Below are 52,852 nucleotides of genomic sequence, written 5' to 3' on the forward strand. Positions count from 1 at the left end.
GCCCTCCAAGACTCGTTACGAGCGAATGGCTAGTTCTTACTCGACGGGAATCCCACCCGTTATATGATACGACCTAGGCTCGGCCGCACATGCATGCGTTAGTTGCATTAGTTAGTGATTAAGTCACCGCCAACGCTAAACTGATGTTTGCTATCTACGTTTTCTAAAAAACCTTTTAATTGATAACTAGGATTGTCTAATGCAAACAAATTTTTATCGCCCAATCCTTCAAATGGCATAAATACAATTAATGTAATTTTTTCTCCAGGTTGAATATCCAATTTGTTTCCCTTTGCCTCAACTTTATATCCGTTACCTTTATACGCATTTTCGTTAATTTTTAGTGGATAGGTAACAAATACATTATTTTGTTTAATAACAAAATAACTACTATTAATTAATTTTAAAGTATATAAATTCCCTTCTTTTATTGCTTCTTTTTTAACAAGTTCTACCCTTATTTTCTCAAAATCATTTGTAGAAACTGTTACTTCTTTTTCATTTACACACCCTGTTAAAAGTACAAATGTTAACAATAAAATAAACAAATGTTTAATTTTCAAAATCCCCACCTTCTTTATTGTTATATATTTCCATTTTATCATTTATTTTTATTTTTCGGGGTTTTATTTCGAAGTTCCATAAGCAACTAACCTGCCATTTACTTCAATAAAAAAACTGCAATTAAGCAGCTTGTGATCTTCAACTATCGCATACGTTAATTGAATAATTGGTCATAAAAGTACCATAATAAAAAAACTGTTACGCCAAATAAAAATACTCCAAATAATAAAGAGATTATTTTAAAAATAACTATACGATATCTTTTCGGAAAAAACTTTTCTGAAATGAATAATATTACAACAATTAATAAATCATATAATGATGTACCTGAAATCCATTCAGGTAACTCGCCATCTTCCTCATATTTCTTTACTGCAATATACAAGGTTTTTCCAACAGAAAATAATAAACCTAATGAAAACAGTAAAACCAATGAAAATGGAAAAACATAAATGTTCATAAAGAATGTCTCCTAAAAAAAATCTAATTTCAATATTTTTTACAACACTGGTTGTTGATTACAATTCTACTCGAATTATCAGTTGTTCTACTTCCTGCTCGTTAATTTTAAAAAAGAATAGTAAGAAACTGAAACTGCTCATGCTCTTAAACTATCGCATGCGCTTAGTTGAATAAAGAATCACTTTTCTGTGTAGTTTCCTCCTAGAAAAACTATACCTAATGAAAGTCCTAATGCCACTGAAAAGGCTGTTAGGGTGTGTAAATTATGTTTAAAAATATTATTAAATATTAGACCTAGTATGAACAATACAAAAAAATACAGCAAAAACCTCTTTAAACGCTTCATTATTTATCCCTCCTAACAATAACCTCTCTCATTTATATCAATTACATCCTTTTATTATAGTTGTAGAATTTATGTGCTTCATCAAGTAATATTAGCCTGAATCTCTCTTTAACAATCTTGCCATTTAGCTCAATAAAAAAAATCGACTATTTAGCCGATCATGTTATTCAACGAATGTATTCGTTAGTTCTATTTGAATCCAATGATTGAAACAACAAACAGAATTGAAGCTACAATAATATTTGGATTTTTAAAAGAAAATTTCTTTTGTTTTACCTTTAATTCAATGATGCCATTAATCATTAACGTTGCACTTAAGAATAAAAGCGCAAACGGCGATCTTGTTGTTCAACTTAAGCATGCGTTAGTTTAAGACCACAAATAATAATCTAATAGAAAATCACCCGATATTGCCAAAATTAATATTATAGTTGCCCTTAATAAATATTTTTTCTTACCTATTTTAATTATTTCTTTAGCTCTCCTACTTATAATTGCTCCGTATGAAGAAATCATAAATCCATATATATTAAGATTTTTCTTAAAGTAGTAAGAAATACTAAATGAAAGAAGTACTCCTCCAAACAAAAAGGTTAACCCTAAAATTTGCAAACTCTTGATGCTACTTTCTTGTTCATTTGTCATTTTATAACCATCATTTTTTTAGAACGTCCCTCTCATATATCTATTTCTGTTATTTATACCAATGCAGTAAGTCTTTGTAATTTTGGGAAATTTGATGATTTCCAATAAAACTTCAATTTATTTTTATCGAACTAAATTGCCAGAGACTGAAATAGAGGATAATCGATTAATGATCACCTTTATTTGTTGTTCAACTAGAGCATGCGTTAGTTACATAAGGCCAATTATATTTAGAATTTTCGTACCCAATTACTGAACCGAAAATTACATACTTCTCCATTTAAACCATAACGTCCTACTTCCTACAAAAGTCCAAACACCAAAAACGATTGCCAACAAAATGGTCACGACCATCGCTAGAATGTCGGAACGTTGGATACAACTAATTGTCAGCAAAATAAACATTCCTACAAAAAAAATAAAAAATATGCACATTAATATAAATCGAAAAAACATGAACAATTTACTCTTTCCCGACAGTGAAACCAGTCCTAAACATATTAATCCAACAATAGTGTTTTCAATAATGTTTGCAATTAAGTTTGAAAGGTTCATCATTACATTCCTTTACAATATTTACTCGTGTCAAGCCAAAAAAAGGCGATGACTTGTTAAAGCAATTGAACTCGTTAATGAAATTATTTAGTAAAAAAATGACCAATGATTGCTAATATCACTACAAGTAATAAAGCAAGTGCGTCAATACAAATTGATATAATGCTAATAATCTTGGCTGAAAGAGCTAACCCTCTTCCTTTTTGATTGATTCTTTTGATCTCAATCAGACTTTCTTTTGACATATATAAACCAATAACAGCAAGGATTAAACCTATTGCTGGTATTATTAATGACAATATTGCCAATGTTAATGCAAATTTAGCCTTAGGGTTTGTTATTTCCATTAACTATAATCCTTTTCTATATTAATTTATTCATATCTTATTACAGACACTTGAAAGAGATTTTAGCACGAAATCAAACCTTATTCTACAAGTAAAATCCCCCAAAACTTATTCAACTAAACTGCCATTTTGTTGAATAAAAAAATCGACTAAACAGTCGATCAGGTTATACAACTAATGCTTGAGTTAGTTCATTAAGTTCACTAATAGTAAATTAAGAAGTTGTATTTTTTTCTCATCTAATTTATCAGATATACTCTTTAGAATTAAATTTTTTCCCTTCTGTATTTTAAGAATTTTTAATAAAAACCAAACTATAAATATGATTGGAACTAAGTAAAACAAAAGTGATAAAATCGGTAACATTGTGACCCATAAACTAGTACTCATTTCCCCCCCCTTGGAGAAATATATTTTTATAATGTTTTTGCGTTTACACCTCTTTAAAAAGAGTTCTACAATAAATATTCTCATACCTTTGTTTTAAAGTCGGGTTATTTATTCTTGATTTAATTACGTTTATACGATTTCTTATTCAACTAAACTGCCATTTTGTGGAATAAAAAAAGCCGCATTTGCGACTCGTGATCTTGTTAAATTAAAGTATGCGTAAGTTCATTAAGTAAAATTAATTCCATCGAAGATTTCTAATTAGAATATTTATTCATAATTAGCTTCAGCACATTCCCAAATCGATTTACCCTGAAGTGTAAAAACTCCACTTTCTTTAGTTTTAGCAGAATTTATCATGGCTTGAGCCAATTTATCTGTAGCCAGAGGTTTTTGAGAACGAAAAATTCCTATTTTATTTACAAACTGTATGACTTTAAAACTTATAGCTTCCATTGTTCGATCAGTATTTTTTCGTATTAATAAAGGTGGATTAAAGATTGTCAACTTTGGGAACTGTAATGCTTTTATATCTTCTTCTAACTGACCCTTCATCCTTGTATAAAAGAAGAGAGAATTTGGCGAAGAATAACCTGAAGATACTAATACATAGTTATTCACATTGTTTTCTCTGGCGTATTTCGCAAACTGGTATTGATATTCGTAATCAACTTTCCATTGAGCTTCTTTACTCCCAGCCACTTTAAGTGTTGTACCTAAACATGAAAACAAAACATCTCCCTTAACTAAATGTTTCCATTGTTCTGGTTTATCAAAGTCAATTACATGGACCTTTAATTTACTATCCTTGATAACCAGATTACGCCTAACAAAAATGTCTACCTGATGAAAAGAATCGTCTTTTAATAATAATTCCAGTAAGTCTTTACCTGTGGCGCCTGTTGCTCCAATAACTAATGCGTGCATTTTCTTCCCCTCACTATTCATTATAGTCTCTCTTAAATCTTATTTAACTCTTTAAATGTGGTTTGTTTAAAGAAATATCGGCATAAATTCTAGCTAATTGTTCAGGGGTTTCTTTTGTACCACTATCAATCCACTTTTCAAGCATGTGCCATATTCCAGCAGAATGAAATTCAGTATAATACTTTAAAAAGGTTTCATCGAAATTTTTCATTATATCTGCTTTGAATTTTACAAAAATGGTAGGTGCGTATTCTTGCAGATGTTTGAGCAAGATTATAAAAAGATCATTTTTATGAACCAGATTCAAAAATGGAACATGTTCTTTCCAAAATTCAAAATATATTAATGTCATTGAATAAGGTGATAGCGATTCTAAAGCTTCAAATTTTTTTTCAGCCTCCTGCATTAATTCACTAATATATTCATACAGAACTTCTTCTTTAGTTTGGAAGTTACGATAAAATGTTTTTCGTACCAATCCTGCATCGTCAGTAATTTCCTTAATTGCTATCTTTTGAAATGGCTTTTCCTCCATTAGTTTCAACAGTGATTGAATAATCCATTGTCTTGATCGAACGGAGATCGGATTATTGCTTTTTTCATTCTTCATAGCGAGTAACTCCTTTATGAACAAATGTCCCTTTTTCTCAAATCTGTATCACTTACGCTCAACATATTGACTTCAGTTTCTATTTATCATTATAATTCAAGTGAACAAGTGACACAAGTGTGTATCTAGACACAGATGGTACTTTTTATATAAAGATTATTACTAAGGAGTGAAGTATGTGAGTGAGTTAAAAAAAGGCGTCGTTCTAATAACTGGAGCTTCTGCGGGGATGGGGAAAGCCACAGCAGAACTTCTACTAGAAAAAGGTTATGTGGTTTATGGAGCTGCAAGGCGCATAGAGAAGATGAAAGATCTGGAATTAAAGGGAGCAAAAATTTTAGCCATGGACGTAACAGATGAACAATCCCTGGTTAATGGTGTAAACCGTATTATTCAAGAACAAGGGAAAATTGATGTATTATTTAATAATGCAGGATATGGCTCTTATGGTTCAGTAGAAGATGTTCCTTTAGCAGAAGCAAGAAGACAGTTTGAAGTGAATCTTTTTGGTCTAAGTCGTTTAACTCAATTAGTCATACCACATATGAGAAAGCAAAAATCAGGAAAAATTATTAATAATTCTTCGATGGGTGGAAAAGTGTATACACCATTAGGTGCATGGTATCATGCTACAAAACATGCACTTGAAGGATATTCTGATTGTCTCCGATTTGAAGTTGCTCAATTTAATATAGATGTAGTCGTAATTGAGCCAGGATCAATTGAGAGTGAATGGAACGATATTACTTTAAATAACCTTCAAAAAACATCTGCACATACAGCTTATGCTGATATGACAAAAGCTTTTGTAGAGATGTCAAAAAACGCACCAAAACCGACTTCTCCTAAAGTCATAGCAGAAATCGTTTTAAAAGCGATTGAATCTAAGAAACCAAAAACTCGATATGTAGCTGGACAATTTGCAAAACCTTTGTTGATATTAAGAAAGTTAGTATCTGATCGAATGTTCGATCGAATTCTCTATAGCATGTTTAAAATGAAATAAAGTTAAATATCTATAAAAAACACGTGATCTTTTGAAAAGGAAAACGTGTTTTTTATTACTTTGTGAAGAAGTACACTTAAACTAAACTGCCATTTACTTGTAGAGTAGAGAACTGATTTCAAAGGGATAGCTTACGCTATCTCTTTTTTTAATTTCAGTTCCCCCTCATCAAACCGTACATGAAGTTTTCCCTCATACGGCTTTCCGATGTTCTTCTTTCTCATGCTTTACGGTTAATTCCTTGCTAATTTCACAATTAAATGTTCAATCTCTCCTCGAATTCTCTTAAAGTTACCATGGTTATTTGTGTTATTCTTCTTCTTGTTATAGAAAAGTGTGAGCCTTTCGAGCACATACCAGTCGATACTATTTAGCCACTTAGTTGCTTTCGAGGATATTTTATAATAATTCTTAAAACCTTGAAGTCTCCTATTTAATCCTTTTATTAGTTCTTTTATGTCTAAATACAATTTGTTTCGCGGTTCTGTATATGCTTTAATCTTTGCTCTCATCTTTTTCATGGCATTTTTCTTCGGAACGTGTGACATTGCGTAGTAGCTTTTTCCACCTTTTAGTAGAATCTTAAACTTTCGGTTGTAGAAGCCTAAGAAATCAAAACCCTCTTTGTTATCAAACAGATTTATTAATTTCGATTTGTCACGATTGATTGTTAAGTCCAGTTTGTTCATGATTGCCTGTAATATTTGTATACTTTCTAAAGCTTGTTGTTTAGTTTTAGTTAAAATTACCAGGTCATCTGCGTAACGAACCAACTCCCCTAGATGATAGAATTTCTTCACCCAGAGTTTATCCAATGTGTTCAAATATATATTTGCGAGTAATGGAGAGATTACCCCACCTTGCGGTGTCCCAGTTATGGGATGTCTTAAAGTTCCCTCTTCCATTATTCCTGCTTGTAACCATTTTCGGATTAACTTTAAAACTCGGCGGTCATTAATTTTCTGCTCAACTAACTTCATCAATTTGTCTTGATTAATGTTATCGAAATAGCCTTGGATATCGACGTCGACTACCCAAGAACTATTTCTGCTTACTTTCCGTATTTTCGCCATCGCTTGATGGGCGTTTCTCTTAGGACGGAATCCAAATGAACAATCTTGAAAATCAGCTTCAAAAATAGGTTCAATGACCATCTTTGTTGCCATTTGTACCACTCTGTCTTTTATGGTAGGAATCCCTAGAGGTCTTTTCTTTCCATCGTCTTTAGGAATATACGTCCTCAAAACTGGATTAGGATTGTAATTATTCTCTTTAAGCTGTGCATACAGTTCATTTAAGAATTTACTTTCTCCATATTTTGTAACGATCTCATCAATCGTTTGTCCGTCTATTCCTCCACTTCCTTTCTTTCTTTTTACACGTTTCCAAGCTTCCATTAGAATGTCAGGGCGATAGATTTTATCGTATAATGCATGAAATTTACGATTAGGTTTCTCCTTGGCACATAGATATAGTGTTTTCAAAAGTTCTTGAGCTTTTTCATCGGTGTAGTTAGCTAGTTTTCTAGCATTCACTCACTCTTACCTCCTTCTAAACACATGAACAAAGTAGAGGTCCTTTCCTATACCATGTTGTGTTGTCATGATAATAATTGGTACTATGCCCTCCTCCGACTCCCTCTTTACAGTCCACCATTTCGCGTTCACTTATAGGCTTTCTAGCTCCTTTAAATTTAAGGGTAAAGTAGGGTCTCCCCAGTTCCGTTAATTACTTTCTTTACATGTCATTCCCCATACCCCGAGAGATTCTTGAGTGCTGTTCCAAGTTCAATACACCTTCCATGGTCTTCGCCTCTTATTCCCAGGCTCGACTTCTCTTTGTCCTCTTTTGAGGTTCCTTTTGACGAGGCGGCAGGATTCACTTTATGTTACAACCTGTAAAGTTGCTCGTAATTCCGTAAGGAAGTTACTTTATCGCAGGGCTTCAACCTTAGGATTTCTCCACCAGTTGCCTGTTAGCTACTAGGCGACTTGGTTCTTACCTAGACTGGACTTTCACCAGTTAGCAATTAACGGCTTGCTGGGCACGCGAATAAAAAAATGAACTTTTGGTAATTAATTATCAATCTTAGTTAAACAAATAGATTAATTATGCCCCATATCCCATTGACCATTTCTACGTTTAGATTTATTTAGTGATAAAAAATGCACCTTAATTGTTAAACGGTGTCTAAAAATTAAGGTGCACTTCAAAAACCCAGGGATTTTCTTTTAGAAGGCTGGGTATTTAAGTTTCCTTTTTAGTAGCACTATTAGTATTAAACAAACTGGGATAATAATTTGAAGAGGTATTTGTAGTAAAAAGGGGACAACATCACTTGCTTGATTACGTAATGCAACATAATTCGATGTCATCCAAATTGAACAAACTAACATTATAACGGAAGTAGGATAAACTAATTGCTTACTTTCCTTAATGCCAAATAAATCTGCTGCTCCTGACACCGCACAATAGAAATAGATAGTAATCTTCACGAAAAAATTACATACCGAAATCACTATTATAAAGGTATCCATTCTTTGTACAAAATCAGCAATACTAATATAACTAACAGCTGTAAGAAGTGGATATATGGTTCTTACTATTTCAGAAACACCCATTATGGAAGCATTTAACATTGAAAATAAAGTCAATATAAGCCCAGAAAATAGATATGCTGTTATTCCTACTTTTACTACATTCTTTTGTTTATTTAAATATGGCAAAATCATCGTAAATGTAAATATCTCACCAAAAGGATTTGCAATTAATATAGGTGTTGCCTTTAACACTGGTTTCCATCCACTTTCTAATACAGGTCTTAAATTATTAATTTTGATTAAGCCAGAAATAATTTCTAATCCAATAATTATAAATATAAGCAACATTATAAATAAAAAAATAAATTCAGTTCCACGTGCAAATACTTCAATTCCTTTATGACTTGCATATATGACTACAATCATCATTAATATTCCAATTGAAATATGTGATGAAGCATTATAAAGAGTAATAATCATTAATTCCTCAAAATTACGCAAAACTCGTGCACCTATATAAATAAAATATAGTATATAGATTAGTGCTAACATTTTCCCAACATATTTACCTAAAATATATTGTATATATTTTGTAAATGGTACATCAGGAAAAAATGTATATAACTTTATATATACAAGAAATAATAGACACCCCATAATAAGTCCTAATAATAAACTCATCCATGCATCTTGCTTGGCTAATGCATAGATTTCAATTGGTGGCGATGTACCATTAATAAACAAAAAAATCATACATAATAATTGGAAACCACTTACTTTTAATTTACGATTCATTATAGTACCTTCATTTAATTTACTTCCTCTATTCTCTTTTTTAAAACATGTTTATTTTTACCATTTAGAATCTAAATTATGATTTATTACAAAAATAACCTGTATCGATAATGGATACAGGGACATTAATGTACAAAGAAAAATAACGCTTTGTAACTATATGAAGATACGAAGCGTTATTATCTATAATTTAAAATGATCTATTTGCGATTCTTACACTATTCTCAATAACGTCTCCATGAACTTCAAGAACCTCAAATTTTCATAGTTCACCAGAAATAAATCCTCTACTCAGTATGCTGTATGCCACGTGTATAATCCCAAGTTCTCCTACATTTAGTAGTATCTCCTGTTCAATATCGCGGCTCCATAGTGAGTATTCTGTTTGTAGTGTAATAATTGGATGAACCGAATTTTATAATTTACCGTTATTGAACTAAAGCATGCGTTAGTTGCATAAGGATTTTTTATGAGATTTTACTCTTAATATCTTCTATAAGAGAAGACTTCAAACCAGAAATTTTTTCAACCACTTCAATAGAAACCCCTTCCTTTAAAGCCTTTTCAGCTATTTCTATTGAGTTGTTTGTTGTTTCAACAAGAATTTTTATAAACCTATTATCATCGAAATTAAGAATATCATCTTCATCTTCTCCATCCAATGTATAAACAGACTTATATGTACCAATATTTTCCTCATTATAATGAATCCAAAGAAGGACATAAATAAAATCATTATAATTAAATATGTGAGTAAACTGGATTTTTTTAACCTCTAATTTAATCAATCTTTTATCCATATCTCCAAATTTAAATTCAAAATCGGAATCCTCGTTCCTCCAGTTATCAAGATATGTCCAAAATCCATTAATCGTTCTGTGTTCTATATTGTGCTTTTTATACCAGTGTATTAACATCTCTGAATTCATACTTACTCCCTAATGTTTTATTGAACTAGTCGGTTTAGATAATATTTTATCCCTAATGAAATTATCCTGCTATTTTGAATCGCCTATACAGTCGATCATGTTGTTCAATTAAAGCATGCGTTAGTTATATAAGTAAGTATATACTCTGACTAATAGCTGTCCCAACCTTTTTCAATTTTGAATATAACATAATTTTTAGTCCACATTCGGGTAATAACACCTAATTTTTTATTTTCCTTCTCAAACAAAAATACTGAACCTTCTTGGGTTTTATATGTCCACCCTTTTTCTACAAGCATATTTTTTAGATATTTATAGCCTTTACCTTGATTCATTTCAGTAATATACCACTGATAATCATCTTCTTCTGTTATTTTTACAACATTTTCATTTGACTCTTTTAATTTCGAAATAACCTTGGCTTTACTTATAGAGGAAATAGGAAGTGGTGGATAATACATTTTACTTGATATGAAAAATACTATTATTACAGCAACTATTCCAATTAATATCCATTTTTTCAATATGTACTCACCCCAATATAACTTTTCTATTTATTTGCAATTTTACGTAACAAATAAAGTGCATAAACTATTGCTGGTATAGCCCCTATCATCATTATTATTTTTATTACACCAAAAATTAAATACCAAGGTGATACAGATACACTCATTTTATCCCCCCTTTGGAGAAATATTTTTGTAAGGATTTTGCGTTTACACCTCTTTAAAAAGATTTCTACAATATGTATTCTCATACCTTTAATATAAAGTCGGGTTATTTTTTGTTAAAATTATCACATTTTTTTCTAAATAATCGACTTTATTTTAAGATTATTTATTCAACTATACTGCCATTTAGTGCAATAAAAACGACCGCCGAAGCAGTCGTCTTGTTAAACATAAGCATGCGTTAGTTGCATAAGACTGAGCATTTTTGTGGCTTATAAATTTCCAATCACAAACACTTTACGAAGTATCCTTTACCTTTTTATTATTTAACAACTCGTTCTATTCTAATTTTTCTTACAATAATTTCCATTTTGGTTTAAAATTATGTTAATTAGATTTTAAACTTGAAGGGATGATGAACTTGAAAAAGCTTTTTTTTGCAATCATTACACTAGGATTTCTGTTTGGACTTACATGGATTGTTTCAGATTTTATGCATGGTAAAATGATCGACTATGCGTTTTTTGTAGGATTGGTAGTAACGATTATCATCCGTTTCTTCACAAGTAGTGGCGGATATGCAACCAACAGCATTAATTTAAGTACTCAAACACAGACGGGTATGAAAGTAACTGGTGAGAATGCTAGTCCTTTTACAGTGACTCAAAAATCATTTTCATTACTGGTATCTTTTACTTTTACAATCGTTTCTTTACTCGTTACACTAGCTTATTATTGGAAAGAATTTTGAAGTAAGGAATGAGGTTAAGATCAAATGAGCATACGCTTTTATCTATGGAAAAAATTCTACCAATTACTCTTTACAATCATTTTGATTGGAATTATTGTAGCATTCTCAACTAGTTTACATACGTCAAAACATGAACTATTTCATTCCGTTTTAGAACAACTTAAAATGTTTGGTCACAACTTTCTTCATTTAAACAAAATGACAATTCAAGTGGGTATCTTTTCAAAACAGACGCCATTATGGGGGTATCTAAAAGAACCTTTTGTCTATTCATTTATCATTCTATCAGCTTCTTTTATCTGCACTTTCACACTAGGTATCTTGTGTTCATATGTAACCTATCTTTTATCACTTAAGATGCAAAAAATCGTGAAAGAATGCTTATTTCTCTTACAAAGCATTCCTGATGTGATGTTCATTTTCGCAGTTCAATTATTCATCATTTGGTTGTATAAAAAAACGAATATTCTCATTGTTGATCCTGTCGCTGGGATGAAGAAAGTTTATGTCTTGCCCATAATTTTGGTGTCTATTCTTCCTGGAATCATGTTATTTCAAATGACATTTTTAGCGATTGAGGAAGAGCGTAAAAAAACATATGTCGAATTTGCAAAATCAAAAGGATTGTCAAGTGGGTGGATACTCTTCAAACATATCTTACGAAATGTAGTTGTAACGCTGTTTTCTCATTCGCACTATTTGTTTTGGCTGCTTGTATCGAATTTATTAGTCGTGGAATATTTATTTAACATGCATGGATTTTTTCATTTACTATACACCGTAATAAAAACACCTGATGTATTTTATATTTGCTTGGTTACTTTATTTCTACCATTCTTCTTGATTGAAATGATTTTTAATATGGTTGCAATCAAGCTGACAGGAAAGGAGCAATCTCAATGAAAAAAGGTTGGAAGCGATTACCTTTCCTTGTATCCTTATTTTTTCTACTTGGTTTAGTAGCTTTTAGTTTTATTTCCGCGTATGTTTTAAAAGATCACATTCATGTTTCAACAACATTTTTGCGTGATGAAAACGGGAAAATAATAAAGACTCTACCGTTTCCGCCAAGTTGGGAGTACCCATTTGGTGTTGGACGAGATGGTCATAACATCCTTTGGTCAGTCATTGACGGTGCAAGGTACACGATCCTGATTGGTTTGTTCGTTAGCATCTTGCGGGTTGGATTAGGTGTTTTTTTCGGGATACTTTACGGTATTTATTTGAAAAAAATGAGATCTTTTTTTACAACTTTTGAACGAGCATTCCGTTTTATCCCAGCAATACTACTCGTCATGCTGTTCTTTGATGTGAATCTATTTAGCAATACTACGAAAGGTTTTTCCTATCTAGTTTCAATCATTTTTTGGTTAACAATTGTTGCTTTACCATCTCTCATTCATGTGATTGGCAATGAAGTGAGTCATTTTAACAAAGAAGATTTTACTACCGCATCAAGAGCGATGGGTGCAACGAAATTTCGGATTATTCGAAAACACGTAGTACCATTTCTACGTTCTAGAATCTTACTCATGATTGTACAACAAATGATTAGTACCTTACTGTTACTTGTTCACTTAGGTGTACTTCGAGTGTTTGTCGGCGGCAGTAAAACGATTCATCTCGATTCTTTCAACAGCGTCACAATGCCTAAATCGAACGAATGGTCTGCATTAATCGGTGTTTCATACCAAGAATTAATGCTCAATCAATGGATTGTTTTTGGACCGAGTATCGCATTTATCCTTACATTATTATCTTGTAATGTAATGAAAAGGATGCTAGTAGGTGCTGAAGAAAGAATTGTAATTCCAAAAACTGAGCAAGCAACATTAAAAGAAATTAAACAGATAAAGAAATCGGACTTTACGTTTGCCGAAGCCGTGGTAAATAATAAGGACATTAAAGAGTTTAGTAAAGTATAAAAGGAACTTCGCTCGAAGTTCCTTTTTCAATTTGTGAATTATTATCCCTTTATGCTGAAATTAGTAATTGTTCTCTAAGAAGGAATAAAAAAAGCCGCATATAAGCAGCTTGTGTTGTTCAACTATTGCATCAGTTAGTTGTATAACGATTAACTATAAAGCATGTAAATCTTCAATATAAAACGATAAAATATTATCTGATTTGTCAATTGTTGCTTCACAAGACAATGTTAAGTCACTTTCTTCATTATCTATCCAAAGTTCAAATTCCATCGTATAACCTGACCTATTATAGTACTCAAGATAATTAATATTCTCATATGCAACATCAGGTGGTATTGTTAGTGAACCCCAGTGATTTAGTTCCCTTTTAATGTCCTCGATTGTAAGTTCTTTTGATAGCTTGAATTTAATTTTAATAAAATCTTTTTTTACTAAATCACAAACGGTTTCTTTGAGTAAAAACTTTAATTTTTCTTTTATATCCATAATTTCCACCGCCTCTTATGAATTCAATAATACAGTATCTTATTGAACTAATCTGCCATTTAGTTAAACAAGCACCACTTCAACAACCAAATTAATCAAAACCCATATTCTACTTTTTCAATTTTATTTCGATATTACATAGTCTTTTTTTACTATTGATGAGATAATAGATTTTGTCGAATAATATTAAGGGTAAATGAGGAGAAATTTTTATGTGGAAAAACCGAAACGTTTGGATCGTGTTGTTCGGTGAGTTTGGAGCTGGTATAGGTCTTTGGTTCGGAATTATCGGAAATTTGGAATTTATGCAAAAACATGTACCTTCTGATTTCTTTAAATCGTTAATTCTTTTTTTCGGTTTATTAGCAGGAGTTTTTGTTGGTCCGTTGGCTGGAAGGTTAATTGATCAATATTCAAAGAAAAGGATTTTATTAATTAGTGGTTTAGGTCGGACTTTAAGTGTTATTCTTATGTTTTTTGCTATACAATACGAAAGTATTATTTTCATGGTCTTATTTTTAATTATGCTGCAAATTTCTGCTGCATTTTACTTTCCAGCGCTTCAAGCTGTTATACCAATGATTGTGAAAAACGAACAGTTATTAACTTTAAATGGCATTCATATGAATTTTTCTACAATATCAAGAATTGCCGGAACTTCAATTGGTGGTATTTTAGTTGTATCAACTAGTCTCACAAATGTATATGGAATGAGTATGCTGGCATATGCATTTTTGTTTTTAATGACGTTCTTTTTACGAATTGAAGAACCTATGATCAAACCAATTAATATAGAAAAAACAAATAAATCTAAATCTGATAAAGGATTCGGTGAAATATTTGCACTCATAAGAAAAAGTCCAACAATCTTAAATTTATTTATCTTAAACCTGATTCCGGTACTTTTTCTTGGCGGATTTAATTTAATGGTAATCGAAATAAGTGATCTTCAACATGATCCTTCAGTTAAAGGCCTCATTTACACAAGTGAAGGTATCTCATTCATGATTGGAGCATTTGTTATTAAACGATTAACAAAAAGGTATACGAATAAGCAATTATTATACTTTTCAACTTTTTTAGTAGCTTTTGCTCAGCTATCACTTTTCTTTGCAGATCACCATTGGTTGACACTTATCTCATTTGCCATTTTCGGATTTTCAGTTGGTTGCTTCTTTCCTGTTTGTTCAACTGTTTTCCAAACTTCAATTGATAAATCATATCATGGTCGACTTTTCTCATTTAGAAGTATGTATGACCGAGTAACATTCCAGATTGTCCTTTTAAGTACAGGACTATTTTTAGATACTATTGGTTTACAATATATGGTTTTAATTTTTGGAACGGTTTCTCTCTTAATTCTTGCTAGATTATTATATAAGGACAAAAAATCTAAAACAGATTTAGTGAATGAGTCCCAAAACTTATCAATGTAATTAAAAGAGGCTGTCTCAAAAGTCAGGTTAACTGACACAGAGACGCCTCTTTTTCATTATTTTAATTGGAGTAATCGGAGGTATTACAAAGCGCTCTTCATTTGTAGCGATCTAATCGGTCTCGTTTTTAAATAATGGTTAGATTTTTAATGAATTTACTATTAATTAGAACATATTTACTAGTAAATAATATAAAAGTATCAACAAATCTTACAATTTTAAAGTTATAATACCCTAACCCGTACAGGTAATTATAAATTTTATTTTCGATTATCATAGATTTAATTGCAGTTTTATTATTTTATCTGCGGTTCTCGATGTTTAATTGCAGTTTTTTATTTACGATTTTCAGATTTTATTTGCAGTCCACTGTTTTTTGTAGTTTTTCATCATTTATTTGCAGACCACGCATAATTCCCCATAAAAACAAGTGTCCCATTTCACTTTTGGAACACCCTAATTTTATTAAAATTCAATATCCATAGGCAGCTAAAAATTCATTCAAACTTGAATACAGAGTAACGACTTCCCATTTTCGTTCAAATTCATAGGCAGTACATACTTCCCCTGATTCCTCGTTGATGAAAATAACATCATCCGTTTCGTCATCGAAGCCAATTATTAAGTAATTTTCTGGCCATTGGATTTTTTTACTTAAGTCCTTTTTAGCCTCATTTAATTCTTCTTCTTTTATAAAATAGATCGTCATATTTTCATTTGATACTTCATCTATATCTATTCCTTTAATTCTTGAAAACCATTCGTTTTTCATTTTATTCCCCACTTCCAATAAGAAAGCCTGTATCAACCAAGTGATCACAGGCTAACTTTTTTACTTTTGTGCTTTTTTTGATTCAGATAAATTTGATTTATCTTCGTAGTTTGGTTGTTTTTGACCGGCGTTATTTTTTCTTCCACCATTTCCACGTCCCATTTCTTTCGCCTCCTTAAATTGTCATAAAAATATTTTATACAATTAAGGTAAGACTATCCCATTAAATTACAGGAAGAAAAAATAGATAACAAATTGGATAAAAAGGATGATCCAATAACCAAAAACAAATTTTGGATGCTTTGTTTTATGTTTAAAATAATACATTCCTAAAATTGAACCAATCGAACCTCCGATAATTGCAAATAAAAATAAGATGCGTTCTGGAATTCTCCATGCTTTTCTTTTTGCCCGAGACTTATCAATTCCCATAATTGCAAATGAAACAATGTTTACGATTACTAAATAAAACATAAAATACCCTACCATTTTGATCCCTCATAAGACTCGTTTATTTTGAAATTTTTGCTATTTTGCTACGAGTTGTTTGTATTAAATCTTTTGCATTCAACTGAAGTTGTATACCTATTTTTCCACCGCTAACAATAATCTCTTCTATATTATTAACAGATTCTTCAATAAAAGTAGGGTATTGCTTTTTCATACCAATTGGTGAACAGCCACCTCGAACATATCCTGTGCTTGTTAAAAGGTCTTTCACTGGTAATAATTCTACTTTCTTTTCGCCAGCAGCCTTTGCTGCTAATTTTAAGTCTAATTCTTTTTCGACTGGTATGACAAATACATAAATCGCCTTGGATTGACTGATTGATACAAGTGTTTTATAAACTAATTCAGGATCTTTATTTATTTTATTTGCTACAGAAACCCCATCAATCTTTCCATCATTCGAGTCATAATTTAAGATTGTATAGTTAACTTTTTTTGAATCTAACATTCTCATTGCATTCGTTTTACTTACAGCCATTTTTACTCCTTTCAATGCTACAAACATAATGTATTTTTAGGCAGAAATTGATTGTTTTTTATTTCGATTTTTAAGTTTTTGTTCAATGGATTTCATAAACGGTGTAGCTGAAACCGCAAATACGATACATGCTAACCAAATAAATGAAAATGAGATGAAGTCTTTCTTTGAGAAACTTTCATCGTATAATAAAATCCCTATTAATAAACTAATTGTTGGTGATATAAATTGCAAAAATCCAACATAAGTATACGGAATTAATTGTGCTGCTTTACCGAAAAACAATAAAGGAATAATTGTTACTAAACCAGCACCTACTATTAATAATTGCTCAATTGGTGCACTTTGTACAAGTCCTGCTTGGCCTTTAAAAGCTAGGAAACCAAAGTATAGTAAGGCCACTGGAAAAATTAATAAAGTCTCTATTGTAAGGCTTAAAAAAGAGTCGATATTTAAAATCTTTTTCAATAATCCATAAAAGGCAAATGTTAATGATAAAAGGATTGCGACGATCGGTAACGTACCTGACATGATTGTTAAATATCCTACCCCTATTGTTGCTAAACAAACTGAAACGATTTGCCAAATTGACAGTGACTCTTTCAATACGATTACACCAAGTATAATACTAACTAATGGGTTAATATAATAGCCTAAGCTTGCATCAAGAATATGATTTGAATTGACCGCCCAAATATAGATTAGCCAATTGGTACTAATTAATAGTGAAATAGCAATCATTGAAACTAATACTTTTTTATTACTTACAATTTGCTTCCAAGTAATTTTGAATTGCTTTAATTTTTTTGTAAGAAGAATGAAAAGTATTAACGTTACAAAAGACCATATAATACGATGTGTTAATATTTCAAAAGGTGAAATATCTTGAATTAGTTTCCAATAAATTGGTAAGACACCCCAAACCACATATGCAAGTACACCGTACAAAATCCCTTTAAGTGTGTTGTTCATTCTCTCCCAGCTTTCTTTTTCTATATTAGTGTGCTATTTCAACCTTTTTTTCTTCAGATTGTTCAGACGGTAAAAATAAGACGAAAATAAACGTAATAATACTAAATATCGCCATAAATAAAGTAATGATTTCAAAACCAGCAGTTACAGCTTTTACTGTCGATAGATGATTGATTTGATTATGAGCATTAAGTACCAATTTTTGACCATTCAATACTTCAGATGCCTTAATCGTAAAAATGGTTCCTAACACAGCAACCGTAATTGTTTGAGAAAAAGTATTTAAAAAGGAATTTGCGGCAATTGCAATACCCCTTTGGTTCATACCTACAGCTGATGAAATTAGGATCATATAAATTGGAAAAGATAATCCAAAGCCAAGTCCTAAAAATGCATTAAATGGATAAATTAATATTTTTGAATCATGGAAAAAGTTCATCCCTAAGGCACCAATAATACATAAGAAAGCACCTAATAGAATAATATTTCTTGCCTTCATTTTCTTAATGAAACGACCAGATAAAAATGAACCTAATGTCCAAGCAAATGAAAGTGGAATTAACATTAAACCTGACTGTGTCGCACTTAATCCAAACACACTTTGATTATAAACTGGTAAATACACCTCGATCGAGATTAGAAGTGCATGTGCAATAAACATTGCTGCATATGTTACAACTAAATGACGGATTTTGAATAAAGAAAGTGGTAATAATGGTTCCTTTGCTCTTGTTTCAACAAAAAGAAATAACCCAAATAAAATAATTGCAAATGCAAAAAGGAATAGTAAATTCGGAGAAGTCCAGTTATGTTGCTCTCCCCCTACAACTAAAGCATATAAAGCTGATAAAGTACTTAAAATAAAAAGAATGGACCCTAAATAATCAATTGAAATATTATTTTTGCGGTCAATTTTTTGGTGATAATATTTCCAAAATAGAATAATAGAAATGATTCCGAATGGAAAATTAATAAAAAAGATATAACGCCAAGAAATGAAGTCCACAAAAAATCCTCCAACTAATGGACCGATTACACTTGAAACTGCCCATACTGCACTAATATATCCTTGCACCTTAGCCCTTTCTTGGAATGGATACAAATCACTTATTACTGTCATCGTTAAAGGTAATGCAGCTCCAGCACCTAGTCCTTGAATTGTACGAAATAATATTAATTGACCCATATTTTGTGAAAAACCACATAAAACTGAACCTAAAATAAATAAAATGATGCCAAACATTAATAAGTTTTTGCGACCATATAAATCCGATAGTTTCCCATAAATCGGTGTTGTTACAGTCATTGCTAACATATAAGCTGCAAAAATCCAACTCATCAACTTAACACCAGATAATTCTGTAGTGATGGTAGGTGTGGCAGTTGTAATAATCGTCCCTTCAATCGCAGACAATGTAACAGCTACCAACAACCCGATCGTCACTAGCCTTCGATTTGTTTCCATAGTATACCTCCATCCAAGAGCAGATAAAAGGATTGAATTTTTTTAGAATAGATAAATATTCCTATGCTTCCTTAAAAATAATAGAAGCTCTAATGGAGCTTCTATTGATACATTGCCTACTTTTTCCAATTTGATTCAATAAATTCGTCTCTTCCAGACATCGCTCTATCTTCTTTATAGTGTTTTGGATTTTTTTTATGATAGTCTTGGTGATACTCTTCAGCCTCATAAAAAGTAGTTGCCTGTATTATTTCAGTTACGATCGGTTTCTTAAAAATATTACTTTCAATTAATTTTTCTTTTGATTCCATTGCTTCCTTAAGCTGTGAATCATTATGAACAAAGATTGCAGCTCTGTATTGTGAACCTCTATCTTGGAATTGACCTTCTGAATCTGTTGGATCAATTTGTGGCCAAAATAATTCTAATAGTTTATTGTATGAGAATAATTCATCGTCAAATGTAATTTGAACTACTTCATAATGACCAGTAGTCCCCTTTTTAACCTCTTCATACGAAGGGTTTTCTAATTCTCCACCCATATAACCTGAAACAATACCATGTATTCCAGGTAAATCCTCAAACGGTGTTACCATACACCAAAAACAACCACCTGCAAATGTAGCTTTTTGAATCATTTTAAATCCTCCCTACACTACCTAGTTTACATAACATTATTATGACAAACCTGTATATTTCTTTAATCTTATCTTATCTCTTTTAAAAGAATTTTTAAATATTTTAGCTCATAATTTTCCAATTTTTTATAAAATGAATTCCGCTAGCCTGATTGGACCTATAAAAACTGAAAAGACGATAAAAAACAGACATCAATTGTCTATTTGAATGACAATTATGTCTGTTTTCTTATACTGTTTTAAGCAGCAATTGACTTATTATTGTTTTTGATTCTTGTTCCAACGAACAACCAAATCACAAATAGTAATAAAATTAGTTGTGGAATGATACTTTCAAGGGATGGATAAATCCCTAATTTAGGTATTGTTGGAAAAATAGTACTCATATGGGCCGGCATATAGCCAATTCCTTGTAATGCATGAATACTTTGACCAATGAATTTAAACGTCAAGTAATAAATACATAAACTTGCGATTGTAAAAAACGGCTTTAAAGGAATAAATTTGCTTCCTTTTAAGATGAAAATTCCAATTACAACAAGTAATATAATTCCACCTGCAAAACCAGTAATCAATTCTTTCGCTGTAATTGAAGAACTCATACCGATATAGAATACGACAGTTTCGGCACCTTCTCTAAATACTGCGAAAAATGAAAGTAAACTTAATGAAAGAATTCCTCCGCCTGCGATAGCTGCTATTGCTTTTTCTTTCATCTTACTACCATATTCTTGTTGACGAGATTGTTTATGCAACCATAACCCAACTGTTAACATGAAAACAACTGCAATTAGACCAGAGATCCCTTCAATTAATTGATTACTAATTCCGGCTGAGATTTTTGATAATAAAAACTGGAATAATAAACCGGCTACTAAACTAGCTAGAATACCAAAAGCACCACCAACGAAGATCCACTTACGTGCTGATTCTTGTTTTCCTTTTGACACTAATGCTAGTAAAGCAGAAATAATAATTAAAGCCTCTAAACCTTCACGAAATACAATAGTTCCTGCATCAAACATCGTATAAGATGTTTTCTTCGTAGCTAAGTTTAAATTGTTTTGAATTTGTTTTAATGTTTTCATCGTTGTTGCAGATTTTGGCTTTTCAGTTAACTGAGTTAATGCAATGGATGTATCATTTTCAATCTTCTTATATAATTCCATTGAATTTGCTTGAACCATTACCTCAACATATGGCCAATCTTGTATAAATTCATTAAATGTTGATTGTGCTTTCTCTCTATCATTTAATTCTACATAATTGATTGTTTGATCGAGTAGTTTAATTGCTTTCTCAATACTTACTTCTTTTGTTGAGTCACTACTTGGATTATTCAATACATCAATTAATTTAGTAAAAGAATCATTTATTTTAATAATTGACGGATTTTCAGTAAACAATGTTGACCTTGAAGTAATCATATTTGCTTCGATTGAACCATAAAAACCACTGTTTGCTTTTCTTATATCATTTTCTACCTTCGACCATTCAATTTCAAAAAGCTTATACTCTGATTGTGCTTTTTCCCAATTCGATTCATTTGATAAAGTTTTAACATTATTTAAATGAGATACTAGTTTAGTAAGATTAATTTGAGAAAGATCTTTTTTATCATTCGTATTTTCAATCCACTTTTCTGTTTCAAAAGCTACCCCGCGAATATCATCTTTAACTGTTGCAAGTTCATTTTGATCAATATCTTTAATCGCTTGGTCAACAAGTTTATTTAATTTTGAAGTTTTCTTCTCATTTTTAATTAAATCTTTAATCGCTAATAAATCTGTTTTTACTTTATCTTTTTCACCATTTTTAACTTCTGTTAAAGAGTTACCAATATGTGAAAGAACTTGTTCTTGAAGATCAGTTTCGGCAAATGTTTTATGAAACGGACTAAATATTAAACTAAAAAATAGTAAACCAGCTATTAAAAGTATATTTTTTTTCATGCAATTCACCTACTAAAGTAATCCTTCACCAATATAGCTTCCGTTCTTAACCCCTGGGAAGCATGCAAATACAGCACTACCATTATGCTCAATGTATTCATTCAATAAATCCATTTTCGCTAATTTATCTTGTAAAGGAATAAATTGTTTTTCCAAGTCTCTTTGGAAACTAACAAATAGTAAGCCTGCATCTAATTTTCCTGTTTGGATATCAAGTCCGTCAGTATATGAATAAGATCTTCTTAAAATTTTAATTTTTCCGTTTCCTTTTGCTAAGGCAACATGTGAATTTGCAGGAATCAGTAATTTCCCATTATCATCTGTTTTCTTTAAATCGATTTTAGCAAATTCACTATTTTCACCAATTGGTGCACCAGATGCTCTGTGACGGCCAAATGTTTGTTCTTGATCATGTAATGAACTACGATCCCATTCCTCAACACGGATACGAATACGTCTTGCAACTAGATAAGAACCACCTTTTAGCCAAGCTGGACCATCACCATTTTGTACCCAAATATGTGTGTTCATTTCTTTTTCATCTTTAGTATCTGGATTTCCAGTACCGTCTTTAAAACCCATTAGGTTCCTAGGTGTACTACCAGATGGATCCGCTCCAGATGAACGTTGGAAGCCGTGCTGCATCCATTTTAAACTAATCGTTCCGCGTCCAATTCGAATCAAGTTTCTTACACCATGAAAAGCAACTTGTTGATCGTTTGCACAAACTTGAACTACGATGTCTCCACCATTCCATTCTTCTCTTAAATCATCACCAGGGAAATGAGGTAAATCTTTTAACCCCGATGGTTTACTTGATTGAATTGATAATCGATCAAAAAATGTAGGGCCAACTCCAAATGTAAACGTAAGCTTCATTGGTTGTAAACCTGTTGCTTCACCCGTATCAATTGGTGGTGATGAAGGAAATTCAGAATCACCTAGTTCCTTTCCTTCACTCATTAAAGCTGCTGCTTCAGTCCATTTTTTAAACATTGTTTTGACATCTGCTTTTGAAGTAGTTTCTAGTTTAAATGACGCCAAATAAATAAAATCTTGAGCAGGAGTTGTAATACCTTGTTGTTGCTTACCATAAAACGGAAAAATCTCTCTTGCATCCGCTTTAGCTGGTGAAAAGAAATTAGTTACCTTTTCAGTAGCTGCTTCAATTCCAGTTGCACCAATAAGTATACCAGCTCCACCAACTCCCATAAGTTTTAATGCATCTCTTCTAGAAACTTTATTCGTTTCTAATTTTTTCATATTATTTAACCCCTAATGTTGAACCAACTTGAGAAATCGGTTCTGCTAATGCATCTACTTGTTGAGCCAATTTTTTTACTTCATCTTCTTTTAACTGTTTGTAATCAACGTATTGATCACCTTTTTTGTAAGTATTTAATGTTGTCATTAAATCTTTGAATCTAGTTTCAATTGTTGAAGCTAGATCAGCATCTTTTGCTTTTAGTTTTTCAGATAATAATTGAACGATTTTATCTGAACCTTCCACGTTCGCTGCAAAATCAGCTAAATCAGTATGTGAATATCGCTCTTCTTCACCAGTAACTTTTGAAGATGATACTTCATTTAATAATTCTACAGGACCAGTTACAAATAATACGGGATCAATTTCAGCTGTTTCTACTTTTGCTCTTAAGTAGTTAGTATCCTTCATAAGTTGATCTGTATATTTTTCAAGACCTTTTGTTGTATTTTGAACCCAAAGAACTTGCTCAATTTTATGGAAACCAGTCCATTCATTAGCAGGTACATCACCTTCACGTGCATCAATTTTTGGATCTAAATCGCCAAATGATTCTGCTACTGGTTCTATTCTTTCGTAATATGAACGGCTAATTGGATATAAACGTTTTGCTTCTGCCATGTTTCCTGCACTAATTGCATCAACGAACTTCTGTGTATTTGATACGAACTCTTCCGTTTGAGATACAACGAAATCTCTATAATTATTAATCTCTGAATCTAAATTTATTTTTGCTTCTACTTTTGATTCTTTTTTTACGTTACTAGCTTCTTCACTTTTTTGTGCACAACCTGCCATCATTAAACTTGTAGCAAGAGAAATTGCGATCATAGTAGTTTGCTTCTTCATGAAAATACCCCCGAAAAATCTAAATTAAATATATGTAATTGATATTGATAACTCTTCTCATTACTTATCATAATACAACTGATAAATATTTTCAATTAGATTTTCATAAAAAAATGACTGAAGCTTGTTCAGTCATTTTAAGCTATATAGAAATTCACCTATTATTCAGGCCAAGTTTTCTAATTAATTTCACTTAATGTTCGTACTTTTAAATATTACCTCAGATATAATTAAGGTACTACAGCTGAAACTATTAAATCATTTAACTGCAAGACTTATAACCAACAACTATTATTCAATCTTAAATAATTTCGCTAAATAGGCATTCACAAAAATATTATTCTTATCTAATTGACTTCGAATAGTAAGAAAGTTAGATAATGATGGATACGAGTGATTTAGTTTTTCTATATTCATTGAATGCATTTTTCCCCAATGCGGTCTGCCATTATAGCTTTGAAGAATTTCTTCTATGCTATTAAAATAGTCTTGATGATCCATTCCTTTATACATATGGATTGCAATATACGCTGAATCACGCATCGAAGCAGGACTTATTAAAAAATTATCTCTTTTTACGAATCGACATTCGATTGGGAAATGGACGTTAAATCGTTTATTTTTTATCTCTTCTTGAATTTCTAACGTCGCATCATTCATATATTCCGCTGGTATACTGTATTCCATTTCGTTAAATTTTACATTTCGAGTTGTTGCAAATAATTCATGGCTCGGTCCAACCATCCTTGTATTTGGAACACTGCTACCACTTATTTTACTAATTTGAGAACTACTTTTTGGAAAGTTTCTACTAAATTCACTTAATAACCAAAAGGCTTTATTTTCAATGGTTGCTACCTTCCATTTCTCAAATTTAAATGAATGTTTCTTCGTTCTAGTTTCATTCATTATCTTTACTTGAACTTGATCAGAATAAGGGAATAAGTAAAACTCAAAATGTTCATTTTCTTTTTTCAAATTTAGTAGATTACTATAAACTTCTTCAATCATTATTTTTTTACTCTCATAACGATACGTTTTAGCACGATTTATTCTAATTTTAAATTTAACTACTATGCCAAGTAGACCTAACGATACGCCAATTGCCCTATAAATATCTGTATTTTTTGTCTTTGAACAATCTAATAGATCACCTGATGGTAATACTACTGTCATCTCTTCTATTTGTGTAGATAAAATTCCGTGGTTAATTCCTGTGCCGTGTGTACCCGTTAAAAATGCTCCTGCAATCGATTGAACATTAATATCACCTAAGTTTTCTTGTGAATAACCTGATTCGTATAATTCATTCCCTAATTGCTCAAGCTTAGTTCCAGCCCAGACTTCGGCAATTTGTTCCTCTTTGTTGATTGAAATAACGCCATTTAAATTATCTAGTGACATTAAATAGTCATTTGTTGAAATTAGTGGAGTAAATGAGTGACTTGAACCTACTACTCTTATTTTCTTATTTCCCGAGTTAGCTTTTTTAACGAGGTTTACAACTTCTTCAATCGATGAAGGATACAGTACTTGAATTGGTTTAAACTTTACACTTCCAGACCAGTTTTTCCATAGCATACTTTTCATAGGAAGCACCCCCTATCTCCTCTGTATGTTGTGAACCGGTCGATGATCTTATTTTTACTTACTACATATAAATGAGAAAAACGCTCAGCAATTTCACCAGACTTACTTGGTCTAAATAAAATTGCTTCTCCTATTTTTAAATCTTCATGTCCTGAATAAAAAACTGGGGTTTGAACTTCACCAGCACCTTCTAGTGGCAATAAAGTACAATGATCTGGGGAATATGGAGTTGGTAATTTTTCTTTTCCTACTGCACCTGATGCGGTAAATCCTCCACTTGTGCATGTAAAAATCTTATCCGCTGGTTTTCGAATGATTGGTAAAGCAAAGCCAATTGCTGGCTGATATTGAAAGCTTCTGTATTCATCAAATAATGTTGGAGCGTAAAATCCTGAGCCTACTGTTACTTCAGTAACCACTTTTTCCTTTGCCGTCGAGTGAAGACTTCCAGTACCTCCACCATTTACAAATTCAAGATGGTAGCCATCTTTTTCAATGTATTTAACAATTTCTCTTCTTTTTTTCGCTATTTCACCTAATGATTTCTTCTTTAAAAACTGGATTATTTTATTTTTCAATACCCTATTTTTTGCATCATCTCCAACCCCTGCAATTTGTGCCTCATATCCCATAATTCCTTCCAAACGCACATTCAAGGATTGCAATATATGTGTTAGTAGTGGTACTAAATCTCTAGGTTCTTTTATTGGTGACCTTCTAACTCCAAAATGAAAACCGAAATATGATGTACTCATGTCAATGTCGATGCAAAGTGGAATAACAATCTCATTTTTTGCTGCAATCTTTTCAATCATAGTAATTTGTTCAGTCTGATCCACCATACAAATGATTTTTTTACCCTTTTTTATTTGACATGCAATTTTATTTAATCCTATTACATCAACTGTTGGATAGCCGATTAATAAATTATCAAATCCATTTTCAGCAAGAAAATCTGCTTCATGGGGGTTATAGCACATTAGCCCCTCATAACAATCATTGCTCTCTAAAATATATTTTAAAACTTGTACACTACGAATTGATTTTGTAGCAATTCGTATTTTCTTACCGTTTGATTTAGCTGCAATATCATCCACATTTTGAACAAAAGCATCCCAATCTAAAAAAGCACAAGGCATAGACAATTTAGAAAATACCGATCGATCGACCATTTATTCACCTATCCCGTAGCATTTTATTTTTAATTTATGCTCAAAATTAATTAATAAGAATAAAAAAAATTACATAGAATACTTTCTATGTAACTTTTAATAGTCTATAAATCCTTTTAATACTTGACACGTTAAAGGACAATTCAATCTCGCTGAGTAATTTGATTGGTTTAAACTAACTTGTGACAAAGGAATTCCATACCATAAAAGTTCATTATCAATCATAATGAATGGTTGAACTTGATCTTTTTTAATAAAGCTTCTATTTTTTTGATTATCAAAATGAGATTCACTTATAAATAGAATTGGTATCTCAACTTCATTGATCAGTTTTCGAATTTCCAAAGACATTTCAGATAAATTAGGCATGGAGACAATTATTTTTTTCTTTGCATTTTTTAGATCATTTACTAATTCATTTTTCATGTCCATAGAATGACCCGAAAACAGTCTTAACCTCTTTGATATACTCTTTGAAAAAACCTTTTCAAACTCTTCTTTACTCACCTTGTATTCATTTTCCAATTGGAAATGAATTAACTTATTAATCGTCTTTTTTGAATTTGTTTTACTTTTTATAAATGGAATATCTGCAATATGAATAAATTTGCCACGAGCTCTAGTCAAAGCAACATTAATTAATCTTTCACTGTTTTGATCTGTAAGCAGTAATCCAGGAGAATATTGTGGTTTCGTATCAACTGAATCAAAAATGATTACGTCACACTCCGCTCCTTGAAATCGGTGAACTGTTGCGATTTGTATTGGTAATTCTCGATATTTTGTTTTCCCGATAATCTCTTTATGGAGTGCGGTAAGTAACTTTGCCTGTGCTCTATATGGCGTAACAATTCCAATTGACTTGACCCCATCTACTATACTTGAAAGAATACATTGAATTGCAATAATCGCAGATCCTAAATTATATCTAGAATTCGTATTTGAATCTTTTAAAGCATAGGTTTTAAGAAATTGAGAATTTATTAAACTATTTGCTTGCATTGGAAATGGTTTATGTTTTGCGATTTCCTGTCTTTTTTTAACAGATGGATGATCAAACACCAATGAATGATAGATTTCATTATTTGTAAACCCAGATATGGCCGGATGCATTCTCCTTTGTTGATTCAATAAAACTAAATTAATTAATGGTTCACCATTCTCTATCTTTTGGACAATACCAGTATGATGAAATAAATCTTCCTGTAACCACTTTTTCACATTTTCATTATGAAAGCATGATGCAATTGGCGGTAATTGTTTAAAATCTCCACAAACAACAATTCGTTTCCCTAATGTTGAAGCAAAGGCGATTTGTGGTGTATACGCCATACTAATTTCATCAACAATAACTAAATCGAACTGGCGTAAATAGATTAAAGGATCAATTGAACATTTGGATAGTGTAGTGCCAATCACTTTTGCTTGATCAATCAATTCTTTTTCCTTTTCACGAATTTCCCCTCGAATTTTATTTAACTTATTTTGAATTTTACTTAAATCATCTAATTCTTTTTTTGAGGCTGCCCCTCTTCTAGCTTTCCTTAGCATCGAGTGCTTTCGTTCATCTAAATTTTCCAACTCATATTGATTTATACTTCCATTTACTTCAACAAGCTTTGATGAAAGGACATCTTCGTGTTGTAATAACACTTCATCTTTTGTATAGCCATAGCGTACAATCTCGCCACTTTTCCATTTATCTTTCATTTCTAATTCATGAATGACATTTTTCATTAACACATCTACTGCAGCATTAGAATGAGCTATTACTAGAACTGACTTATTTTTTTCGTAATGTTTTAAAATAATATTAGTTAAATTATAAGATTTCCCTGTACCCGGTGGACCCCATAAATATGTTGTTGCATTATAGAACGAACGATAAATTAGCTCCTGCTTTGTTGAACTTTCTTTCTTCATTTTACTTAAATGTTTAGCAGTAGAATCAGCATTCATTAGCTTCATAATTCTTTTTTGTTTACTCCGATAATCTTTTAATTCCTCAAGTCTTTCAATTAATTGATCTAGTAACTCCCATGGTTCATTAAAAAGTTCTGCATATGGAATCGTCGAAGTAATTCTTTCATTTATTTTTATTTCAACTTGAGAACCTTTAAATGACAACAATTCACCTTGATATTCTTGATTTTCTATTTTTATTCGAACCGGCGTTCCTTCTGGGACAAAAATTTCTGCATAAATCGTAAACAAGATAACCGTACTTTGTCCAATTTGGTATAGTGGTGTCCCCTTAGAAAGGGTATAACTTCTCCCACCATGAAATTTCAAATAATTTCGTTCCGCTTCAATTGCAGTTTGCCATTCTGTGATTAACTTATTTACATCATTTAGTGTATTTACAATCATTTATTTCACCTTATTAATTTTGAAATTGATATTTATAGATTTTTCTTTAGTTACCTATTCTGCTTTAATGAGTTCCAATATCTATATAACAAACAAACGCTCCTTAACTATAACGATATAAAGTTTAAACATTTATAGTAATTTACTTATCATACACTAGTTCATACAGTTTATTAAATTATTACAACTTATCTAATTTGTTATAATATTGTTGATTTTCACATTTAATTTAAGTGTACTTATTCATAATCTTAACCTATTAAATGTTCTTTTCCTCCAAAAAAAAGACTCCTATCAGATGAAAAAGGAGAATGATTTCATTATGAAATCATTCCCCTCGAAAATTCATATAGTTATATTACTCCTCAATGACTAGCTAAACGTTTTTCAAAATCCGCCTTAAACATCAGAATAGCATCGATATTTAATGCAAAATCGTGGTCACTGATATTAAAATTAGTGATAAATTCGTCAGACCTCTCACGAACCATAATTGTCGGACGAATATTGTCTCCAATTGCGTCTTGAGTTACACCACTTCCATAAAAATACCAATTAGTTTCAGTTGCCTTATTTGCTGCATTTTTAGATAAGTCTTTTTTTATTATGTCGCATAAATGATCCATAAACTCTTCATTAAGATTAAAGATTTTTCCATATTCACCTTCAACAGTTAGATCCGCATCCCCATACCAAATATTCCTACTTGTTCTCTTTCCCTCATTTGAAGTGTAGGTTTCATCGAACAAAATTTTCATTTTCATAACCACCCCTTTAAAATACAATTTCTTCACACTATTATACACCAATTAGAAATTGTAAAATAGCTTGCTGTAAGTCTCACTAAACTTATATGAGTTTGTCAAGTTAATTTCATAGTTGGTTCCACTCATCGTTGTGAGTTAGAGTGGTGTCTATACCCATAACTATAAGAAGAGCCCTATTTGCTTTTCTAATTCTACTAGTGACAGTTTAGTTGAATTAGAATTGTAGTTTTCATGAGTCTTTTGATTGATTACCAAATTTTTACTTCATGATATTTATTAAATTGAAATTACATATAGAAAAAGGAGAAAAAAATGAAAAATCCAGTCAGTGCAATGTACATTATATTTGGTCTATTAATTGTTACTCTAACTTATTTTAATAATTTTGTTGGACCTGTTATTTTAAGAGGCTTTGGTTGGGTACTATTAGTTGTAGGGACTCTTAATATGTTTTCAACGTATTTCAGTTCAATTCAAAATCCTTTAACAGATTTATTTAATACAGAAGAAGAAAAAAATGAATGAAATTAATATTAAGCTTTATTAAAATCTAATTTTTCTATTTCAACACATCTGTTAGTGGACGAAAGACTGTTTCAGCAGTCTTTTTTTTGTGCATAAAATTAAAATATTTTAATAATCTTACCAAATATTACCATTAAAAATGTATAATGAAGTTAGGAGGTGATCGTTCTGAAGTTTAGCAGAATTTTCTTTTGCCTAATTACGATTATTTTGTTCACCGTAATAGGATGCTCGAAAGAAGTAGAAACTGAAAAACAAAAGATATTGATTCAAAAACATATTAATCATAAATACGAGAATTATAGTGAAGTTACAAAAGATAAAGACGTATTAAAAGCACAAGAAATTTTTAGAAATTCTGATTGGAAAGTTATAGACGTGAAGATGTCCCGCCAACATGAATATAAATTGGTTTTCCAGTTTAAAAATCCTGATATTCAAGTAAAACAAATACTTTACAGAGTATGGGTTAATTCTAGTGACAACAAGTTGGAAATAACTAAAAGTGGCAGATATGTACAATTATCAAAAGAAGATTCAGCGACTTTATATGTAATTATTACTGGAGAAAAATTAGCAAATAATTAAATGACTCTAGTAGTCTTAGTAATTTTTAATGTTTAAGGGGTAATAGGATGATTATTCATGTTCAAAGTTCTATAATATTGCTTTTTTTGTTCTTCTTGCCTTATTTTGTTCTTATACTTTACATAATTGAAAATGAAATAGAGAAAAAATCAAAAGTACCCAAATTAATTATTGATGTTACGAAAGTAAGAACTAACAATGAATTGCATACGCTATTGAAAGAAAAACTGAAATTTCCATCTTATTATAGTGAAAATTGGGACGCTTTTTGGGAGACTATTACTGGAACAGTAGAGTTACCCAATAAAATAGAGTTTATTGGGTGGTCAGAAATGGCGAGAAGATTACCTGAAGATTCGGAAATAATGAAAGAGTGTCTTCTAGACCATAATGAGGAATTCCCCGATTGGAAATGTGAGTTCTTATTCAACTAACACCTGGTTAGTTGAATAAGTATATCTCGTAAATTATTAATCTAACTAAAAGTCTTAATAGGGATCGTTTTTGTACAAAAGTAGTGTATGTACTTCTTAGTCTTCCGAATCAACCTCATATGGATTTGCATATAAGTCTATTTCTATTGATGCACCAGTCTTTGAACAAAAATTAATGACTTCTTGATCATACCCCAATGCTGGGCAACATCCATTTTCTATAATTGGAACTTGCATAAGAATAAACTGACAATCAAATTTCTTTTTAATCGTAATTAATTCATTAATTTTGTTTAATAGAGGTGCAATTATTTCCTTAACCTGTTTACTAGCATATAGTGTCTCAACATAATTTGTCCTCAATTGCCAACTTGTATATGTTCTAACCCTCCTGTTTGTTGAGATTATTTTAGGATTTTTGGTATTTTAATCTCTGCACCTTTTAAAAAAGAATTAGTTGGATTAATCCCTAATAATTTAGTGACATATTCTATCTGAAAGTCATCGCCTCTTATCTCAAAATACGTCATTACATTTGTTTGATCCTTATTTCCCTCCTCAATGAAATTCAACTCTACCATGCTTAAGTGTAAGTACTTTACTTAACAACCTTACTATTAAAATAAAAAAGAGCTACCTAAATAGAGTAGCCCTAAAAAACAGTACTGATGTTTTTATTATTTTTTATTTAAATAATTCCCCCAAATAATAAGGCATTTGTTTTCGCCACCAAACCCAGTCATGCGAAACATCTTCTCCCCACTCATCAAACCATGCTTTAATTTGTTTTTCTTCAAATGCTTCTTTTAATGTAAAGTATGAAGGCAGTCCGTCTTGTTCCCAATCACCTAGCCCGGTACAAATTATGATATCTGCTGAACGGTATCGATCTATAAACCAGCCGTCATTTTGATTCCATATGAAATCGCTTGGTGAATTTTCGTATACAAGTGGATCATTTCCGTAGTCTCCAAAAAAGAAACGGACATCGTAAACACCGCTAAGAGCAACGGTTGTTTGGAAGACATCCGGATGTCTTAGGAAAAAGTTCAATGCATGATACGCACCCATACTACAACCTGTTGTCATCATTGGATCAAACCAATCTGTTTTATGTTTAATAAATGGAATAGCTTCTGAAATTACATAACGATCATATGCTTCATGAGCTAATGCACGGTCATGTACCGATTTTGAGTCGTGTAGCCAACTTTCGCTATCTATGGTAGACAGTGTAAAAAACTGAACTTTTCCAGATTCTATAAAGTCATGACACACATCAATCATTCCAAAATTATTGTATTCAAAATGCGTCCCCCCAGATGAAGGAAAAACTAGGATTGGCATGCCACTGTGTCCATATCTGTTCAACTGCATTTCGCGTCCTAATTCCCCGCTCCAATGACTTAAATGTTCTATATTCATAGAAAAATCTCCTATCCCTATACGTTTACAACGCTGCAATTTTTTCGTTCATGTACAAAACGAACGATATCTTCGACTTCTTCCTGTGAATCGGCATTAATCGCATAAAATTGATTCCCTTGTAGTTCCGCAAACGCTTCTGGAATACGCTTATCAAACTTCACACGGTCGCCAAATCGTTCATAAATAGCATTCGTATCGTGGTTATACTCATACGCATCACGCTGTGTTATACCGACACAATACTGGTTTTTTGCATCGGGTTCCTTAATTTCTCCACCTGTTACAATAGAAGTATACTGATCAAATAAATCAATGGAGTATGCGAAATTGTACATATCGATCGTGTAGCCGCCAGCTAAGCGGTTATTATATTCAAGTGCAACATAATCCCCATCTTCTAATTTAAAAAACTCAATATGGAAAAAGCGTTCCTTCATCCCAAAAGCTTTTACAATTGATTTTCCATAGTATTCAAGCTTTGGATCAATTTCTTTTTGAATAATATAAGCTAAATCCAACTGACCTTTAACTAGTTCCAGAGTTGGCACATTATATGTAAAGCTTGTTTGGAAAACAATATTCCCTTTTTGATCAACTAAACCATCAAATGTACAAAGCACGCCTCCTTCGACATATGGTTCAATGAAGTACACTTGTGCTTCATCCCACTCTTCTTCAAAATGGCGTACAGCCTCTTCTGAACATAATTTAAAGGTTGCAGCTGAACCAACACCATTATCTGGTTTAGCAATAACTGGCAGTCCTAATTCATCAATGGCTTTAGTTAAATCTTTTTTAGTTTTAACGACTTTTCCATCTACAACAGGCACACCTGCTTTTTTAAACAGCTTTTTCATTTCTGATTTATATTTAACTTTTTTCAAGTCACTCGGTTTATTTCCATATACATTAAATTGTTCACGCAACTGCGCATCAAGTTCTAACCAGTGCTCGTTATTAGATTCGATACGCTCAATCGGACCATGTTTATAAAATAAAAATGCGACAGCACGTTTTACTTCATCCTGATCTTCTAAATTATTCACACGATAATATTCTGTTAAAGAGTTTTGTAATTTTGAACCTAATTGGTCATATGGCTCTTCGCCAATACCTAATACATTAACACCTGCAGCTTTCAAACGATGAGCAAATGCCTGAAAATTCTCTGGATAATATGGAGAGATCAAAATATAATTCATAAAATTGCTCCTTTATAAAAAGTAATAGTTATCTAATCTAAGTCAAATATCATTATTCAGTTCATTTAAGACCATTTCTCACTTAAGAAACGTAAACATTCTGGTAAGTGTTTTGCCCAAGCCTTTTCATCATGTACCTCATCTGCATAAATATTTAAACTAATGCTTTCAATTGAAACAGAGCCTTTTATCAGTTGTTTATAATACTTAAGCGAGCAATCGATATATGCCTGCTTCATATTTCCATACATGAATTGACGATCGGTATCATCGCCTTCCTGAGTACCAACTTGAATATACACTCGTTGTTCAGGATCCAACTCTTGACTAGCAATATACTGATCAAATGCTTTACTTGTAATCCAATTGGCTAAAGAAAAAATACCTAATCCACCTATTTGATCTTTATATTCAACACCCATAAATGCCGAAATATTCCCTCCAAGTGAACTACCAATCACCGCTGTATGATATTTATCTGATTTAGTTCGATATTGATTATCGATAAAAGGCTTTACGACTGTCATGACAAAATTAGCAAACTCCACGCCTTTCCCGCCTAGCTCAAAATCTTCAGGAAGTGGGCTTTCAGTAATTTTCCAAGGCGTATATTCATTAATTCGATCTTGTCCACCGTTATCGATTCCAACAACAATCATCCTCGGTAAATCTTGGTTTTGTTTAATTGCCGGAATCACTTTCCATGAATACCCGCTATAAGATTCACTACTATAGAAAATATTTTGACCATCATGCATATAGACAACTGGATAATTTTTATCCTGGTCTTCTTCATAATTTTTCGGCAATAAAACACGCACTCGACGTTTTTCATTTTTATAAGACATATGTAATTGATGTGTTTCTAATTTTAAATAAAAATAGGATTGATTCATTTTAACTTCCTCGCTCCTTTAAACTTACCTTTAGAAAAATTCAACTGTTTAAGTTCTTCTAATGAATAAGTGTTTGATAAATAATAATCACACTAGGAAGAGAACTCTTCAATAACATTAAATACTACCTGTTCTAATTTCTTTATTAACTCTTAATCAATTAAACTTTCATTGTATCCAGTTGCCTAAATAAATTTTCCAACTTTACCACATCGGTCCGAAAAATCATTTGTAACTAATTCAACGAAAATAGATTAGATTCCTTCTTGAACAATCATGTTAAATAATGAATTTCCTCTATTTCACACTATGGAAAGATAGGTTATTAAGGAAACGAGAGTTATATTTCAAGCTATGAACAAGTATAGATTGGTATATTAAAATATGAAAAAACAATCTAAGCAAACAAATATAAATTTCAATTTTACGATTTGTATAAAAAGTTCTAAAATAAGAAGAGATAACAAATTAAATTTGGGGGAAAGAAAAAATGATTAGGGAAGCTACTCAAAAGGATTTAATGGACATTTTAGAGATTTATAACGATGCCATTCTTAATACAACTGCAGTTTACACATATAAACCACAAACGCTTGAAAGCAGACAAATTTGGTTTGAACAAAAGATGAATGAAGGGTTTCCAATACTAGTCTTCGAACTTGATCAAAAAGTCGTTGGATTTGCTACATTCGGTCCTTTTAGAGCTTGGCCGGCCTATAAATATTCGATTGAGCATTCAGTTTATGTAAATAGTGAATACAGGAAAAAGGGTATTGCCACTTCATTAATGAAAGAACTAATCTCTATTGCCAAAGAAAGAGAGTATATGACTTTAATTGCTGGAATTGATGCAGATAATGAAAAGAGTATTGCCATGCACAAAAACTTCGGATTTGTTTATTCAGGCACAATTAAAAAGGCAGGTTATAAATTTAACAGATGGCTTGACTTGTCCTTTTATCAATTAGATCTTGATGCACCAAATAATCCTACAGAAGAATAAAATAGTAATCTATTAAGGGTATGTTTTGAAAAATTTTTTTCAAAATATACCCTTTTCTATTCTATCGAAAAACGTTCTATTTTACTTCTAAAGCAAAAGCATAAGAGGCATCCCCATTTGATAAGTGCTCATCTTTTTTATCCATCCAATGTACTCCATATGAGTAGTAATATACTCCTTTATTAATAGGTGCTGAAAATTGATTCTTTACTAATAATATTTCACTTTCCTTACCATTATTTATTTGAGTTAAGTGGATTTCATTTGGTTTAGGTTTATAATTCATTATAATTTTAACGTTTTCGCCTGGTTTTACTTCAATGGGCTTTTTATCCTTTAGCAGCTCGACCGGTCCAGCCGTATCAACGCATTCTCCCTGTCCTTTCAATTGCCAACAATAAGTACCTAACTTCGTAGCATATGTTTGATTCTCCACTTGAACCATTGTTTTTGGTGGCTCATTACCTTTCAATCCATTATTTGCTGAACATCCAGTGAGAATAAGAAAGAAAAAAAGTACAGCAGCACTTAACCATTTTGACATTTTAGACACTCCCTATATTCAAATTGGACTTTAAATTTTTCTATATTTATGAATTCAATTTCAATCATTTTTCAGTTTTTAAAAACTTTAAGATTGTTCCGTCCTCTTGTTTTACAATCATGACTTTTGGGTCTTCATTTGTTAAATAAATTTCATCTCCAACCTTTAACATATTAGAGGAAAAATTCGCTTTCGGAATCGTATTATTTTTAATCACTTCTTTGACTTCACCAATTTGGTCTTTCAGTATAAATTCATTATTATGTAAAATACCTTCAAACTGATATTGAGCCCCGTTTACAATTAATAGTCCAATACTGGAATCCGCAGAAGTACTTTTATATTCTTTTGTTATACCCATGTCTTCCTTTAGCGCGTTTTTAATAGGAGAATGAATAAAAATGGTAATAGCCAGAAACAAAAGAATCCCAACTGAAACAAACGGTTTTCGAATTCGATTATACCCTCGATTGGAATTCGCTTTATTCCATATTTGATCATATGTGACGGAAGGATTATGTTGATCTAATTTCTTCTGAAGTGTCTGTTTAATGTCAGAAATAGGTTTGTTTTCCACCATTAAGTTCTCCCCCTTTCAGTTTTTGTTCTACTTTAAACAGTTCGTTTTTCGATAAACGATTTCTTAATTTTGTCAGCGCGTAATTAAGCCTTGATTTACATGTGCCGATCGGAATATTTAAAGAGTCCGCCACTTCATCTAATTTAAGTTCTAAATAATAATGAAGAACAATCACTTCCTTACTCTTCTGCGGTAATAAATTTATCTCTTTCCATAAATGATCTTCCATTTCATTTTGTAAAATCGATAGTTCAACTTCATTTTCAGTTAGAACATCATACTGAATGCCGAAAAGTTTCTTAATTTTTTGTTTACGTATCATATTGCGGGTGATATTTACTGTCATTCGATAAATCCAAGGCTCAATTTGTTTTGTTTGATCAAACAGATGGAATTTTTTTATGATACGAATGAACGTCTCTTGGGTAATATCATCTGCCATTACTTTTGATTTGGTTAAAAAGAAAGCAGTACGATACACCAATGAAGAGTGATTTTTAAACAATTCTTCTAAACAATCTTTGTCAATTCTTTCAGGCACTAGTTCTCCTCCTTTCACCACTTACTCTATATACACTTAAAAACAGATTTTAGTTCGGAGTTTTTTAAAATTATTTTCTCTAAAATTACTTTAAAAAGAATGGGTAAGGAATTGTGTTAAGAAAATCTACAAATTTCATCAATCCGAGTTTTTAAAATATTCTTTCGATTAGTTATATAGTATGATAAGAATTAACTTAATTAAAGGTAGGTTTTTAGAATGAAGGCAGTTCAAATTGATGAATCAAAGCATTTATTTATTGACGATTATCAGATGCCTGTTTTAGGTGAGAATGAACTACTTGTTAAAGTTCATGCTACGGCTATTAATCGAGCTGACTTACTTCAAAAACATGGTAAGTACCCCGTACCTAATGGCGCATCACCAATTTTAGGTTTAGAGATGTCCGGGATTGTTGAACAGGTTGGGGCTAATGTTACGAATTGGAAAGTTGGAGATCGTGTTTGTAGCTTATTGCCAGGCGGAGGTTATGCGCAGTATGTTTCCATTCCTTCAGATTTGGCGATTTCTATTCCAGATCATTTTTCGCTCGAAGAGGCTGCGGCTATACCCGAAGTGTTTTTGACAGCTTACTTAAATTTATTTGAATTAGGTAGATTAAAAGAAAACGAAACAGTATTAATTCATGCTGGAGCAAGTGGTGTTGGGACCGCTGCAATTCAGCTTGCAAGGGAATTCGGTGCTAGTTCAATCGTTACTGCTGGGAGTGAAACAAAACTTGCAGCATGTACTGATTTAGGTGCAAATTATGTGATTAACTATAAAAATGAAGATTTTAAAACTGTCGTCGAAAAAGTTACTGATCATGTAGGTGTAGACGTCATTTTAGATTTTATTGGAGCATCCTATTTTCATCAAAACTTACAATCATTAAATACTAATGGTAGGCTTATTTTGATTGGAACAATGGGTGGAGTTAAAGTGAGCGATGTGAACTTATTACCACTTTTGACAAAGAGAATTTCCATTATAGGAAGTACTTTACGTTCACAAACACTTGAGCAAAAAATCTATTTAACAAATCAATTCAAAAAAGATGTCTTACCACTTTTTACGAATAAGAAAATAAAACCGATTATCGATTCAGTATATAATTGGCATGAAGTGAATGAAGCGCATACTCGAATGGAGAACAATTTAAATACCGGAAAAATAGTCTTAAAAATAGATTAATTATATGTAAGTTAAAGGGGATCATCATGGTACTACTCGGTTCAATTGTAAATGCAGCAGCTATTATTTTTGGCTCTTTACTAGGTTTGTTTATTAAAAGAATTCCAGATCGAATGAAAAACCTAGTAACTCAGTCAATTTCTCTCGTAATTATAGTTATAGGATTTACTTTAGCTATGAAAACAAATCAAGTTCTGATCGTCGTTTTCAGTTTATCGCTAGGTGCGGTTGTAGGCGAATGGTTAGATATCGAAAGTAAATTAGATAAATTAGGACTATTTATCGAAAGTAAATTTCAATCTAAAAGCGAAGGCTCTATTTCTAAAGGATTTGTTACATCGACTTTATTATTTTGTGTTGGCGCGATGGCTATACTCGGAGCACTAGATAGCGGACTCCGTCATAATCATGAAATATTATATACAAAATCAATGATGGACGGATTTTTATCAATCATTTTAACTTCGACTCTCGGCATTGGTGTGTTATTCTCCGCTGTCCCAGTTTTAATCTATCAAGGATTCATCGCGATTTTTGCCTCATTTGTACCGAATCTAGTAACACAGCATTTATTAGATTCAATAATTGCTGAGATCTCAGGTACAGGAGGAATTTTATTAATTGCTCTTGGTTTGAATTCATTAGGTTTAGTAAAAATAAAAATTGGAAATATGTTACCTTCTATTTTATTTGCACTTATTATTGTTTGTTTCATTCAGTTTTTCAAATAAGATTACTAAAATGAGCCCCGAAAAGGGCTCATTTTTTAAATTAGTGGAGTTTCCTTCTAAAATAACCTTTGTCTTTATGATATAAGATTAACGCTACTATTAATACTCCTGCAGCAATCCAAACAGCCTGATTCCCAATATACTTTGTGGATAGACTCCCAAACAATGCGCCAAATGAAAAGGAAAGGATAATAACGAGAAACTCTTTAAATTTTGTTTTTGCTTCTTTGTCATGATTTACAAAAGCTGTATATGCTGCCTGTGAAGCAATTCTAATATTACCAGTTGTCATCGTAGAATTGTATGTCCATTTATCTAAATGAGTGAAGGTTGAAATTTGTAATGATGAGACAAAGGAGATGCAAACTGTTACAACTATATTAGGTACACTACTAGGTAATAATCCTACAATCAATAAAACACTACATTCTAACAAGAGAATTGAACGTCTATAGCTGTATAATAGTTCTCTTAAACGTGGATGTTTAACGGATTCAGCAACTAAAACCCCTAAAATAAAGGCTATAATAGGTAGAATATAATCCACAGAGTTTTTCCAATTTCCAAATGATAGATTTATTGCCAAAAGTACAAGATTTCCCGTTTGTGCATTGGCAAATACACCGTCCCTGCTTATAAAAGTATACCCATCTAAAAAACCACCTACTAAAGCTAACAATAATCCTAGATAGACTGAATTCGATGATAATGATGGAATGATTTTTTGTTTAGATTTCAATCTAGTTCTCCTACTTCTATTACTAAACTTAGCACAATCATAACACACTTATTATGTAAATAAATGTGAACAATAATCCAACAATTACATAAAAAATAAACGATTTTTCACTTGGGTTAATTGCTATTTTTTAATGGCTCTGTTAAATTAAAATGTTAATTTTGGAAATAAAAAGAGGCTGTAAATTAGACAGCCTTTAGGACTTTTATTGAACAAATGCATTAGTTAGTTGAATAAGATATTATATTAAACCTTCTTTTGTAAGAATCGAGTTTGTTGTCATATCCACCGCAAACCATGTTGAACTATCAAACTCGTCAGAAACTTTATTCCATGCAACCACAAAGTGTATTTGAGATACTTCATTTTCATCAAGTGATGTAAGTGGCACTGAAAGTCCAGTATAATCATCAATGTATTGGATAATATTGTCTGAAAACTCTCTATTCAATGGACTAAATCTATTTCCCATTAACGACTTTTCAATTGAGCGATTAATTAGTGTTAATCCATCTTCGGTACCTAATGTCATTCGATTGTCTACATAATCAAATGTTATGGCATCAACCCCTTCGCCACTATTAGGTCCACTAACTAAATCAATTAAATTCTTTGGTATTAATTTAGTTTCAAAAATACATTTTAGATTGCTAACTAAAGGTTTTATTCTCCAAACTCCAGCAAATACCTTTTCAACATTCATGTGCTTAGGAATTGTGTAAGTAGGTTCACAAATAACTAATTCAGCAATAAATTTATTATCGTTATAACTAAATAAAGTACCACCGTTAGATAACTTTAAACAATCTGCATTTGAATTAGTATTAGAAAAATTGTAGTCATCGATTTTTAATTCAAACACAATTTTTCCGCAAGGTGTATCTATAACTGAGTTACAGTTTTGTGTTTGAAAATATTTATGATTACTCTTAAACAGTTTCATAGTTTGACTACCTTCCTGTCAGTTTTTCCTTAAAGAAGTAACGCATTATTTTGTTGAATAAGTACTAACTAATCAATAATAAAAAAATCATCAAAACATTCGCCATTTAGGTTGAAAAGCATTTTATAGACTCCAATTTTATTATCTTTATAAACGATTGGAACATAAGAAGTAACGTAATCAAAACCGTATTGCATATATGCATTTTTATTCCAAGCATCTATAAAAAGACCTAGTCCATCCATATTAATAATCAAATGCTCTTTATCAAAATCCTCGCCAAAAACTTCAAGAAATTCATCATTTTGTTCCTGTTGATAATTTTCAAACACTTCCCAAAAACTTTCAATTGTATAACTCTCAATAGAATGTTTTTCTGCCCATTTTCTTAGTGCATTTGTATCCACTTATAATTCCACCTTTCAAGAAAAACGGAGTTTACATCTTGAAAAATTATATCATAGTTATCCTTTTCCTTATTTCACTAATCTGCCATTTTGTTGAAAAAAAAAGCCGCATTTAAGAAGTTAGTGTTCTTCATCTATTGCATGCGTTAGCCAACTTTGAATCTAAAATTCACCACAATGAATGAAAGTTTATGTCTCACTTCCATAGTAGTTACAAAAGGATATAAAAAACCTATCCAAATGGATAGGTTCCAAATTAAATTATTACTAATTTATTTCAAGTACTTACTTTCTACATAACCTAAATTCCCATCAACATTCACATAATTCCATCCAGTAAATTTCTGAAGTACAATGACCTGCTTGTTTTTACTAAAAACTTTTATTGAACGAGACGATGTACTTTTCGTTAATTTTAATGGAATTTCAGCAGTAGTAGTTTTTTTCTGATTAATACCGCTTGTAATCTTTACATCTGACTTCTTCACATAATATACATTTGCTCCGTTGGCAATCTTTACATAAGTTTTATCTTCACGAATTACTATAAAACGCATATTTTTAGGTGCTTTTTTTACATACTTCTTCAAATATTTGTCACTATAAAGGACTGCTCCACTTGTTTTGGTTATATCTAAAAACTTTGGTGATAAAAATATCTTTTAACCTTAAAATAATCGCGCCAGTTTCACGATAATTCAAATGAAACAATATAACTTCCTTTTCTAAAAGATGCTTAGGAATTTTCTTATATAACAAATCAAGTTCTTTAACTGCTTCAGGGTTACTATGATCAAACTTAAATTCTTCTTTATTTTCACCTAACTTATCTATTTCTTTGTATAAATTAATAAGTAAATCTCTGGAATACTGAGGTTCTAAGAAAGAATTAAGAGTTAAGTCTATGCCTTTAGTCTTCATTTTTTTTATTATGTTATTTCGATTATTTTTCAATTGAAGTAATTTAATCTTTTCCTTTCGATTGTTGATATCCACTTAAATATTCTCCTCTAATGAACATATTAATAAGCTCTATTTTAACAAATAAAAGGATTCCTTGTTCAACTAAACTGCCATTTACTTCAATAAAAAAGCGAGCTGTGAGCAACTCGTGATCTTCACGAAAAGCACTGCGTTAATTGCATAAACTATTTAGTTATGTAAGTTATTATCACTATTCTTTTTCCCGAGAGAATAAACAGAAGCAAAAAGAAATATCATAGCTAATCCAACTCCTATAATCATTGAATAATCAAAATAATCTTTAAGTGCCATACCTCCAGAAATAGATGAAACAAACAATAACAAAAAGAAAACTGTATAATTCTTTTTCATAATTCTCGACCACCTCTTTGGTATATTTTACCATAAATATGCAATTTTTTATCGAACTATCCTGCCAGTTTGTTCAATAAAAAACGAGCCACTTTTGTGACTCGTGATCTTCAACTATCGCATGAGTTAGTTGCATAAGGAAAAGCATTTTAATATTATTATTTCCAGCCTTCAACGTTCGAGAATGTTTCATAATCACAACCTGAAATGTATTCAAACTCTTTACCCATTCGTTTTGAATATGCTTCTGAGGCTAATGAAAGTAATGGCTCAAAAGTATTATTCTTTGTCATTTTTTTAGGGTTATTTAAAACCAACTCATAAAATTCTTGACCTTTAGCAACAACTAAGCATCTAATATATAAGAATAAATCTGGAGAGAAATAAGATTCATCTTCACTAAATGAATTTTCACCGATGTTTTTGGCGTGTTCTTTTGTATCTAATAAATAAAGCTTACACGCAAGATTTTCTTCAAATTGTTTAATATCCTTCACGCTTGTTTTTGAAAGTTTTTCAATAGCTGGACTTAGAATTTCTTCATCGTGTTTAGCATTTTCAAATTCAAAAAGTGAAATGATTGACCAAAATGTATCATCATTCATCATTTTTTTAGGTTTTTGAGGTTTATTTAGAAACTCTTCTCTTTCTTTAATTTGCTCTTCAAGAATTTCCCTCTCATAATTTTCACGATCATGAAACCATCGCCATTCATAATAGACGGGGTTAGCTATACTTGGATGCCATTTTCCACCGTATGATGAACTCACTAATCCTTTTTCATATTCCGAAACAGGAGAATTCCCTATATATTTCATATCTTTGTGCATCTTTCCATCATTCCAAAGTAAAGCTTCTTCATTTTCATATAGAAATCTATTTGATCTCAGAATCTCATTTATTTCTTTGTTTTCTAAGGTTGGTAATTTAATGTCAATGTACTTTGAAATATAAATTAAATATGATTTTTCTATTCTATTTATAACTTTAATCGTTCCATATCTTCTATCTGGTAATTCACATGCATAGATATCTCCAAGTTCAATACCTTTTTTACTCATATTTTTTAGAACCTCCGTCATTACTAAGCACCTTTATATATTGCATTCGATAATACCTTGTACTTATTATTACTTATTTTGTGATCTTAAATCTGAATTATATTCCTTATTCAAATGTACTTCCAGTAGCATAATAAAAAGGACTACTTTAGCAGCCCTTCTTGTTCAACTATCGCATGCGTTCGTATTATAAGGTCATCCAGTGAAAATTACTGGTTGACCATTTTTTATATGGTCTTATGATTAAAGTAGTCGGGGCAGAACGAAGCTTGCGTGGGGCTTAGACCCCGTCAACTAAACAGTTCACCCCCTACTTATAGAAACATGCTTTGGGCTGGTTGGGACAAGGATCCCGCATAACAAGCGAACCTATGAAACTATAAGGGAGTATTAGGGGAACCGATAAATTTAGTTTTAGGAGGAGATCGTTATGAATCCAGTAGTTGGTCTGGATGTCGCAAAAGGAGAGAGTCAAGTTCAAGGTTTTTTAGATAAAAAGAATCCTTTTAAAAGAAGTTTTAAGATTTTACATACGGTTGAAGGATTTGAGCAGCTACTTCAATTCTTACAGAAAATCGAAGAAACAACGAATACAAAACCAGTACTAATAATGGAATCGACTGGGCATTACCATTCACCGATTATGCAGTTCTTAGATAACTTAAATTATATTTATATCGTTATTAATCCATTAATCTCTTATCGAGCTAAAAGCTCGAGTTTAAGAAAGGTAAAGACTGATGTCATCGATGCATACCACCTCTGCGAGCTGTATTACAAAGAAGAGTTAGAGCCATATAAAAAACGTGGTGCACAATTACTAAACCTGCGAAATTTAACGAGACAGCACGATCATTTAACAGGTATTAGTTCTCAGGCAAAACTACATTTTCTAGCGATTCTAGATCAAGTGTTTCCTGAATATCGAGGTGTATTTGGAGATTTGTACTCTAATGTTTCGCTCTTAACTTTACTAGAGTTTCCTTCATCTGAGGCTGTGTTACTAGCTGGTGAAGAACAGCTAGCTAAACGAATCGCATCTTTATGTACTAGTCGTTCTAAACAATGGGCAAACGAAAGAGCTAAGCTTTTAATTATTGCGGCTGAAAAAAATCCGTTTCAAGTAAATCTTTATAGAAGCCTTATTATTTCGCTTGAAATGCATATTAAAATGGTTCTTCAATACAAAGAACATCTATCCAATTTAAAATCAGAGATAAATGTCCTCGTAAAAGAAATTGAAGAATATACTATCATCCAATCAATACCTGGTATCGGAAAAAAAATCGCGGCAACGATTATCTCTGAAATTGGTGAAATTGATCGGTTTGATAATCCAAAAAAACTTGTGGCTTTCACTGGAGTAGATCCGAGTGTCTTTGAATCTGGTAAATTCACAGCCAGTAGAAACCGTATTACCAAACGTGGTTCTAGTCGATTGCGACATGCGTTATTCATGGCTGTTCGGTGTGCAATTCGTGATAATCGTAAGAGTAAGACAACAGACGAAATCATCCCACGAAATAAACGAATGCGACAATTTTATGATAAAAAGCGTGAAGAAGGAAAACCATTTAGAGTAACAGTTATTGCTTGTGTAAATAAACTATTACATTAGATTTATGCCCTGTTAAAAAGCAAAACGACCTTCCAAGATCTAGCTTAAAATCTGAATCAACCTCAATTACCATAATCTTCCAATCTTTGAATAAGTGGAAGATTATTTGGCATGTCAAAAATAGTATAACATGAGTCACAAAATTTTTTTATTGAAAATTATTGACAAACTATTAGCTGATTAGTTGCATAAGGATGTTTATCAACATCCATAATTTAGAAAACTTTAACAGAAATAAAATTGTTAGAACTATTAGATATTAGTCACAAAAAATTCACATTTTTTTGTGAAATATTTCACAATATAGACTAATTTTGATATATAATCAAATTGTAAACAGATGACAATTACATCAAAGAAAAAGGGTAAAAGAACAGCATTACTCATACTTGGAGGAATTTTGATGCTTACTATTATTTTTACTGAAATCAAAAAAATGTGGTTTGACCTTTCATGTACATATGAAAGTTTTGAGGAGATTGATCGCCTTGAATCCAAGCACACTCGAGTACGTTTTGATAAAGATATTTATGAAATCATCCGTGTCCAATAATACCCGATGAAAATTTATATTAGGAGAGCAACTATGAATGATTTAAAAATATAACTATTCGTTTAGAAAGAAATAATCAAGAGCATTATGAAAATTACAAATCTAATTATATATAAACTTCAAAAGTCTAGCCCAAACGGTTAGGCTTTTTTCTACTTGTTCAACTAAAGCATCAGTTAGTTTAATAAGATTTTTACAGTTTAACTCTGTTTCTTTAAAGGAATGTCCATATATTTTATGTATTTATTAGGTTCAATCTCTTGATATACCCTTAAAATATTTACTTTAAATGTGGGATAAGGAATTAATTCCTTTTCAACTCTTTTAGCCATTTCATCTAATTCTTGAACTGTTAAACCGTAATTCGATTGTCCTAATGTTAAATGTGGGACATAGTTTTCAAGCTCTAAATATTTCTTTATTAAATCTTCTGAAGGAGATATCGCTTGAATAAGTTTATTGTGCAAAGTGCGTATTTCTGTAGATTCAATACTTAGAAATAGTACACTTTCACCAAAAAACATAGGCTTATCCAAAGTTACTTCGAAAGGTGGAAAATCTTCACAAACTTTCATAACTTGTATTAACCAAGATTCATCGGATGTTAAACCACCTTGTGCTTTAATTGTTATATGTGGTTCAACAACATTAGTTAGAACATTATTCCCCCATTGGTGTTGAAATCTTATTATTTTTTCCAAATATTCATCTGGTGTTACAATTCCAATAAAATATTGCATTTTTTCCTCCAAGTGGCGTAATTCAACTAAAGCTTTGCGTTAGTTGAATTTGAATTAACAAATTTTTTTATATCTTACAAGCGTAATATTTTCATTTAAACGTTTTGTTTCGCCTGTCAGGCTATACCCCATTTTTTCATATAAATAACAGTTACGTTTTTCTTCTAAGATCGTTCTTAATTCCCAAGTAGTTGCTTGTGGAAATCGTCTCTCAATTAACTGGATAGCTTTCTGTGCAATTCCCGTCCCTTGGTATTCTGGTAAAATGAACATAGGACTGATCCAAAATTGTGTTTCTTCTTTCCAATAGATACAAATTGCTCCTACAAGAATATCATCTTGCAAGATTTTATAAAAACCACCAGTAGAATAATTAATTCTCTTAATTACATTATCAATCGGTTCGTTCGCTGGATTTGTATCGGTATCTTTATATTTCTCTAACAACGGCATAAAGGCTTTCACTTGCATTTCAAAAATTACTTGTGCATCTGCGTCTGTTGCTTTGTCTAATCTTATATTCACTAATTCTCACCTCTAAATATTATTCCCACTCTAAGATGTCTTTCTAAATCCATAAAAACTTCTAAACTTATTGCTCTCATAGTAGGTTTGAGATGAACTTGTCGCTAGAAGGTCAATTCGAGTTTTAGGATATATTTGATGAACATATTTTAACAATCTTGTACCAATTCCTAACCCTAGATAATTTTCATCTATTAATAATTCTGATACAAATAAGGTGATATTACCATCTGTTAATCCTCTGAGATACCCAAAAATCGATTCATTGAAACACGCTACATATTTAACATTTGAATTCTCCCAAGCTTTTTGAGTATCTTCTCTTTTTTCAACGAGATTATTCCATTTTTCTTGTATGTTCAAATTATGAATTTGCGGAAAGTCACCTTCAACATAAGGACGAACAGATATATCAATTTTCCTTTTTAAATCTTGTTTCATACTATTTCCTCCACGCTAATTACCATTATTCTAGAATTATATAGTTCGACATTTTTCGTAAAATTACCTTTAACCTTATGCAACTAAACTGCCATTTAGTGACATAAAAAAAATCGACTAAACAGCCTATCTTGTTGTTCAACTAATGCAATGCGTTAGTTGTATAACGAAATAAAAAATTAACAGATCAAATAAATCTATTTCATTGATTTAGCAATTTCAAAAATTTGCTCTGGCTTTAAAAACGAGAATTTAACTGCCTTAATATTAAATAGTTTTGGACTGATTTTTTCTAATTTCTATCTTTTTCGAACCTAATAATAAATCTGTAGTTTGTGAATATAATTTAGTTGCTAACCAATAACCCAAAATAAAACCAGTAACATTTAAAATTACGTCGTCAATATCTACTGATCTTCCTGTCCCTTGAAAGATGTTTTCAATGAGTTGGGTTAATTCAATAAAAATAGAAATTAGAAATGATAAAATTAATACAATTCTCCAATCTTTCAATTTATTCCATAGTATTTTCAAATAAAAGGATATAGGCATTATAAGAATAAGATTTCCAATAATATTTTTTATTAAAGTCGAATAATATCCATGTTTAATACAAAAAACAGTTGTTTCATATAGAGATTTAAAGGGTATTATGTTGTAACTTATAGATTGTCCTTTCTCTAACGCATGAGGATCAATAAAAATAGGGAAAAACAATATAAAAATAATGAATAAAACATAGTTCATAAAAATAAATGTCATTAAAACTTTTAATATATTAACCTCTTTTTTACGAAGTAATTTAATTACTTGGTAAATAAAAAAAATAATCCCAGCAATTATAAAAAATATCGGTTTCATTCTTAACATTAATCTCTGTTCCTTTCAACGATAAAGGGAAGGTTGACTAATTTATCTATTTATTAGTCGTGCATATCCACACTACCAGTGACATTTACTCCATCACTTGGTTTAGAAAAATGGAAGTAGTAATTTCCAGCTGGTACACTAGTAAACGTAGATGTATTTGTAGCTATTCTATTATGATAAACCTGTCCAACAAGATCATCAGCCAAAATTCTTGAACGATAAAGTTGAATCTTTACATCTTTCTTATCGCTACCACTTTCAACTTTTTTGCTGTAAGTCTTAATAGTAATGTCACCATTATAGCTACGTGTTGATCCAGAAAAACCTGATGATGAATAAACTTGAAAACTAGAAGTATAAGATGCGGCAAAAGCAGCAGTAGGAATTCCTACGATAGATAAAGCAGCAACCGCCGAGAATATTTACTTTTAAAGCATAATTAATTCCTCCTGTTTAATTAGTCAACCTTCAAATTTAGAGGAATTATTTTCCTTCATTTGTAAATATTACCATTTTTTACAATAGCTTTGTATTGAAAAATTTCGACATTAAACTGTGAATAATGTAAAAAAATGTAATAGTGAAGCTATTATCTGTTAAACAAAAAGCAGTACCAATTTCTAAAGAAATTATTGATTATGATGGTTGTTATAATGATGGAGCATATCTATGTTAATAGTTGTAATCGATTTTATTAAATACTGAATTTAAGAATAGATTATATATTTTTAAGGACGGCAGTGTAATAACTGTCGTCCTTTTCATTTATAGTGCGTACTATTGTTATCACATGTTTCTTGATTTACTTGGTCAAGACAACTGGTGCCTTTGTGAAACGGATTTTTTTGTACTTCGATTAAACCATCTTTTTCTAAGAATTCAATCCACTCTTCTCGCAATAACCCCATACGAATAGAGTCATAATAATTCCCATCATAAAAACGACATTTTCTTAATCTTGCTTCCATTGTCATTCCTAATTTTTCTCCAACTTTAATCATACGATGATTACCAGACCAAGTTGTATAACCTACACGTACAAGAGGTAGTGTATTAAATAAATGATTAATCCAAAGTTTTAAAGCCCTTGTACCAAACCCTCCACTCCAATAGTTGGGATCATAAATACCTATTCCCATTTCAAGCCAATTAGATGGTTTATGTTCCCAATAGAAGCTAACTGTTCCAATGGCTTTTCCATCCACCTCAATAATCCATTTATCTTCTTGATTAACAACAGTATCCTTAGTTTTTAAATAGTCCTCAAAAGTGACAGCTTTATGTTCAAAATATGGTGCATCCCATTTCTTCCACTCTGGTGAACTCTCTTTATACATCAATGTCCAAAGTAAAAATAAGTCTTCTTCATGGATTGGTCTAATTCGTAATGGCATATTATTCAACTAATCTTCTCCTTCTCTTACTGTTATTCATTAAAGTTACCTCAATCATTACTTGTATCAAGTTAACTATATTTTACTTTATTAAAACCATTATTTGTTCTTTTTTAGCTCTTCCTTATGCAACTATACTGCCATTTTGTTGTGATAAAAAAAAATCGGCTAAACAGCCGACCTTGTTGTTCAACTATTGCATGCGTTAGTTGCTTAAATTTATGAGTATAATGCTTTTTATCAAAGAAGCCTGAATATCTTAATCCTATACAAGGTGATAGGTCACCATCTACTACATTAGTATCAATAAAAACAAAAACCTTCAGATTTTTCATTAATTTAATAAATCCAATATTTTCAATCTCACCACAATTTGTTAATGAAAGTTCTTCAAGTCGATTAATTCCAGATAATGGAAACGCAAAACGAAACGAACGCATCCAGCTTATCGATAGTTGTTGAATCGAACCATACTGCGTTCATCATGAGAGACTTATACAACATTGTATAGGTCCCTTTTCTTCTCTTCTATAATCAAGAACCGTCGTTTTAGAAGAATGTTTCGATTCAGTATTTTCTTGTTCTCGGTTCCTTGTGCTCATGCTATACTTTCATTTGGGAGGGAAACCAAATGAAAAAATTAAACCATTTATTGATAGTGCTATTTACACTGTCATTTTTGTTTACCACATCAAACGTTTTTGCCAGTGATACGGCGACGGGTGAAAAAGGTGTCGTGACAAATTTGACCGCTACTCATAAAGACCACGTTGTGACACTCAATTGGGATGCTAACGCAGATGACACGTATTCGGTCGAGCGAGACGGTCATCTCATCGCATACGACGTGAAAGGCGGCGTATTCCGTGATGACGTGGATGTAGCAGATGATGTTAACTATACATATACTGTATGGGCAACTGGGTCCGAAGAAAAAAGTACAGTGAACATTATCATTGAAAAAGATACAACACCACCACCAAATGTCGTTCCAACTGCACCACTTGAAGTGAACAACCATTACCTGAGACTTTCTTGGTCACCATCGACTGTCGTGCCTGATTTTAGGGGAGTGGTCGTGTATCAAGATGGGCTTTGGGCAGGCTATGCACCAAGAGGTACATGGGATACAACGGTTGATCAACTCGAAACAAATACAAGCTATACGTTTTCATATTGCGCTGTTGATCTGTCCGGCAACATCGTCCCATTAGCGGAATGTCCACAACAAACATTGAAAACAGGAAATGACATCACCCCACCAAGTGAGATCACAAATTATCTCCTTTCGTGGCAACAAAAAAATGTACACGTTGATCCGGTGACGAAAAAAACGATCGCTGACGATTATATCCACATTAGTTGGGTTGCACCATACACTTCTGATTATGTTGCGTCCAGATTAACCCTACCAAATGGAGAAATAAAAACGTTTTTTGGTGCGCCGAACGCCAATCATCTGTATGTTTACAAACCACCGACGATTTACGCGGACTATCATTTCCTGATTCAAACGATTGATGAAAACGGGAATGTGTCAAAAGGGACGACCGTTTATTGGGACAACCCAAACCCACCAGGTCCGGTGACCAATGTCAAAATTACAGAAAGTAATGGAACAGTCAATATTTCATTTAAACCACCTGTTGATCATGATTATAGCTTCACCGAAATCACTTTACCTAGTGGGAAAAATGTCATCGTCCACAAAGGGACGAATTCGTATTCGTACAAAGGGTCGCTTGTTGTCGGTCAATCTTATAACTTTGTCTTCCGTACATCCGATCCAGTACAAAGCGGAAAAGGCACACACTACTCAAAAGCGATGCCGGTCACAATCAAACCAAAAGCTACAACTGTTAATAAATATAGCTACACAATGTCATCTGCAATGATCAAATCTCTTGCAGAAGGAAAAGGCACGAACATAAAATCCCTCTCAAAAGGGGCGAAAATTTATGTGATAAGTACTGGATATGGCGTCAAACATAATTATGTATACGTCAAATATGCTGGAAAATACGTCGGTTATCTACCGAAAGCATCCGTTAAATTTTAAAATAAAGAGAAGGCTACTTTAAAATGTACCCTTTGTAAAGGACATTGAAAAAAAGTCTATGCTGTTTTAAGGAGATGATTTCTGTATTGTACAGGGGTCATCTTCTTTAATTTCCACTGATATCTATAATGATTGTAATACTTCATATAATGTTTTATTTCTTTATTGAGCCCGTCAAAATTTTGACATGACTTAATAGAGGCCTCATCTTTAAAATGGCCAAAGAATGATTCCTGTGGAGCGTTATCCCAACAGTTTCCACGTCTTGACATTGATTGAATTAAACCTAGCTTCTTCACTTGTTTTTGGAAGTC

Annotated in this window: 62 protein-coding genes and 2 pseudogenes; 14 read left to right on the forward strand and 50 right to left on the reverse strand. The window is 31.7% G+C overall.

Annotated elements, in window-relative coordinates; translation table 11 throughout:
- Positions 1-107 precede the first annotated feature (107 nt).
- The 8 genes from ACFVRR_RS22470 to ACFVRR_RS22505 form a co-directional block, all read right to left on the reverse strand.
- Entirely contained in the window at positions 108-563 is a 456-nt protein-coding gene (locus tag ACFVRR_RS22470) for a hypothetical protein (RefSeq protein ID WP_387332796.1), read from the reverse strand.
- A 155-nt stretch (positions 564-718) separates the two neighbouring features.
- On the reverse strand, positions 719-1,024 hold the full coding sequence (locus tag ACFVRR_RS22475) for a hypothetical protein (RefSeq protein WP_387332798.1): 306 nt from the start codon (positions 1,022-1,024) through the stop codon (positions 719-721).
- A gap of 180 nt (positions 1,025-1,204) precedes the next feature.
- Positions 1,205-1,372, reverse strand: a complete 168-nt coding sequence (locus tag ACFVRR_RS22480; RefSeq protein WP_387332800.1) for a hypothetical protein — start codon at positions 1,370-1,372, stop codon at positions 1,205-1,207.
- Positions 1,373-1,741: 369 nt separating this feature from the next.
- The gene (locus ACFVRR_RS22485; RefSeq protein WP_387332802.1) at positions 1,742-2,017 is read right to left on the reverse strand and encodes a hypothetical protein; all 276 of its coding nucleotides are present in this window, start codon (positions 2,015-2,017) and stop codon (positions 1,742-1,744) included.
- 638 nt (positions 2,018-2,655) lie between these two features.
- Positions 2,656-2,919 carry a DUF4190 domain-containing protein gene (locus tag ACFVRR_RS22490; protein WP_387332804.1) on the reverse strand — a complete coding sequence of 88 codons (264 nt, stop codon included), beginning with the start codon at positions 2,917-2,919 and terminating at the stop codon, positions 2,656-2,658.
- 186 nt (positions 2,920-3,105) lie between these two features.
- The gene (locus ACFVRR_RS22495; protein ID WP_387332806.1) at positions 3,106-3,309 is read right to left on the reverse strand and encodes a hypothetical protein; all 204 of its coding nucleotides are present in this window, start codon (positions 3,307-3,309) and stop codon (positions 3,106-3,108) included.
- Between the two features lie 270 nt (positions 3,310-3,579).
- Positions 3,580-4,236, reverse strand: a complete 657-nt coding sequence (locus ACFVRR_RS22500; RefSeq protein WP_387332808.1) for an NAD(P)H-binding protein — start codon at positions 4,234-4,236, stop codon at positions 3,580-3,582.
- 43 nt (positions 4,237-4,279) lie between these two features.
- Positions 4,280-4,846 (reverse strand): TetR/AcrR family transcriptional regulator, encoded by a 567-nt coding sequence (locus ACFVRR_RS22505; protein ID WP_387332810.1) that lies wholly within the window; start codon positions 4,844-4,846, stop codon positions 4,280-4,282.
- A 178-nt stretch (positions 4,847-5,024) separates the two neighbouring features.
- Here ACFVRR_RS22505 and ACFVRR_RS22510 point away from each other — a divergent pair, with 178 nt between their 5' ends.
- Positions 5,025-5,852: an oxidoreductase gene (locus tag ACFVRR_RS22510; RefSeq protein ID WP_387332812.1), complete on the forward strand. Its 828-nt coding sequence runs from the start codon at positions 5,025-5,027 to the stop codon at positions 5,850-5,852.
- A 233-nt stretch (positions 5,853-6,085) separates the two neighbouring features.
- Here ACFVRR_RS22510 and ltrA read toward each other — a convergent pair whose 3' ends face one another.
- The 6 genes and pseudogenes from ltrA to ACFVRR_RS22540 all read right to left on the reverse strand — a co-directional run bounded on the left by ltrA (position 6,086) and on the right by ACFVRR_RS22540 (position 10,789).
- Positions 6,086-7,387, reverse strand: coding sequence for a group II intron reverse transcriptase/maturase (gene ltrA, locus ACFVRR_RS22515; RefSeq protein WP_387332814.1), 1,302 nt, complete (start codon positions 7,385-7,387; stop codon positions 6,086-6,088).
- Positions 7,388-8,083: 696 nt separating this feature from the next.
- The gene (locus ACFVRR_RS22520; RefSeq protein ID WP_387332816.1) at positions 8,084-9,187 is read right to left on the reverse strand and encodes a GerAB/ArcD/ProY family transporter; all 1,104 of its coding nucleotides are present in this window, start codon (positions 9,185-9,187) and stop codon (positions 8,084-8,086) included.
- Positions 9,188-9,452: 265 nt separating this feature from the next.
- Positions 9,453-9,602: pseudogene (locus ACFVRR_RS22525) on the reverse strand (aldo/keto reductase); the annotation flags it as partial.
- Positions 9,603-9,654: 52 nt separating this feature from the next.
- Positions 9,655-10,116: a hypothetical protein gene (locus ACFVRR_RS22530; protein ID WP_387332818.1), complete on the reverse strand. Its 462-nt coding sequence runs from the start codon at positions 10,114-10,116 to the stop codon at positions 9,655-9,657.
- A gap of 149 nt (positions 10,117-10,265) precedes the next feature.
- Positions 10,266-10,640 (reverse strand): hypothetical protein, encoded by a 375-nt coding sequence (locus tag ACFVRR_RS22535; RefSeq protein ID WP_387332820.1) that lies wholly within the window; start codon positions 10,638-10,640, stop codon positions 10,266-10,268.
- A 26-nt stretch (positions 10,641-10,666) separates the two neighbouring features.
- Positions 10,667-10,789: a hypothetical protein gene (locus ACFVRR_RS22540; RefSeq protein WP_387332823.1), complete on the reverse strand. Its 123-nt coding sequence runs from the start codon at positions 10,787-10,789 to the stop codon at positions 10,667-10,669.
- Positions 10,790-11,208: 419 nt separating this feature from the next.
- On the opposite strand from ACFVRR_RS22540, the gene ACFVRR_RS22545 reads away from it, so the two are divergent.
- The 3 genes from ACFVRR_RS22545 to ACFVRR_RS22555 are packed head-to-tail and all read left to right on the forward strand — an operon-like array spanning position 11,209 to position 13,463.
- Positions 11,209-11,538 carry a hypothetical protein gene (locus ACFVRR_RS22545; RefSeq protein ID WP_387332825.1) on the forward strand — a complete coding sequence of 110 codons (330 nt, stop codon included), beginning with the start codon at positions 11,209-11,211 and terminating at the stop codon, positions 11,536-11,538.
- Between the two features lie 24 nt (positions 11,539-11,562).
- Positions 11,563-12,441: an ABC transporter permease subunit gene (locus ACFVRR_RS22550; RefSeq protein ID WP_387332827.1), complete on the forward strand. Its 879-nt coding sequence runs from the start codon at positions 11,563-11,565 to the stop codon at positions 12,439-12,441.
- A complete protein-coding gene (locus ACFVRR_RS22555) occupies positions 12,438-13,463 on the forward strand; it encodes an ABC transporter permease subunit (RefSeq protein WP_387332829.1) in 1,026 nt (341 codons plus the stop codon). Before ACFVRR_RS22550 ends, ACFVRR_RS22555 begins: the two co-directional genes overlap by 4 nt.
- 153 nt (positions 13,464-13,616) lie before the next feature.
- Here the strand turns inward: ACFVRR_RS22555 and ACFVRR_RS22560 are convergent, their stop codons facing one another.
- A complete protein-coding gene (locus ACFVRR_RS22560; RefSeq protein ID WP_387332831.1) occupies positions 13,617-13,952 on the reverse strand; it encodes a DUF7668 domain-containing protein in 336 nt (111 codons plus the stop codon).
- A 212-nt stretch (positions 13,953-14,164) separates the two neighbouring features.
- On the opposite strand from ACFVRR_RS22560, the gene ACFVRR_RS22565 reads away from it, so the two are divergent.
- Complete coding sequence (locus ACFVRR_RS22565) at positions 14,165-15,388, forward strand: MFS transporter (protein ID WP_387332833.1); 1,224 nt, start codon at positions 14,165-14,167, stop codon at positions 15,386-15,388.
- 472 nt (positions 15,389-15,860) lie between these two features.
- Here the strand turns inward: ACFVRR_RS22565 and ACFVRR_RS22570 are convergent, their stop codons facing one another.
- The 13 genes from ACFVRR_RS22570 to ACFVRR_RS22630 all read right to left on the reverse strand — a co-directional run bounded on the left by ACFVRR_RS22570 (position 15,861) and on the right by ACFVRR_RS22630 (position 30,178).
- On the reverse strand, positions 15,861-16,208 hold the full coding sequence (locus ACFVRR_RS22570; protein ID WP_483867351.1) for an SMI1/KNR4 family protein: 348 nt from the start codon (positions 16,206-16,208) through the stop codon (positions 15,861-15,863).
- Positions 16,209-16,388: 180 nt separating this feature from the next.
- Positions 16,389-16,649, reverse strand: a complete 261-nt coding sequence (locus tag ACFVRR_RS22575) for a DUF1294 domain-containing protein (RefSeq protein ID WP_097977681.1) — start codon at positions 16,647-16,649, stop codon at positions 16,389-16,391.
- Between the two features lie 22 nt (positions 16,650-16,671).
- Entirely contained in the window at positions 16,672-17,148 is a 477-nt protein-coding gene (gene ybaK, locus ACFVRR_RS22580) for a Cys-tRNA(Pro) deacylase (protein WP_387332838.1), read from the reverse strand.
- 36 nt (positions 17,149-17,184) lie between these two features.
- Positions 17,185-18,120 (reverse strand): EamA family transporter RarD, encoded by a 936-nt coding sequence (rarD, locus tag ACFVRR_RS22585; RefSeq protein WP_387332840.1) that lies wholly within the window; start codon positions 18,118-18,120, stop codon positions 17,185-17,187.
- A 25-nt stretch (positions 18,121-18,145) separates the two neighbouring features.
- Positions 18,146-19,585 carry an MDR family MFS transporter gene (locus ACFVRR_RS22590; RefSeq protein WP_335448782.1) on the reverse strand — a complete coding sequence of 480 codons (1,440 nt, stop codon included), beginning with the start codon at positions 19,583-19,585 and terminating at the stop codon, positions 18,146-18,148.
- A gap of 116 nt (positions 19,586-19,701) precedes the next feature.
- The gene (gene msrA, locus ACFVRR_RS22595) at positions 19,702-20,220 is read right to left on the reverse strand and encodes a peptide-methionine (S)-S-oxide reductase MsrA (protein ID WP_387332914.1); all 519 of its coding nucleotides are present in this window, start codon (positions 20,218-20,220) and stop codon (positions 19,702-19,704) included.
- Positions 20,221-20,462: 242 nt separating this feature from the next.
- Positions 20,463-22,175, reverse strand: a complete 1,713-nt coding sequence (locus ACFVRR_RS22600) for an FTR1 family iron permease (protein WP_387332844.1) — start codon at positions 22,173-22,175, stop codon at positions 20,463-20,465.
- A gap of 12 nt (positions 22,176-22,187) precedes the next feature.
- Positions 22,188-23,438, reverse strand: a complete 1,251-nt coding sequence (efeB, locus tag ACFVRR_RS22605) for an iron uptake transporter deferrochelatase/peroxidase subunit (protein WP_387332846.1) — start codon at positions 23,436-23,438, stop codon at positions 22,188-22,190.
- Position 23,439: 1 nt separating this feature from the next.
- Positions 23,440-24,288, reverse strand: coding sequence for an iron uptake system protein EfeO (gene efeO, locus ACFVRR_RS22610; protein ID WP_387332849.1), 849 nt, complete (start codon positions 24,286-24,288; stop codon positions 23,440-23,442).
- Positions 24,289-24,579: 291 nt separating this feature from the next.
- A complete protein-coding gene (locus tag ACFVRR_RS22615) occupies positions 24,580-25,887 on the reverse strand; it encodes a D-arabinono-1,4-lactone oxidase (RefSeq protein ID WP_387332851.1) in 1,308 nt (435 codons plus the stop codon).
- The gene (locus ACFVRR_RS22620) at positions 25,875-27,050 is read right to left on the reverse strand and encodes an amino acid deaminase/aldolase (protein ID WP_387332853.1); all 1,176 of its coding nucleotides are present in this window, start codon (positions 27,048-27,050) and stop codon (positions 25,875-25,877) included. Before ACFVRR_RS22620 ends, ACFVRR_RS22615 begins: the two co-directional genes overlap by 13 nt.
- 96 nt (positions 27,051-27,146) lie before the next feature.
- Positions 27,147-29,420, reverse strand: coding sequence for an AAA domain-containing protein (locus ACFVRR_RS22625; protein WP_387332854.1), 2,274 nt, complete (start codon positions 29,418-29,420; stop codon positions 27,147-27,149).
- A 365-nt stretch (positions 29,421-29,785) separates the two neighbouring features.
- Positions 29,786-30,178 (reverse strand): hypothetical protein, encoded by a 393-nt coding sequence (locus tag ACFVRR_RS22630; RefSeq protein WP_387332856.1) that lies wholly within the window; start codon positions 30,176-30,178, stop codon positions 29,786-29,788.
- A 321-nt stretch (positions 30,179-30,499) separates the two neighbouring features.
- Between ACFVRR_RS22630 and ACFVRR_RS22635 the strand changes: the two genes are divergently transcribed.
- From ACFVRR_RS22635 to ACFVRR_RS22645, 3 genes are all read left to right on the forward strand, one after another.
- Positions 30,500-30,712 carry a hypothetical protein gene (locus tag ACFVRR_RS22635; RefSeq protein ID WP_387332858.1) on the forward strand — a complete coding sequence of 71 codons (213 nt, stop codon included), beginning with the start codon at positions 30,500-30,502 and terminating at the stop codon, positions 30,710-30,712.
- A 159-nt stretch (positions 30,713-30,871) separates the two neighbouring features.
- The gene (locus ACFVRR_RS22640; RefSeq protein ID WP_387332861.1) at positions 30,872-31,300 is read left to right on the forward strand and encodes a hypothetical protein; all 429 of its coding nucleotides are present in this window, start codon (positions 30,872-30,874) and stop codon (positions 31,298-31,300) included.
- Between the two features lie 47 nt (positions 31,301-31,347).
- Complete coding sequence (locus tag ACFVRR_RS22645) at positions 31,348-31,734, forward strand: barstar family protein (protein WP_387332864.1); 387 nt, start codon at positions 31,348-31,350, stop codon at positions 31,732-31,734.
- Positions 31,735-31,830: 96 nt separating this feature from the next.
- Here ACFVRR_RS22645 and ACFVRR_RS22650 read toward each other — a convergent pair whose 3' ends face one another.
- From ACFVRR_RS22650 to ACFVRR_RS22665, 4 genes are all read right to left on the reverse strand, one after another.
- Positions 31,831-32,142: a DUF4279 domain-containing protein gene (locus ACFVRR_RS22650; RefSeq protein ID WP_387332916.1), complete on the reverse strand. Its 312-nt coding sequence runs from the start codon at positions 32,140-32,142 to the stop codon at positions 31,831-31,833.
- Positions 32,143-32,418: 276 nt separating this feature from the next.
- Positions 32,419-33,159 carry an esterase family protein gene (locus ACFVRR_RS22655; protein WP_387332866.1) on the reverse strand — a complete coding sequence of 247 codons (741 nt, stop codon included), beginning with the start codon at positions 33,157-33,159 and terminating at the stop codon, positions 32,419-32,421.
- A 17-nt stretch (positions 33,160-33,176) separates the two neighbouring features.
- Positions 33,177-34,364: an ATP-grasp domain-containing protein gene (locus ACFVRR_RS22660; RefSeq protein WP_387332868.1), complete on the reverse strand. Its 1,188-nt coding sequence runs from the start codon at positions 34,362-34,364 to the stop codon at positions 33,177-33,179.
- 65 nt (positions 34,365-34,429) lie between these two features.
- A complete protein-coding gene (locus ACFVRR_RS22665; protein ID WP_387332870.1) occupies positions 34,430-35,260 on the reverse strand; it encodes an alpha/beta hydrolase in 831 nt (276 codons plus the stop codon).
- Between the two features lie 490 nt (positions 35,261-35,750).
- Between ACFVRR_RS22665 and ACFVRR_RS22670 the strand changes: the two genes are divergently transcribed.
- On the forward strand, positions 35,751-36,263 hold the full coding sequence (locus ACFVRR_RS22670; RefSeq protein ID WP_387332872.1) for a GNAT family N-acetyltransferase: 513 nt from the start codon (positions 35,751-35,753) through the stop codon (positions 36,261-36,263).
- 76 nt (positions 36,264-36,339) lie between these two features.
- Here ACFVRR_RS22670 and ACFVRR_RS22675 read toward each other — a convergent pair whose 3' ends face one another.
- The 3 genes from ACFVRR_RS22675 to ACFVRR_RS22685 all read right to left on the reverse strand — a co-directional run bounded on the left by ACFVRR_RS22675 (position 36,340) and on the right by ACFVRR_RS22685 (position 37,928).
- Entirely contained in the window at positions 36,340-36,807 is a 468-nt protein-coding gene (locus ACFVRR_RS22675; RefSeq protein ID WP_387332874.1) for a hypothetical protein, read from the reverse strand.
- 64 nt (positions 36,808-36,871) lie between these two features.
- Positions 36,872-37,387 (reverse strand): hypothetical protein, encoded by a 516-nt coding sequence (locus tag ACFVRR_RS22680; RefSeq protein ID WP_387332876.1) that lies wholly within the window; start codon positions 37,385-37,387, stop codon positions 36,872-36,874.
- Positions 37,362-37,928: an RNA polymerase sigma factor gene (locus tag ACFVRR_RS22685; protein ID WP_387332878.1), complete on the reverse strand. Its 567-nt coding sequence runs from the start codon at positions 37,926-37,928 to the stop codon at positions 37,362-37,364. The genes ACFVRR_RS22680 and ACFVRR_RS22685 overlap by 26 nt, the downstream gene beginning before the upstream one ends.
- A 219-nt stretch (positions 37,929-38,147) precedes the next feature.
- On the opposite strand from ACFVRR_RS22685, the gene ACFVRR_RS22690 reads away from it, so the two are divergent.
- Both ACFVRR_RS22690 and ACFVRR_RS22695 read left to right on the forward strand, forming a co-directional pair.
- Positions 38,148-39,122, forward strand: coding sequence for an NAD(P)H-quinone oxidoreductase (locus ACFVRR_RS22690; protein WP_387332881.1), 975 nt, complete (start codon positions 38,148-38,150; stop codon positions 39,120-39,122).
- Between the two features lie 26 nt (positions 39,123-39,148).
- Positions 39,149-39,853: a DUF554 domain-containing protein gene (locus tag ACFVRR_RS22695; RefSeq protein ID WP_097977723.1), complete on the forward strand. Its 705-nt coding sequence runs from the start codon at positions 39,149-39,151 to the stop codon at positions 39,851-39,853.
- A 40-nt stretch (positions 39,854-39,893) separates the two neighbouring features.
- Here ACFVRR_RS22695 and ACFVRR_RS22700 read toward each other — a convergent pair whose 3' ends face one another.
- The 7 genes from ACFVRR_RS22700 to ACFVRR_RS22730 all read right to left on the reverse strand — a co-directional run bounded on the left by ACFVRR_RS22700 (position 39,894) and on the right by ACFVRR_RS22730 (position 44,338).
- The gene (locus ACFVRR_RS22700; protein WP_097977725.1) at positions 39,894-40,592 is read right to left on the reverse strand and encodes a YoaK family protein; all 699 of its coding nucleotides are present in this window, start codon (positions 40,590-40,592) and stop codon (positions 39,894-39,896) included.
- A 241-nt stretch (positions 40,593-40,833) separates the two neighbouring features.
- Positions 40,834-41,535, reverse strand: coding sequence for a hypothetical protein (locus ACFVRR_RS22705; RefSeq protein WP_387332884.1), 702 nt, complete (start codon positions 41,533-41,535; stop codon positions 40,834-40,836).
- Positions 41,536-41,603: 68 nt separating this feature from the next.
- Positions 41,604-41,942, reverse strand: a complete 339-nt coding sequence (locus tag ACFVRR_RS22710; RefSeq protein ID WP_387332886.1) for a hypothetical protein — start codon at positions 41,940-41,942, stop codon at positions 41,604-41,606.
- 272 nt (positions 41,943-42,214) lie between these two features.
- Positions 42,215-42,532, reverse strand: a complete 318-nt coding sequence (locus tag ACFVRR_RS22715) for an SH3 domain-containing protein (protein ID WP_387332888.1) — start codon at positions 42,530-42,532, stop codon at positions 42,215-42,217.
- 10 nt (positions 42,533-42,542) lie between these two features.
- A complete protein-coding gene (locus ACFVRR_RS22720; RefSeq protein ID WP_387332890.1) occupies positions 42,543-42,938 on the reverse strand; it encodes a YxiF family protein in 396 nt (131 codons plus the stop codon).
- A 156-nt stretch (positions 42,939-43,094) separates the two neighbouring features.
- Positions 43,095-43,277 (reverse strand): hypothetical protein, encoded by a 183-nt coding sequence (locus ACFVRR_RS22725; protein ID WP_387332892.1) that lies wholly within the window; start codon positions 43,275-43,277, stop codon positions 43,095-43,097.
- Between the two features lie 158 nt (positions 43,278-43,435).
- On the reverse strand, positions 43,436-44,338 hold the full coding sequence (locus ACFVRR_RS22730) for a DUF4240 domain-containing protein (RefSeq protein ID WP_387332894.1): 903 nt from the start codon (positions 44,336-44,338) through the stop codon (positions 43,436-43,438).
- Between the two features lie 430 nt (positions 44,339-44,768).
- On the opposite strand from ACFVRR_RS22730, the gene ACFVRR_RS22735 reads away from it, so the two are divergent.
- Both ACFVRR_RS22735 and ACFVRR_RS22740 read left to right on the forward strand, forming a co-directional pair.
- Positions 44,769-45,956, forward strand: a complete 1,188-nt coding sequence (locus ACFVRR_RS22735) for an IS110 family RNA-guided transposase (RefSeq protein ID WP_387332896.1) — start codon at positions 44,769-44,771, stop codon at positions 45,954-45,956.
- Between the two features lie 403 nt (positions 45,957-46,359).
- Entirely contained in the window at positions 46,360-46,509 is a 150-nt protein-coding gene (locus tag ACFVRR_RS22740; RefSeq protein WP_165347220.1) for a hypothetical protein, read from the forward strand.
- A gap of 200 nt (positions 46,510-46,709) precedes the next feature.
- On the opposite strand, the gene ACFVRR_RS22745 is transcribed toward ACFVRR_RS22740, so the two are convergent.
- From ACFVRR_RS22745 to ACFVRR_RS22775, 7 genes and pseudogenes are all read right to left on the reverse strand, one after another.
- Positions 46,710-47,249 carry a 2'-5' RNA ligase family protein gene (locus ACFVRR_RS22745; RefSeq protein WP_387332900.1) on the reverse strand — a complete coding sequence of 180 codons (540 nt, stop codon included), beginning with the start codon at positions 47,247-47,249 and terminating at the stop codon, positions 46,710-46,712.
- Positions 47,250-47,303: 54 nt separating this feature from the next.
- Positions 47,304-47,720: a GNAT family N-acetyltransferase gene (locus ACFVRR_RS22750; RefSeq protein WP_387332918.1), complete on the reverse strand. Its 417-nt coding sequence runs from the start codon at positions 47,718-47,720 to the stop codon at positions 47,304-47,306.
- 84 nt (positions 47,721-47,804) lie between these two features.
- Positions 47,805-48,215 (reverse strand): GNAT family N-acetyltransferase, encoded by a 411-nt coding sequence (locus ACFVRR_RS22755; protein ID WP_387332902.1) that lies wholly within the window; start codon positions 48,213-48,215, stop codon positions 47,805-47,807.
- A gap of 267 nt (positions 48,216-48,482) precedes the next feature.
- Positions 48,483-49,085 (reverse strand): VanZ family protein, encoded by a 603-nt coding sequence (locus ACFVRR_RS22760; protein WP_387332904.1) that lies wholly within the window; start codon positions 49,083-49,085, stop codon positions 48,483-48,485.
- A gap of 53 nt (positions 49,086-49,138) precedes the next feature.
- Positions 49,139-49,291, reverse strand: coding sequence for a hypothetical protein (locus tag ACFVRR_RS22765; RefSeq protein ID WP_387332906.1), 153 nt, complete (start codon positions 49,289-49,291; stop codon positions 49,139-49,141).
- A gap of 678 nt (positions 49,292-49,969) precedes the next feature.
- Positions 49,970-50,479, reverse strand: a pseudogene (locus tag ACFVRR_RS22770) (GNAT family N-acetyltransferase); the annotation flags it as partial.
- 113 nt (positions 50,480-50,592) lie between these two features.
- Positions 50,593-50,919 carry a hypothetical protein gene (locus ACFVRR_RS22775; protein ID WP_387332908.1) on the reverse strand — a complete coding sequence of 109 codons (327 nt, stop codon included), beginning with the start codon at positions 50,917-50,919 and terminating at the stop codon, positions 50,593-50,595.
- Positions 50,920-51,110: 191 nt separating this feature from the next.
- Here ACFVRR_RS22775 and ACFVRR_RS22780 point away from each other — a divergent pair, with 191 nt between their 5' ends.
- On the forward strand, positions 51,111-52,538 hold the full coding sequence (locus tag ACFVRR_RS22780; RefSeq protein ID WP_387332910.1) for a hypothetical protein: 1,428 nt from the start codon (positions 51,111-51,113) through the stop codon (positions 52,536-52,538).
- 56 nt (positions 52,539-52,594) lie between these two features.
- Here ACFVRR_RS22780 and ACFVRR_RS22785 read toward each other — a convergent pair.
- Positions 52,595-52,852 (reverse strand): IS3 family transposase (locus tag ACFVRR_RS22785; protein WP_387332912.1); only part of this gene is annotated, 258 nt, incomplete at its 5' end.

It is taken from the genome of Gottfriedia sp. NPDC057948 (assembly GCF_042887255.1).
GTDB lineage: Bacteria > Bacillota > Bacilli > Bacillales > Bacillaceae_G > Gottfriedia.

Bases quoted from the DNA above. Each gene is read 5' to 3' on its own strand.
- ACFVRR_RS22475 (WP_387332798.1), bottom strand. From the start codon at position 1,024: ATGAACATTTATGTTTTTCCATTTTCATTGGTTTTACTGTTTTCATTA.
- ACFVRR_RS22480 (WP_387332800.1), bottom strand. From the start codon at position 1,372: ATGAAGCGTTTAAAGAGGTTTTTGCTGTATTTTTTTGTATTGTTCATA.
- ACFVRR_RS22485 (WP_387332802.1), bottom strand. From the start codon at position 2,017: ATGACAAATGAACAAGAAAGTAGCATCAAGAGTTTGCAAATTTTAGGG.
- ACFVRR_RS22490 (WP_387332804.1), bottom strand. From the start codon at position 2,919: ATGGAAATAACAAACCCTAAGGCTAAATTTGCATTAACATTGGCAATA.
- ACFVRR_RS22495 (WP_387332806.1), bottom strand. From the start codon at position 3,309: ATGAGTACTAGTTTATGGGTCACAATGTTACCGATTTTATCACTTTTG.
- ACFVRR_RS22500 (WP_387332808.1), bottom strand. From the start codon at position 4,236: ATGCACGCATTAGTTATTGGAGCAACAGGCGCCACAGGTAAAGACTTA.
- ACFVRR_RS22505 (WP_387332810.1), bottom strand. From the start codon at position 4,846: ATGAAGAATGAAAAAAGCAATAATCCGATCTCCGTTCGATCAAGACAA.
- ACFVRR_RS22520 (WP_387332816.1), bottom strand. From the start codon at position 9,187: ATGAATCGTAAATTAAAAGTAAGTGGTTTCCAATTATTATGTATGATT.
- ACFVRR_RS22530 (WP_387332818.1), bottom strand. From the start codon at position 10,116: ATGAATTCAGAGATGTTAATACACTGGTATAAAAAGCACAATATAGAA.
- ACFVRR_RS22540 (WP_387332823.1), bottom strand. From the start codon at position 10,789: ATGAGTGTATCTGTATCACCTTGGTATTTAATTTTTGGTGTAATAAAA.
- ACFVRR_RS22550 (WP_387332827.1), top strand. From the start codon at position 11,563: ATGAGCATACGCTTTTATCTATGGAAAAAATTCTACCAATTACTCTTT.
- ACFVRR_RS22555 (WP_387332829.1), top strand. From the start codon at position 12,438: ATGAAAAAAGGTTGGAAGCGATTACCTTTCCTTGTATCCTTATTTTTT.
- ACFVRR_RS22560 (WP_387332831.1), bottom strand. From the start codon at position 13,952: ATGGATATAAAAGAAAAATTAAAGTTTTTACTCAAAGAAACCGTTTGT.
- ACFVRR_RS22565 (WP_387332833.1), top strand. From the start codon at position 14,165: ATGTGGAAAAACCGAAACGTTTGGATCGTGTTGTTCGGTGAGTTTGGA.
- ACFVRR_RS22575 (WP_097977681.1), bottom strand. From the start codon at position 16,649: ATGGTAGGGTATTTTATGTTTTATTTAGTAATCGTAAACATTGTTTCA.
- ybaK (WP_387332838.1), bottom strand. From the start codon at position 17,148: ATGGCTGTAAGTAAAACGAATGCAATGAGAATGTTAGATTCAAAAAAA.
- rarD (WP_387332840.1), bottom strand. From the start codon at position 18,120: ATGAACAACACACTTAAAGGGATTTTGTACGGTGTACTTGCATATGTG.
- ACFVRR_RS22590 (WP_335448782.1), bottom strand. From the start codon at position 19,585: ATGGAAACAAATCGAAGGCTAGTGACGATCGGGTTGTTGGTAGCTGTT.
- ACFVRR_RS22600 (WP_387332844.1), bottom strand. From the start codon at position 22,175: ATGAAAAAAAATATACTTTTAATAGCTGGTTTACTATTTTTTAGTTTA.
- efeB (WP_387332846.1), bottom strand. From the start codon at position 23,438: ATGAAAAAATTAGAAACGAATAAAGTTTCTAGAAGAGATGCATTAAAA.
- efeO (WP_387332849.1), bottom strand. From the start codon at position 24,288: ATGAAGAAGCAAACTACTATGATCGCAATTTCTCTTGCTACAAGTTTA.
- ACFVRR_RS22620 (WP_387332853.1), bottom strand. From the start codon at position 27,050: ATGGTCGATCGATCGGTATTTTCTAAATTGTCTATGCCTTGTGCTTTT.
- ACFVRR_RS22625 (WP_387332854.1), bottom strand. From the start codon at position 29,420: ATGATTGTAAATACACTAAATGATGTAAATAAGTTAATCACAGAATGG.
- ACFVRR_RS22630 (WP_387332856.1), bottom strand. From the start codon at position 30,178: ATGAAAATTTTGTTCGATGAAACCTACACTTCAAATGAGGGAAAGAGA.
- ACFVRR_RS22635 (WP_387332858.1), top strand. From the start codon at position 30,500: ATGAAAAATCCAGTCAGTGCAATGTACATTATATTTGGTCTATTAATT.
- ACFVRR_RS22645 (WP_387332864.1), top strand. From the start codon at position 31,348: ATGATTATTCATGTTCAAAGTTCTATAATATTGCTTTTTTTGTTCTTC.
- ACFVRR_RS22655 (WP_387332866.1), bottom strand. From the start codon at position 33,159: ATGAATATAGAACATTTAAGTCATTGGAGCGGGGAATTAGGACGCGAA.
- ACFVRR_RS22660 (WP_387332868.1), bottom strand. From the start codon at position 34,364: ATGAATTATATTTTGATCTCTCCATATTATCCAGAGAATTTTCAGGCA.
- ACFVRR_RS22665 (WP_387332870.1), bottom strand. From the start codon at position 35,260: ATGAATCAATCCTATTTTTATTTAAAATTAGAAACACATCAATTACAT.
- ACFVRR_RS22670 (WP_387332872.1), top strand. From the start codon at position 35,751: ATGATTAGGGAAGCTACTCAAAAGGATTTAATGGACATTTTAGAGATT.
- ACFVRR_RS22675 (WP_387332874.1), bottom strand. From the start codon at position 36,807: ATGTCAAAATGGTTAAGTGCTGCTGTACTTTTTTTCTTTCTTATTCTC.
- ACFVRR_RS22680 (WP_387332876.1), bottom strand. From the start codon at position 37,387: ATGGTGGAAAACAAACCTATTTCTGACATTAAACAGACACTTCAGAAG.
- ACFVRR_RS22690 (WP_387332881.1), top strand. From the start codon at position 38,148: ATGAAGGCAGTTCAAATTGATGAATCAAAGCATTTATTTATTGACGAT.
- ACFVRR_RS22695 (WP_097977723.1), top strand. From the start codon at position 39,149: ATGGTACTACTCGGTTCAATTGTAAATGCAGCAGCTATTATTTTTGGC.
- ACFVRR_RS22705 (WP_387332884.1), bottom strand. From the start codon at position 41,535: ATGAAACTGTTTAAGAGTAATCATAAATATTTTCAAACACAAAACTGT.
- ACFVRR_RS22725 (WP_387332892.1), bottom strand. From the start codon at position 43,277: ATGAAAAAGAATTATACAGTTTTCTTTTTGTTATTGTTTGTTTCATCT.
- ACFVRR_RS22730 (WP_387332894.1), bottom strand. From the start codon at position 44,338: ATGAGTAAAAAAGGTATTGAACTTGGAGATATCTATGCATGTGAATTA.
- ACFVRR_RS22735 (WP_387332896.1), top strand. From the start codon at position 44,769: ATGAATCCAGTAGTTGGTCTGGATGTCGCAAAAGGAGAGAGTCAAGTT.
- ACFVRR_RS22740 (WP_165347220.1), top strand. From the start codon at position 46,360: ATGCTTACTATTATTTTTACTGAAATCAAAAAAATGTGGTTTGACCTT.
- ACFVRR_RS22745 (WP_387332900.1), bottom strand. From the start codon at position 47,249: ATGCAATATTTTATTGGAATTGTAACACCAGATGAATATTTGGAAAAA.
- ACFVRR_RS22750 (WP_387332918.1), bottom strand. From the start codon at position 47,720: ATGCAAGTGAAAGCCTTTATGCCGTTGTTAGAGAAATATAAAGATACC.
- ACFVRR_RS22755 (WP_387332902.1), bottom strand. From the start codon at position 48,215: ATGAAACAAGATTTAAAAAGGAAAATTGATATATCTGTTCGTCCTTAT.
- ACFVRR_RS22760 (WP_387332904.1), bottom strand. From the start codon at position 49,085: ATGTTAAGAATGAAACCGATATTTTTTATAATTGCTGGGATTATTTTT.
- ACFVRR_RS22775 (WP_387332908.1), bottom strand. From the start codon at position 50,919: ATGCGTTCGTTTCGTTTTGCGTTTCCATTATCTGGAATTAATCGACTT.
- ACFVRR_RS22780 (WP_387332910.1), top strand. From the start codon at position 51,111: ATGAAAAAATTAAACCATTTATTGATAGTGCTATTTACACTGTCATTT.